The sequence below is a fragment of the Shewanella denitrificans OS217 genome (genome assembly GCF_000013765.1).
Taxonomy (GTDB): Bacteria; Pseudomonadota; Gammaproteobacteria; order Enterobacterales; family Shewanellaceae; genus Shewanella; species Shewanella denitrificans.
In genome coordinates this window covers 2,594,284-2,651,954 of sequence record NC_007954.1, presented here as the reverse complement: position 1 = coordinate 2,651,954, position 57,671 = coordinate 2,594,284, and the positions used below count along the sequence as shown (strand labels likewise).

Sequence of the window (57,671 nt, the reverse complement as noted above, 5' to 3'; positions counted from 1 at the left end):
TTGTCGGCGGCATATTTTCACGTGCTCGCCGATACCTTGACCTCTGTATTGGCGATTTTAGCCTTGTTTGCAGGGCGTTACTTTGGTTGGCTGTGGATGGATGCCCTCATGGGGATTGTGGGGGCGGTGATCATCAGTAAATGGGCCTTAGGCTTAATTAAGCAAACCAGCACAGTGCTGCTGGATAAAACCCAAGCTCCAGCTAGTGTCGCTGCCTTGAAGCATATTATCGAGCAGGACCCGGATATTAAGGTTGAAGACTTACACCTTTGGACCCTGAGTGAAGGTCATAATGCGGCTATTTTGTCCATTTGTTCTCACAGCGGGCAATATCATAACAGGAGGGAGCATTATCAAAAACTGCTGGCTCATCACTTGCCCAAGGTGTCACATATCACGGTAGAGATGAATTAAGCCTTATTCATCTGTGATAAGAAAGGATCCTTTTGGGATCCTTTTTTATGCCTAAGGGCTTGAGTGAGTGATAATGCGCTGTAATTAATTTTCATGTTGGTTTGTGTTTCAATTTGCTGTTTGTTAGCTGAAAAGGAAATGAAAAGTAGGTAATTTGTTCTTATTTGTTTTATTAGGTTGTTTTTATTGTATTAAGTTTTATTTATTTCAATGAGTTTACTGTATTCGTTTGCCAGCTAATCCTGAGCTTTGCTACTCTGAAATGGAACCTATGAAACTAAAGTACGTAATAAAAAAACAATTACGTTTATGTCAGCAAAAGAGCAGTCGCAATGAAACAAGCATATTTAACAGCACTCATTTCAGCATTAATGGCGTCTCAAGCCGTCGCCATTGAGATATACAAAGACGATACCAATAAGGTGAACATTGGCGGCTGGATTGACGTGCGTGCAATAGACACTCAAGACGTTAGCGAAATCGCAAACGGCGCTTCGAGAATTAATTTTGCGTTCGAGCGCCAGTTAAAAAATGACTGGCACGCCTTTGCCAAACTCGAATGGGGTGTTGACCCTGTGGGCACAGGTCGGGTGATTTACAACGGCGATGAAAGCTTTGGATCCTCTCAAGATGACTTCATCTATAACCGCTTGGGTTATGCCGGGCTTTCGCATGCGGATTATGGCAGTTTAACTATGGGTAAGCAGTGGGGAGCTTGGTACGATGTCGTGTGCTACACCAACTTAGCCTTCTTTACCGATGGTAATGCATCAGGCACTTACACCTATAACAAGTTTGATGGTGCGGTAAATGGCACTGGCCGCGGTGATAAGATAGTGCAATACCGTAATCGCTTAGGGGATGTGTCTTTTGCGGCGCAAGTTCAGCTAAAAAGCGAAAAAATCACCTTAGATAAAGCGAATGACCCCCTTGAAGTGAGTCGCCTTGATTATTCGAACACCGCAGGTCTTGGGGTGACATATCAAGTCAATGATCAATGGCTTATGACCTTAGGTGGCAACTATGGTCAAGTGGAAGGCAATCGCTTTGATGGCACAAGCTTTGATGAAACAGATTATATCTATGGCTTTGGTTTTGCTTACGGTTGGTGGGATGTGGCCGGTTTTTACGCCGCGGCTAATTTCAATTGGAACCAGTTCCATGATACCGATAACCTAAACCGAATGATCCCAGAATCAAAAGGCGTCGAGTCCATTATTGCTTACCAATATGACAATGGCATTCGTTTCATCTTGACCTATAACTTACTCGAAGCCAGTGCAGAGTATGCCAAGGCTTACCAAGGAGATGTGTTTAAGCGCCAATCTATGGTCGCCGGCGTGCATTACCTGTTTGATACCAGCACTGTGGTGTTTGCTGAGTTTTCTAAAAACTTAGGCGATTTTAATGGCCAAAGAGCAGCCGCAATGGAATTGTCAGAAGATGATGCCTTGCTCATTGGCCTGCGTTATTCGCTGTAATTTCAGTCTTATTGAATTGACTTAATAAGCCGCAACCTTAGCTTGCGGCTATTTTATTAACCTCATTTTTTCACACAACTAGATTATCCCTAGGCATTTAGGCACTTATTCCATAGAATGTATGGTTGTTTATTTTCCTAAGCGGTGTGTGTGTTTTACCGCTGTATTCTGGGTGTGTGCATGTCGGCTAAAATTTTTAATCTGCCAATCAAGATGACCTCAGCCTTAGTGGCTAAGTTGTTCCCTGCCAATGTGTTACAAAAAGCACAGAATTACGTGATCCAAGGTCGGGTACTGGATGTGACTGCCAGTAGCGACAATCATAATATTGAATCCTTTGTGGCTGGCAGTCACCCAGAGCCTTATCGTCAAGACATCACCTTAGTGAACATTAATCATAAAATTTTGATGAATGCTCATTGCACCTGTCCCGTGAGAAGCAATTGTAAACATGTGGCGGCGGCGTTATTAACCTTAGTGGATAAAAAGCCAGTAGAAGAGCAGCGCTTATCTCAATGGTTGATGCAACTGGATGAACAAGCCACTTCAGGTAGCGCAGATGAGTTGCCCGAGCAAGAAAAGGACCGCGTGATTTTCGTGTTGTCGAGCGATCATCAAGGGGTATTTGTTGAGCTTAAAAGAAGCAAGCTCAACAAGAAAGGCCAGTTTAATCGAGGCAGTAAACTGGCACTCACCGAAGTGAAATATCATATTCCTTGGTGGATATCCAAGGAAGATGCGCAAATTGTCAGCTTACTGATGTCAGTGCTGGCGGCTAATCATCATGCCTCTAAAATTTACCTTGAAGGTGAGATTTGTGCCCTGGCACTCAATAAAATGCTCAATCTGGATACCTGTTTCTGGGAAGATAGCCGTTTCCCTATCATGCGAACACAAGCCATCACCCCTGAGTTTATTTGGCTTGAGTTGGATAGAAAACACACCCAAATGCAAATGCAGTTGCCAACACTGGAAAACTGGGAATTTATCGCCACTGTGCCGCCCATGTTTGTGGATTTAGACTACTTACGAATTGGTTTACTAGACACTGAACTCACCACAGCCAAGCTTAAATTACTGCAACAGATGCCGCCTGTGCCACTGACTCAAGTGGACAGTATTAGTCACAAAATGCTGCAGCATTTCTCGCCGCGCAATGTGCCTGTGCCTGCCGATATTGAGTTTCATGAAGTCGATAGCCCGCTGAAGGTGCGCCTTACTTTAACTATGGTCAAATTGTCTGATGCCATGGGCGCTGGCAAGCAGCCGGCATTAAGGCTTGAATTTCTCTATGGGGAGATCTGCTTTAGCGGTAAGGCAAAGCGTGAAGCCATCAGCTTAATTAAAAAAGATAAGGTGCAGTATCAAGTCAAGCGAGATTTGGAGGGCGAAACCCGCGCCGCCGATGCGTTATCGACGCTCAAGTTTAGCTTCCTAAACCCTTTAGATGTCGCAAGCAGTGAAACATTGCACTGTTTTGCTACTTTGGGCATCTTGCCTGATGCCATCTATGCCTGGTCGCAGTTTGTAAACACTCAAGATGCCGTAGACAATGACAGTGCGAGCACTAAGCAAGCGTTAACTAAGCTAGGTTATGAGTTGATTGAGGCCGAGGATTTTGACCTTAATATTGTCGCCGCGGAACTAGATATCGATCTTAATGACGATGAAGATAATGGCTGGTTTTCGTTGTCGTTAAATGCCGATATCGATGGCCAGAGTGTGCCCTTGTTAGCCTTAGTGGCACGCTGGCTGCAACAACATGGGGAGCCAGATGATGAGCAGTTCCTGTTGCTGCCATCCCCTAATGGGGGCTTTATTCAAGTCAAAGCCAAAACCATTAAACCCTTAGTGTCCATTATTAAGGAACTGTTTGACCGTCACGGCGAAGATAAGCTGCAAGTGCCTCGCAGTCGAGCTCATTTGCTCAATGAATTAACCGCCAGCGAAATTCGCCTGCTTAATGGCGAGCGGATCCAAGCATTGGCGGCCAAGCTCGGTGAGTTTAAAGGCATAGTGTCGGTGAGCTTGCCTGCGGGCCTTAATGCCACCTTAAGGGATTATCAGAAACAAGGGCTGGACTGGTTATGCTTCTTAAAAGAGTATCAGCTTGGCGGTATATTGGCCGATGATATGGGCCTAGGTAAAACCATTCAGACCTTGGCATTTTTACTAAAGGCGAAAGAACAGCGCGGCGACAAAACGGCTAAAACCAGCCTTATCATCTGTCCAACTAGCTTGATTGGCAACTGGTTAAAAGAGACCCAAAAGTTTGCCCCAAGCCTTAAGGTATTGGTGATACATGGTAATAAACGCAAAGACTTGTTGGCGCAAATTGAGCAGCATGACTTAGTGATCACCACCTATCCGCTTATCTTGCGGGACGAGCTTATCTATAGTCAGATCCATTTTGAACACCTTATTTTAGATGAAGCTCAGCTGATTAAAAATGCCCAGGCCAAGGTGACTCAGTTGGTTAAAACTTTGCGGGGCCGTTTTCGCTTGTGCCTGTCGGGTACCCCCCTTGAAAACCACTTAGGCGAGCTCAAATCCTTGATGGACTTTTGTTTGCCAGGTCTCTTAGGTCAACATACGCACTTTTTAAAAGAATTTAGAAATCCAATAGAAAAACAAGCGGATAAAGAGAAGTTAATTCAGCTTTCTACGCGAATTTCCCCCTTTATGCTGCGCCGTACTAAGCAAGAAGTGGCCGCGGAATTACCGGAGAAAACTGAGATTATCTCTTCACTCACCTTGGAGAAAGATCAGCGTAACTTGTATGAAAGTATTCGTTTAGTGATGGAGAAAAAACTGCGGGAATTGTTCGCCCAAAAAGGCGTGTCTAGCAGTCATATCGAGTTTTTAGACGCCTTGCTTAAATTGCGCCAAGCCTGCTGCGATCCTCGTCTGGTGAAGCTTGAACAAGCGCAAAACGTTAAGAGTAACGCCAAGCTTACCTGGCTTACGGAAAACTTAACTGAAATGGTGGAAGAGGGGCGTAAAATCCTTATTTTCAGTCAGTTCACTGGCATGTTATCCCTAATCGAAGAAGAGCTGCAACGCCTCAATATTGACTACAGTTTGCTGACTGGTAAGACTCGCTCAAGGCAAACACAGATAGATGACTTCCAGGAAGGCCGTAAGCCTGTGTTCCTAATCAGCCTAAAAGCGGGTGGCACTGGGCTTAACTTAACGACCGCAGACACAGTAATCCATTTCGATCCTTGGTGGAACCCAGCCGCCGAACGCCAAGCCACAGACAGAGCCCACAGAATTGGACAACTGAACCCAGTATTTGTCTATAAATTGATAGCCCAAGGCACGGTGGAAGAAAAAATCCATGAGATGCAGCAGCATAAGCAGGGCCTTGCGGACAGCATCTTGTCAGACAAAGAGCAAGGCCCATGGCAGGGAAGTGCAGAAGACTTGTTAGCCCTGCTAAGTTAATTAAAAAAGTATATTAAAACAGTGGGTTAATTCAGGTCCTAGGCCCTAGGGTTTAGAACCTAGATCCTAGAATCTTGGAGCAAGATCCTAGATCCTCATTGCTATCTGTCGCCTATCTCAGCTCTCGCCCCGTATTAAGGGCGATGAGCTTATCCAGCACTCGCTCGCCATCCATGCGTATGCCATTGTGCTCGTATTCTGACGTCAGCCAGTACTTAAGGCTGCCTACATCTTTAGTGGTTTCTAAGCTGTACTGCATCTCAACAAACATGTCTTCGCTGTAAATGGCGGCGCTGACGGGCACTGTATTGGCTTTAAGTTGCTCGAGATCATACAGTGCTGGCCAGTCTGATTTCGCGGCCAATAATTCGGCGGCTTCTTTTAAGGGCTGAAGTTGGCTGAATTGATCGAACATCCAAGGGTAAACCATTTCACCTGTGAACAATAAATCTTTGCCGAGGTGATAATTAAACTGACTATATTGTTCACGCACTCGATGAGCGGCCCAATTTGAGGCGCTATTTTGACAATAGATGGACTCATGCAGCACGGCGAACAGCGGGTTGGTGTTGTAATCTAAAAATTGACCAAACTGATGCAAAAACAGCGGATTCACTTTAACCCCTTGGGCCGTGTCGATTAAGGCTTGTTCCAGCAAGTAATACACGCCCTCAGGGCCTTGTTCCATGCCAAGATTTATACCTAACAGTTGCAGCATTTCAACGGTTAAGCGCTCCCCTGAACTGAGTAATACTTCATATTCACTGATGTGACTGGCAAGCCTGTTGGCAAGCTCTCTGGCATCACTAAAACGGCTGAAAAAATCCTGATTTTTAGCTAATACTCTTTGATAGGTCGCTTGATAGACTTCATCGGCACTGCGTTCTAGGGAGGGAATGCCGCCAGTGATATAGGCGGCTTTCAGCCCTTGTGGGGCGGCACTTAAATAACGCAGCACACAAAAGCCGCCAAAGCTCTGACCTAAAATGCTCCAAGGCCTATCAGGGCTGAGTTTAGCGCGAATGAGCTCTGCATCACGAATGATGTTATCACTTCGAAAATGACTTAGGTATTCAGCTTGCTGCTGGGAGGTCAAATGAGCCAGACTCTCAGCGCTCACAGGAGTTGAAAGCCCGGTGCCTCTTTGATCTAATAAGAGGACTCGATACTGAGTTAAGGCGCGCTTTATCCAACCGGTATTGGCAACAGGCCTAACGGCGCCAAACCCTGGGCCCCCTTGAAAGAAAACCAAATAGGGCAGTTCTTTATTTTGGTGTTCAACACTTGAAAGTTCACGCACAAAGAGGTTTATCTGTTCACTGGGGCTTTGTTGGTAATCCAGTGGGACACTGAAGCTGTGTTTCTTCGCTATGATGCCACTGAGCTTGTTATCTGTGCGCATAATGCACCTTTTATAAGTTGTAAGCTTGGAATACAAGGGCTCTCTTAGGTGACTGAAATTTAAAAAGCTGAGTCGGCAGTAGCAGAGGCATTTGCATTATGAGAGTGGCAGAGTGTAATACCTTAGGGCACTTTTTTGAAATTTAAATCCTGTTTGTTTTTTCATCCACAGCAATTTCTTTCATCATTTACATTAGTCTGCTAACTTGATTAGATTAACCTCTTCTAAAGCAATGGCTTGCATTTATTATGACCCATGACCTGTTAGATTTGTTGCGACAATGGCATCAAAGCCCCGATGAGGCTTGGGTGTTGGCTGTCTTGACTCAAGTTCAGGGCTCGTCTTATCGAAAACCTGGCGCCATGATGTTATTTCACCCCATGGGTAAGAGTTATGGCATGTTAAGTGGTGGTTGCCTAGAGGCGGACCTTCGCCGTCATGCGCAGCAGGTCATCCAAAGCCAATGTGTTGCTCAGGTTGAGTATGATGCCAGCGATGAGTCAGATAGCAGTTATCAGCTGGGCTGTGGCGGCATAGTGAACATCATGTTAGTGACAGTGACTAAAGCTAACGATTATCTCGGTTTTAACCCGTTATTAGCGGCATTAGCGCGAGGGGATAGCGTCGAGTATGAGTTGAGTTTGCCAGCAAACGCCAGTCCGTGTCAGCAGGCAAGCGCCAAGCTTAGCATAGTGCCTTTATCCGACAATTTGACTCAAGCTCAATTGAAGGGGGCGCATAAGGCTGTCACTGCTTATAAGCATGAGGTGTTAACTATGCGTTTAGCACCGCCCATCGCATTAGGCATTTTTGGCGCGGGTCTGGATGCACAGCCTGTAGCGGCGATGGCCCAGCAACTGGGCTGGCAGGTGAGCGTGTTTGATGAGCGCAGCGCCTATGGCAGGCTTTATGATTTTCCCTCGGTCAAGGTAGTCAAAGGCCCCTTTGACGCCATAGAACCCGCAATACTTAAGCGCTTAGATGCGGCAATTGTCATGAGTCATAACTTAAATTTAGACGCCAAGGCGCTCTCCTTGCTGGCATCGCTTTCCCAGCCGCACTCCCATAATAACCTAGCCTATTTAGCCTTACTGGGCCCGCCCCAAAGGCGGGATCGCGTCTTGAGAATAGCGGGACTTGAATTGGCAGACATTAAGTGCTTTTTCTCGGCGCCAGCCGGTCTTGCCTTAGGCGGTGAGTTACCAAGTTCAGTGGCCCTTAGCATAGTGTCACAATGCCATGGGGTGCTTCATGGCAGCGCTATTATCGCACTCGATGAGGTAATGGGATGCCCTTAAATAAACCGATTAGATTGGTGCCCGTCATACTGGCCGCCGGAGGCAGTCGGCGCTTTAATGGGGTAAAGCTTATGAGCAGGCTTAATAATGGCAAGCTTTTACTCGAGCACAGCATTCAGCAGTTGCAGCTAGGCTGTGAGCAGTTTCAGGCTCAGCAAGACGGCGTGCATTCAAACGCAAGTGTTAATCACAGTGTTGACATTTCTAGGCTCGAACTCTCTCCTGTGACAGTCATTTTGGGCGGCCACCATGAGTGCTTAGCCCCGCTATTGCCAAGCGGCATGGCTTATCGGCTAAATCCAGATTGGCATCAAGGCTTAAGCAGCTCGATTCGAGTCGCGGTTAAGCATGCAGCTGAGCTTGATGCCGATGCCTTATTGCTGACATTAGCCGATCAAGTGGCTCTCGAGTCTCACGATTACGCTGCGCTATTCGCGCTGTTTTGTGGCAGATTTTCACAAGGCGCTCCCCATAGCGGACAGACAACGGCGGCTTTTTATCGGCAAACTCCTGGGGTTCCTGCTATTTTTTTAGCTGATGATTTTTCTGCCTTGAGTCAATTAAACGCAGATAAAGGCGCTAAGGCCATTTTAGTTGAACGCCATAACCGTCAACAATTACAGCTATTGCCACTGGAACAAGCGGCGATAGATATCGACACCCAAACAGAGTTATCCTTATGGTTGGCTGATGCCTAGGCGCGCCGTTCTCGGTGCACAGTTCTAGACATCCAAGTCTCGCCAGCCCTCACTAAGGATCAGGGCACATAACTCGATAACGCTAAGCGCTACAATACCAAGGAGTGAGTGATGCCAAGTTCAACCCAGACTCTGCTAGTCAATGGTCGCAAGTTTACTTTGGATGCAGATCCTAAGATGCCGGTGCTGTGGGCCCTTCGAGATTTAATTGGTCTCACAGGAACTAAATTTGGTTGTGGCGCGGGCCTTTGCGGCGCCTGCACCATACATCTGGATGGCAAGCCTGTGCGAGGCTGCCTGACAAGCCTGAGCCAAGTGCAAGGCAAACAAGTCACCACCATTGAGGGCTTAGAAGCGGATAAACTCAAAGCCCAATGGCTTGAACATAATGTGCCTCAATGCGGATATTGTCAGGCGGGGCAATTGATGTCGGCGGCGGCATTGTTAGCCAGTACCCCAAAGCCGAGCGAGCAGCAAATTAATGAGGCCATGGTGGGCAATATTTGCCGCTGCGGCACCTATCCGCGGATCAAGGCGGCAATTCAAGCCGCTTCGGAGGCATGAACATGACACAATTTACAGCAGTGGAAAATGTAAGCCGCCGAGATGTACTTAAGTTGTTTGGCGCCGTGGGAGGAGGCCTTGCATTAGGGGTTAGTGGCCTAAGCTGGAGCCCGATGGCGTTGGCTCAAGATAAACAGGCGGCGCTGAATCTTTTTATCGCCATAGGCGAAGATAACAAGGTGTATTTAACCTGTCATCGCTCGGAAATGGGTCAGGGCATTCGCACCGGTATTCCCCAAGTGCTTGCGGATGAACTGGAAGCCGATTGGGACAAAATAATCGTAGTGCAAGGGCTTGCCGATAAGCGCTATGGCAGTCAAAACACAGACGGTAGCCGCTCTATTCGCAAGCATTTTCATAGAATGCGTCAAATGGGCGCGATGGCGCGCACCATGCTAGAACAAGCCGCCGCCAATCAGTGGCAGGTGGCTATAGAACAGGTTAAAGCTAAGGGCCATAGAGTCTATTTATTAGTAGATGCGGCTACAGGGGCAGACATTGAAAGCCTTGGCGGCAAGAGCTTAAGTTATGGTGAACTTGCCATAGCCGCATCTACCTTGGCCATGCCAGATGCCGATAGCGTGCGACTCAAGCCTGCCAGTGAATTTACTCATATAGGTAAGTCGCACACCATAGTCGACATGGACGCTATGATCGAAGGTAAAGCCGTGTATGGCTATGATATTCGTATGCATGGTTTGATGCATGCCAGTATCAGCCGCCCGCCCGTGCTTGGCAGTGATGTGGCAAGTTTAGATGACAGTGAGGCACGTAAAATTGCTGGAGTGGTGGACATAGTCCGCTTAGCGGTGCCAAAAGGTGCCCCCTTGTTTCATCCCTTAGGCGGGGTGGCAGTGATTGCGACCAATACTTGGAGCGCCATCGAAGGGCGCAAAGCCCTAAAAATCACTTGGACACAAGCCCCAAACGACGGTCATGATTCAGATGCCTATCTTGCAGAGTTGGTGACGCGCGTGGGGCAGCCGGGTAAAACCCTGCGCCATATTGGCCCCGAAACCACGGACTGGCCAGAGACACAGACTCATAAAGCCGTGTATACCTTACCCTATCTGACCCATGCCATGATGGAGCCGCCAGTGGCTACGGCCAAGGTCAGCAGCAAAGCCTGCGAGCTCTGGTCATCGACTCAGACACCACAAAGTACTCAGCAAAATGTGGCTGCAGCCCTTGGCTTTGAAGAACAGCAAGTCAAGGTCAATGTGACCTTATTGGGCGGCGGGTTTGGGCGTAAATCTAAACCCGACTTTAGCGTCGAGGCGGCAGTGTTATCCCAAAAACTTAAGCGTCCAGTGAAGGTGTGTTGGAGCCGAGAAGATGAAATTCAGAACGGCTATTATCACGCCATCAGTGCCCAGTTATATCAGGCCAAATTCGACAAGGACAATAAGCTGGTGGCCTTTCTTGCCCGCAGTGGTTTCCCCTCTATTAGCTCAACCTTTGCCGAAGGGGTGGATGAGCCTTCAGCGGGCGAGCTGGATTTAGGCTTTACCGACGTGCCCTTGGCGGTGGAAAGCCTACGTTTAGAGTCGGTTAAGGCCAAGGCCCATACCCGCATTGGTTGGATGCGCTCTGTGTGTAATATTCAGCACGCCTTTGGTATTGGCAGTTTCGTCGATGAGCTGGCCCTAAAAGCCAAGCTGCCTTGCATCGAGATGTGGCGTCAGTTGCTCGGATCTGCGCGGATAGAGACCTTTAAGGATCAAGGGTTTGAATACAGTAATTACGGTGAGGAACAAGCGGATCACCCCATAGATGTTGGCCGTTATCACAGATTGCTCGATGATATGCAGGCCAAGCTTAAGCTTGAACCTGCGCTTAAGGCGAACCAAGGGTGGGGCTTTGCTATTCACAGAAGTTTCGTCAGTTACGTGGCGGTGGCGACCTTAGTCGAAGTTAACGATAAGCAGCTTAAGGTGCTTAAGTGCATCGCCATGATAGATGCAGGTTTGGTGGTGAACCCAGATAGGGTTAAGTCTCAGACAGAAGGGGCGATGATTTTTGGCTTAAGCCTTGCCATGATGGGGGAGATAAGCTTTAAAGAGGGCAAAGTGGTGCAATCCAATTTCCATGATTATCCTGTGCTGCGTCTATCTCAAAGCCCCGAGATCAGTGTGACTTTGATTGAGTCGGATGCGAAACCTGCCGGTGTGGGTGAGCCTGGGGTGCCGCCAGTGGCACCGAGTTTGACCAATGCCATCTATGCCGCCTGCGGTATTCGGGTGCGGGACTTACCCGTCAGCAAAGAGTTCACGGTTTAAGCATGATGAGCCTATTAAATTGAGTGTCACTAATGAAGAACGCTGAATTCATTGTCATCCTTGTAGTAAAAAAACACAAACTTTGACCATTCAAGGCGGTTTTTAGGTTTTTAATCACAAATAATGGCATAAATTGTTTTTTTACGAGCAATTTAGCGGTAACTTAACAACATTCTGTTGTTGCTGCCTTGGGCAGTCTGGAGTGAGTTATGGAACATCGTTGGCCAATTGCTATTTCTGCCGGTTTATTAGCTGCGCTTTGGTGCGGCGCTGCGGATGCGTTTTCCCTGGTGACTTGGGTGGGATTTTTAGGTTGCAGCACGTTTTTCGCGCAAACAGACACTGGGGTGAAAGGCTTATTGATGGCGTGGTTCACTAACTTATCTGGGGTGTTTTGGGCCTGGCTTATTATTTCAGCGAGTAGTCTATTCGATTCAGCCTTGATGGGTTATGCCCTGACGGGCCTTGTCACCATGGGCATGTGTTTGCAGGCAAGCTATCGGGGATTGGCCTTTATTCCCGGTACTTTTATTGGCTGCTGCGCCACATTTGCCTTGGGTCCTAATATCTTAGCGCTCACTAGCGCCTTGATGTTAGGCGGTTTGCTGGGCCTGTGCATGAGTCAATTCACAGCATTCTTGATCCGCCTAGAAAGCGGTTTTTCTGGGGTTATGCAAACAAACTCATCGGCAAAAACTGACCTGCAAGAAGGTGCATTACAGAAAAAAGCCCCGTAATTCAATTAATCCCACAGGCATATTAAACCGAGTCTAGATGGGGTAAAATTGGCAATTATTCATATTGATTTTACCCATGACTATTCCTATTAAAAACCTACCAGAAATCGAAGTCAGTTGTTCAAATTGCCAGGCCACGTGCTGCCGTCTAGAGGTGATGATAATTACCGACACAGGGGTGCCAGAGCAGCATATTTCCCGTGATAGATGGGGCGGCGAAACCATGTTGCGACTCGATGATGGTTGGTGTTCGGCTGTGGACCGTGAGACTTATATGTGCACGATTTATGAGAATAGACCCTTGATTTGTCGAGAATTTGAAATGGCGTCTTATGAATGTAAAGTTGAGCGAGGGCTGATATAACAGCCAACGGCAATACGCGTCATTCAGCTTATTGATAATAAATATTCCTTTCAAGGAACATTACTTGCAAAGATGGCTAGCAAACATAGCTAGCAAAATAGCTAAGCAAAGTGTTTTTGCATTTATCTCATCCTGTTTACCCCTGATTAACTCGCGCATTCTGCGCAATATCACACTTTGTTCACTAATTTAACCTGAGTCACAATTCGGCTATGCAATGCCCTTGTGGGCTCAAGTTCGCTTTCCTTTATTGATCTAAGTCACTAAAAAGTATTAAAGGCGCATGTAACATGCTTTTTTGATGGGTGCGGCATTTTGTCGCATAGGCAAAAAATGCTTGGAGGCAGGGTGCTGTTGGTGAACGTGAATCTTAACAATATCAAAAGTTTAATTTTATTCCTGAGTCTGTTGTTAGGGATGGCTTTCCCTGCTGCGGCATTATTTGTCAGCCCCGCAAAACCCGCCATGCCTGAAATTCAAGCGCTATTCCCCACTGCCAGTAGCATAAGTGAAAAACAAGGTGAGCCTGCTATTTGGACGGTTCATCAAGGTGAGGAGGTGTTAGGTTATGCCTTTGAAACCAATGATATCGCTAAAATTCCGGCTTACTCTGGCGAGCCTGTCAACATGCTGGTGGCTATAGATGCCAAAGGGCAATACTTAGGCGCTAAGGTGCTCGAGCATCACGAACCCATTATTTTGGCGGGCATTCCAGAAACTAAACTGTGGAAATTTACCGACCAATACCAAGGGCTTAATGTAAAAGACAGGATCAAGGTTGGCGGCAATGCCAGCCAAGGCACCATAGCCATAGACGGCTTATCGGGCGCGACTGTGACTGTAATGGTGATGAATGTCGCTATTACTAAGGCGGCCACTAAGGTGGCGCAATCCTTGGGGCTAATTGAAATTAAAAAAGGCATTATTCAGCCTCTTTCAACCATTAAGCCTGACGTATTTGCTAAAGCTGATTGGCAGACCCTCACAGGCGATGGCTCGATTCGTAAACTCTATTTAAAGCGTGCCGTGGTGGATGATGCCTTTATGGGCACAGAGGCTGAACACGTAGATGAAGCCAGCGCGTCGCAAAAACAAGACATGTTTGCCGAAATCTATTACGCCTTATTGGATGTACCAACTATAGGTAAAAACTTACTCAGTGAGGCGGATAACGCTTGGCTTGTTGACCCACTCGTTAAGGGCGAGCATTTATTGGTCCTCATGGGCAATGGCTACTCTTTTAAGGGCTCGGGTTATGTGCGCGGCGGTATTTTTGACCGTATTCAGCTGCACCAAGGGGATGAGGCCATCTCGTTTCGCGATCTCGAACACAATCGTTTAACGGATCTTGCCATCGAAGCTGCGCCGCATTTTGCGGAAATGTCGGTGTTTCGCATCCAGGCGCATTATGAGTTTGACCCAGGTGCACCTTGGCAATTAGAGCTGTTAGTGCGCCGGCAAACGGGTCCTATCGATAGCCTATTCACAAGCTTTAAGGGCGAATACCAGATGTTGCCCAAGTATGTGGATACGCCAGCGGCGATCATACCTGAGCCAGAACGCAGCTTAATTGAGCAAGTGTGGTTTGAGAAACGCTATGAAGTGATAGCGCTCAGCATAATGATCACTGTGTTGCTGTTGATCTTATTCTTCCAAGATGTATTAGTGCGTCACCCCACCTTTATTCATAACCTGCGCCATGGTTTTTTGATTGCCACTGTGGTGCTAGTGGGCTGGACTTGGGGCGGGCAGTTGTCGGTAGTGAATGTGTTTACCTTCTTGCAATCTTTAATGGGTAACTTCTCCTGGGATTTATTCATGCTTGACCCGATTATTTTTATTCTTTGGGCGGCGGTGGCAGTGACCATTTTACTCTGGGGCAGGGCTGTGTACTGCGGCTGGTTATGCCCCTTTGGCGCGCTGCAGGAACTGGTCAATCAGTTCGCCCGTTTTGTAAAAATCCCCCAATTTGAATTGCCCTTTGCGGTGCATGAACGTCTTTGGGCGATTAAATATTTAATTCTATTAGTACTGTTTGGTGTGTCCCTCGATTCGCTGGCCATGGCGGAGAAATTGGCTGAAATTGAGCCGTTCAAGACCACCTTCTTACTTAAATTTGACCGCGAGTGGCCCTTTGTCCTCTGGGCAAGCTTTTTGATTTTACTTAATTTAGTCAACCGCAAAACCTTCTGTCGTTATTTGTGCCCACTGGGGGCTGCGCTTTCGGTAAGCAACAGTGCTCGCTTGTTTAATTGGCTTAAGCGCCGTGAAGAGTGCGGCACGCCTTGTAAAACCTGCGCCACAGAGTGTGAAATTCAAGCTATTGAACCTAATGGGGTGATCAACATGCGTGAATGCCATTACTGCCTCGATTGCCAAATTACTTATTTTAACGATGAAAAATGTCCGCCACTTAAAAAGCTGGCTTACAAGAAAAACAAATACAAAGAGCATCAAATTGATGCGGTCAATGTGGCCAGTTAATGATGTGATGAATTACTTTTGTGATACCCCAAAACAGCAAGTGTAATGCTGATGTTTTAACACGATGGAGATAAAAACGATGAGCGAGAATAGCGAGAATAAGAGCCTTGAACTCCAAGACTCAAGCCGCCGCAGCTTTATGGGGCGCTCGGCACTAATAGGTGCAGGCGCCGTTGCCGCGCCAATGACGGCAGCCATGTTTGCCTCTATGGCAAAAGCACAAACCCAAACCCAAGGTGCTAGCGCCGTGGTGCATCCTGGTGAACTTGACGAATACTATGGTTTTTGGAGCGGCGGTCACTCAGGTGAAGTGCGTATTCTAGGTATTCCTTCTATGCGTGAGCTGATGCGTATTCCAGTATTCAACATAGACAGTGCTACAGGCTGGGGTATTACTAACGAAAGTAAACGCATTAAAGGTGACAGTGCCCATTTAATGACAGGCGACTCCCATCATCCACACATGAGCATGACCGACGGTAGCTACAACGGTAAGTACGTTTTCATCAACGATAAAGCCAACTCTCGTGTGGCTCGTATTCGTTGTGATGTGATGAAAACAGACAAGATGATCACCATTCCAAACGTGCAGGCGATTCACGGTTTACGGGTACAAAAAGTGCCTTATACCAAGTATGTGATCTGTAATGGTGAGTTCGAAATCCCCATGAACAATGATGGCAAAGCGTCACTGGAAGATGTCTCGACTTACCGCTCGCTGTTTAACGTGATTGATGCCGAAAAAATGGAAGTCGCTTTCCAAGTGATGGTTGACGGTAACTTAGATAACACAGATGCGGATTACGACGGTAAGTACTTCTTCTCCACCTGTTATAACTCAGAAATGGGCATGAACTTAGGTGAAATGATCACCGCTGAACGCGATCACGTGGTGGTATTCAGTCTAGAGCGCTGTTTAGCAGCACTAAAAGCGGGCAAGTTCACTAACTACAATGGCAACAAGGTGCCTGTACTTGATGGCCGAAAAGGGTCTGACTTAACCCGTTATATCCCTGTGCCTAAATCCCCACACGGGATTAACACGGCACCAGATGGCAAGTACTTTGTCGCTAACGGCAAGTTATCACCCACGGTTTCTGTGGTTGAAATTGCCCGTTTAGATGATGTATTTAGCGGCAAAATCCAGCCAAGGGATGCCATCGTTGCCGAGCCAGAATTAGGTTTAGGGCCACTGCACACGGCATTTGATAACAAGGGGAACGCATTTACGACCTTGTTCTTAGACAGCCAAATCGCTAAGTGGAATATCCAAGATGCGATCAAGGCCTACAATGGCGAAAAAGTAAATTACTTGCGTCAAAAGCTTGATGTGCATTACCAGCCAGGCCACAACCATACTTCACAGGGTGAAACCCGTGATACTGATGGCAAGTGGTTGGTTGTATTGTGTAAATTCTCTAAAGATAGATTCTTACCTGTGGGGCCGCTTCGCCCAGAAAACGATCAATTAATTGATATTTCTGGTGATGAAATGAAGCTAGTTCACGATGGCCCAACCTTCGCAGAACCCCACGATTGTATGATAGTGCACCGCAGTAAAGTGAAGCCACAGAAGTTGTGGACCCGTGATGATCCTATGTTTGCTGACACTGTTGCCATGGCGAAGCAAGACGGTGTCACCTTAGAGATGGACAACAAGGTTATCCGTGATGGTAACAAGGTGCGTGTTTACATGACCTCTATCGCACCCAACTTTGGCATGAATGAGTTCAAGGTCAAGCTAGGAGATGAAGTGACGGTTGTGGTGACTAACCTTGATCAGGTCGAAGACGTGACTCACGGTTTCTGTATGACTAACCACGGGGTACAGATGGAAGTGGCGCCACAGGCCACTGCTTCTGTGACCTTTATCGCCAATAAGCCAGGGGTGCAGTGGTATTACTGTAACTGGTTCTGTCATGCACTGCACATGGAAATGCGCGGCCGTATGTTAGTAGAAGCGTAAGCCTTAAGCGCAAAAACTAAGAGAACTTCTCTTAGTTTTTGCGGCTTTTTTAATTAGGGTTAAGTAATTTAGCGATGGCGGCTGCAGTTTATTTATGATCAACACAGTTAACACATCAAGCAGGGAGTAATAAGATGACGTTAAGCGTCACCCATCATTTCATCAGGCAACAGCAGTGTTTTTGCCGCATCAGCCGAGGCCAATCATGATGCCTAGCTCATTCTTTGGTTTTTCACTTTCTCGAAGAGCAAGCGTACTGCTTGCTAACGCACTGTTATTGCCATTGTTATTAGCACTGCTATCGCCACTGGCCTTTGCCGCCATTATTGACGTAACCCCAGCGGATAACCTGCAAACCACACTAAATAACGCCCAAGATGGTGATGAACTCATCTTAGCTAAAGGCATATACCAAGGTAATTTTGTGGTACCCCGAAGCGTCACACTCAAAGGCAATGGTGAGGCGGTTATTGATGCCAACGGCAAGGGCCACGCCTTACTGCTGACCAATTCTCACATCACAGTGGATGGACTTAACATTCAAAACTGGGGACAAGATTTAACCGCCCAAGACTCAGGCATTTATTCAGACAAACAAGCCAGCCATATCGTGCTCAGCAATAATCACTTGCAAGGTAGTGGCTTTGGTATTTGGCTGCAAAAAGGCCAGCATATTAAGGTGCTGGGCAATACCGTAATAGGCAATGAGGCGCTTCGCTCATCAGACAGAGGTAACGGCATACAGCTTTCCATCGTGCAAAACGTGCTGGTAAAAGGCAATGATGTTAGCGGCACCCGTGACGGGATTTACATTATTTCTAGTCAACATAATGTGATAGAAAACAATATAATGCATAACCTTCGCTACGGGGTGCATTATATGTATTCTCACAGCAATAAGGTGATGAATAACAGCGCTTATGATACTCGCGCTGGTTATGCCTTAATGAGTTCACGCCTACTTACCGTAACGGGCAATCGAAGCGATAACAGCGAAGATTACGGCTTTTTATTGAATTTTATTACCTCATCCACCATCAGCCATAACCGCATCACCAATGTGTGGACCAAGCCTGAAAACAAGGTCTTAGGCCGCGATGGTAAGGGCTTATTTGTCTACAACAGTGCTTACAACACCCTAAGTCATAATTTAGTGAAAACCGCTGAAATTGGCATACACCTCACCGCTGGCTCTGAAAATACCAAAGTCTTTGCCAATAGCTTTATTAACAATCCTTTGCAGGTGAAATACGTGGCCAATCGCGAAGAAGAGTGGAGCCTTGATGGGGTGGGTAATTACTGGAGTAACTACCTTGGCTGGGATCTTAATAATGACGCCAGAGGCGATACCCCCTTTGAGCCCAATGATGGCATAGACAAGCTAGTATGGCAGTACCCAGAGGCGAAAATTTTGCTTGATAGCCCCGCCATTTTAATGCTGCGCTGGGTGCAAGACCAATTCCCTGTGCTTAAGCCTGCTGGGGTAAAAGACAGCTTCCCTTTGATGCAGCCAATCGTACTTTCACAAGCTGAATTTGCCTCTGCGCAAGAAAAATTAGTGCACTCTGAAGAATTAGCACCGTCTCAGTTAGCAGTGCCGTTAAATGCCCAAGAACCTCATTTAGTGTCAGTTACCGTTTCAGGTGGAACCCTATGACCCAAACATCCCCAATGGCATCCCCGATGACGCCCGCAATAACACCCGCAATAGTGTCGCTCAAGCAGGCAAGTAAAGCCTACCAAGGCCAACAAGTATTAAGTCAAATTGACCTTGATTTAGCCCCAGGTGAAGTGCTGGGATTATTTGGTCACAATGGCGCCGGCAAGACCACCATGATGAAGCTTATTCTCGGCATTATGCCCCCAAGCCAAGGCAAGGTTGAAGTCTTTGGCGTCGACCCTATGTCAAAGCAGGCATGGCTTGGCAGGCGTAACATTGGTTATTTACCTGAAAACGTGAGTTTTTACGACGAGCTTACCGGCAAACAAGTGCTTAATTACTTTGCTCGGCTGAAATCTGTGGATAAGCAAAGCGTATTAGCGCTACTCGAGCAAGTGGGCCTAAGTCATGCCATGAACCGTGCGGTCAAAACCTATTCTAAAGGCATGAAGCAGCGCCTAGGGCTTGCTCAGGCATTTTTAGGTGAGCCTAAATTATTACTGCTCGATGAGCCCACAGTGGGGCTTGACCCTATCGCCACCAAGGAGTTTTACCAAAGCGTTGATAAGCTTAAAAGTGATGGCGCCAGCATTATCTTATGCTCCCACGTACTGCCAGGGGTTGAGCAGCACATAGACAGAGCCTTAATTTTAGGGTCAGGTAAGGTGCTCGCCATAGGCACCTTGGCCGAGCTTAGGCAGCAGGCTAACTTGCCCGTGGCTATTCGCACCCAAGGCTTAAACGGCAGTTTGCAGCAAGATGCCGCGCTCAATGGCTTTATGGTGGGGGCAGATTTACTCCACGTCAGTGAAGCACAAAAAATGGCGGTAATGCGTCAATTAATGAGCCTAGAAAGCCTTAAAGACATTCAATTAGAGCCGGCGGACTTAGGCTGCTTATACCAACATTTTTTGAGTCAAGCTGCAGATAAAAGCGCTGCAAAACCACATTCTGCCGAAGAGAGAGTACAGCCATGAGCCCAGTTATCGCCGTTGCAATTAAAGAGTTTCAAGATGGGCTGCGTAACCGCTGGTTAGTGTCAATTACTGCTATTTTCGCCATCTTATCCTTGGGGCTGAGCTACTATGGCTCGGCGGCATCTGGCGAGCTTGGGGTGGCCTCTTTATCGGCGACCATTGCCAGTTTATCAAGCCTTGCGGTGTTTCTAATTCCGCTTATCGCCTTGCTGCTGAGCTATGACAGCTTCGTCGGTGAGCAAGAGTCAGGCACTTTATTGTTACTGCTCACTTACCCGCTAAGTCACAACCAATTGTTAATCGGAAAATTTTTAGGCCAAGGCAGCATCATCAGCCTAGCGACTATTTTAGGCTTTGGCAGCGCGGCGCTGTTACTTGGCTTTCAGCTGGAATTTACCCCAGTGTTGGCCTCCTTTGGGCTATTTATCTTAACCGCCATTTTGCTGGGCTTAAGCTTTATGAGCATCGCCTATGTGATAAGCCTAAGCGTCACTGAAAAATCTAAGGCGGCGGGCATCGCCCTTATGGTGTGGTTCGGCTTTGTATTGGTGTTTGATTTAGCCTTATTGGCCGTGCTGGTGGGGGTAAAAGAAGGGCTTGATCAACACAGCCTAGTGCAAGTGATGCTGTTTAACCCTGGGGATTTATTTCGCTTAATTAATCTGTCCGTACTGGACACAAAAGATGTCAACGGCGTATTGGCTGTGGCCATCAACTCGGGCTGGTCGAGCTCATCCTTGCTTGCCATGTTAGCGGCATGGGTAGCGCTGCCCTTAGGGCTTGCTGCGGTGATTTTTAATCGCAAAACGCTCTAGTTAATAGCTGATAGCTAATAGCCGAACACGGATTACGGAAATAGATTACGGATAACGGATAACAAATAACAGATAACAGTTCAGACAGTATTAACCTGAAATAGCTATCAATAATAACAAGCAATAGGATGATGTAACCATGACAAAGAGCATGATCAAAAACCGTAAAAAATCAGGGTTTGGCCGCAATCTCCTTGGCGCCTTTCTCGCCATCGCCAGTGTCATTAGTGTCAGCATTGGTCTCAGTGGTTGCGGCGGCCCTGATACTGTCGCGCCCCCAAAACAAGCCCAAGCCATTGACAGTACCCATGAGTGTCACCTTTGCGGCATGTTAATCACCGAATTCCCCGGCCCAAAAGGTGAACTATACACTAAAACCTCAGAGAAAGTGAAAAACTTCTGTTCAACCAGAGACTTATTTAGCTTTTTGCTAGATCCTGAATATGTTCATCAAGTTAAAGAGGTGTATGTCCACGACATGAGCCTATCGCCTTGGGCCAAACCCAACGACAGCCACTTTATTAATGCAAGGCTGGCTTGGTTTGTGGTCGGCTCCAGCCAAACCGGCGCTATGGGGGAGACCATAGGCAGTTTCAGCGTTAAAAAAGATGCCGAAGCATTTATCGAGCAATACGGCGGCAAACTCTACCGCTTCGATGAAATCACCCAAGCACAGCTGTAGTGCGAAGGTTTTTTTTACTTATGGGTAATAGGTGGGATGTGAGCTATATGAGCAATTAGTCGATGTTAATAAGGCAAGTGTTAGTGTTACTGTAAATCAGGCGTACAGGCTTGCCATGGCATCAGCTCTTCGACACGCAGCACTGCTTGTTAAATCAAGAGCTTCCCTGTCGCTCGCCTCGATGCCCTATTTCCTAAAACAAGAAGTAGACGGTCGTCTCGCAACTCTTGTTATGGGATGACATGGCTCACCTTGTTAGCATTGATGTTTACTGTAAGTTTAAAGACTTAAATTTAAAAATCCCGTCATTTTTTACACAACCTTTGCACATTAAGTCTTGAGGGTCATATTTTTTACTAGTAGTATCAGCGTGTTGGATTAGATACTGTGGAAATAATAGGTTCCTCTTTTTTTGGGTAAAGAGTCTCGACAAAGTGCGCATGCGCGTTTATCCAACAGGTGTATTTAGCGTATTGTTGAGTATTCTATCTAAATACAAAGAGTTAGCGGTGCGCGTTTTTACTGGTCTAATGTGGTAGACGCGCATGCGCACTATACAAAGGTTATGTTTTTAATTGGAATATGCTATGAGTCTGGATGATTTAGAATTACAGATTGAAAGGACATCGAGACTGGTTGTCGCCGCTATTTTTGTAGTTCCATTTAGCTATTTGATTTGGTTTGTTTGCGCCGGACAAGTTGTCTCTGATAATACTTCTGACTGGGGGACTTTTGGCGATTTTGTTGGAGGAGTCCTAAATCCTTTAATAGCATTTTTTGCATTCTATTGGCTGACCAAATCAATTAGGATTCAGAAAGAAGAGTTATCTGAAACAAAGACAGCTCTCCAAGAAGCTAGTGTGTCTCAAAAAGATCAAGCAGAGTTAACATTTAGGACATTAAAAGTTCAAGCGCTAAACTCGCAGCTAGAATATATTAATACGAGAATACTTACGGAAAGGGCATATATTAATCAGCTGCTTCAGCAAGCTCAAAAACACGGTCTTAAGTACACAGTTATAACCAAGGATGCTGAGAATAAGAAGTTAGAAGATATTTTACCTCCTTTAAATCAAGAGATTCTAGATCTTTCTAATCAGCAAAAGGATCTTCTTCAGCAAGTACAAAACATAACAAGTCAAGTAAGTGGGACGCCCAAAAGCGGCGCCCCTTCTTGAAGCGCTGGCGGATCCCCTCATAATTTAGGTCTGCCAGCGGTATGAACCAGTTTGATATATTCGTTTAATGCCCAGTAAATTATCGATGCTTTTAGTGTGTATTTTGGCCTTCGCCGTGTTTTATAATGGCTGGCCTGATTTTTTGTGATTTTTTGCTAAGTTTGCCAGCAACACACATGGTGTTAGTTTTAGTCGCCATCTTGAGTAAGAGTGGCGAAATTGATTAGATCAGATAGCACCATGCGTGTCTACTAAATTGAAAATAAAAGCAATTATCAGGGGATTCCCTAGAGTGGGGCGTTAGCTACACCGAGGATATATGGATATTCGTAAAAGTAAGAAAGTCATTTTCAACGCCTTATATGCTTTCATAGGATTATTTGCTTTAGCTGGCTTGAGTGGGCGTATTGCATATGTTCCTCTTGAAAATCTAGAACTTACACTTTTCTTGATGTCTTCAATTATTATATTTACCTTGCTCATTTGGTTAATGGCAACATATAAAGGAACTAAATCCCAGCCAACCGGATTTAAGCAAATGGCTTTACTGATAAAAGAAAGAAAAGTAAAAGAGGTTCTAATTGTTATTGTTTTTCTTCCTTTGGTCTGCTTTCTTATAGGGTATTGTGTTTCCGCTTTAGTAGTAACTATTCCAGCTTTACCTACAAAAATTTTCACTCATAAAACAGAAATTAAACAAACGCAATGTATCAAGACAGGCAGCGATAAAGTCAGAGGTGATTGGTCGATATTTAAACTCTCCAATGGTGAAGAGTGGAAAGTTGCGGGGTATGGAAAAATCTGCCCATCAAATGAACGTAGTTGTACACTGAAATACTCTGAAGGCTATTTAGGTTATTATATACGCGATGTTATGTGTAGCTAATCGGGTCACCGGAGGTGTCTAACCTCCAGCCCCCACACTACCCTGTATGCGGCTCCGCACACGACTGAATGGGCAATGATGCTCCGTGCATCAAAATGGTATTCTCTCCGTCCATGGAGGTCAGATTCAGGAGGTAGAGCAATGCAGGAGCATGTTGCCGAGGTCGGTTCATTTACTCTCTTCAATGAATGACCTAACCTAGACTTGCTGGTTAGCGTCTTAGTTTCGAGAGTGAACTGCGATCCATCCATCTCTTAGTGAATATAATCCTGCTTTTTATTCGAGCTTGGCATTACTCAACATTAGCTGTATCTCTGGTCATTACTGAAGACAAGAGCCGAGCTTCGCCATAGGACATTGCGGAGATGTAACTTTAGCAACACAGGGGTCACAGAGGCTAGCGGCTTCCTTCATACCTCGGGATAAGCCCTTGCCATTCGCTAGTCGTTAACGTTTAATAACAGCAGGTTGTTAAGCGGTGATATTCCTACAGAGCTTATGTATAATGGAAAGTCACCTCATTAGTTCATGCCCATGCTGGGCGTACACAAGGTAATTCAATCTGACAAAAAGAGCTTGTCTCGTTTTTTGCAAAAGGCGCAAAAAACAATCCAACTGTTTTTGCAGTTTAATTAAGCGTTATAAGCCATTATGAAAAATCTGAGAGTTGAATCGACATCAATAAGTTGGGATTTTAACGAAGCAACGGTTTCAATTGATGAGGGTTACCTGATCAAAGGCACTCAATATGTTGCCTCTGAAAAATTATTATTGGTGCTAGCAGGTGAACGAGGTGTTGCTCAAAACTTGCTTGCATACAACGAAGATGGCAGTTTGAAATTTTCTTTGTACCCTCCCAAAGGCTTTTTCTGCTATTTTACTGACGTTAACGGCATCGGAGTAACCTGCGGGTATGAGTTAAATGAGATTCAAAACTACCACATTAATTTTAATAAAATGAGTCTCGAAGAAAATGGCTTATAACAAATAAGGATAGGCCGCGCGAAGCCGCGTCCTTATCCCAAGTGTTGAACAAGCCCGAGTTTGCTAGGAGATTAACGGTGCCATGCATTGTTAAACACGAATAAGGGCTGCATTAAAAGGCGAGCAAGCATCGAGTTGAGGGTGTTCATAATTCTGTGTCAGGTTAGTTTCACAGATCGATATATTCGTCCAAACGGCCTTCGAAGTGGATTGATAGCTGCGATAGCGTCAAATTCCAATTCTGTACGGGGTGAGTCCAGCGCTCAGCGGCCTTCAATATACCCGCATAAAGCAGCTTGAGAATTTTAATGAAAACCCACAGTAAAACGTTAGTTTTATGCTTTAAATTTAAAAGTTAGACCAAAGCTAACAAGGTGAGCCATGGTCGTTTACGAGAATCATCTACTCGTGGTGTTGCGCATTGATATTGAAACCACAAAAAAGAGCAGCCGTTGAGGCTGCTCTTTTTATTGAAGAAGATAGTTTATTGAAGAAGATAGTTTGTTGAAGCTGATAGTGACGGATTGGCCATTTCTTTGATCATGTCTAATGCGACGGCTTCGGCAATGCTGATGCCGTCTATACCTGCAGATAAAATCCCGCCAGCGTAACCAGCACCTTCGCCTGCAGGGTATAAGCCTTTAGTGTTAATGCTTTGGTAATCTGCACCACGTTTAATTTGCACGGGTGAAGAGGTGCGGGTTTCCACCCCGGTTAACATGGCATCTTTACTGTCAAAACCACGAATTTTCTTACCAAATGCAGGCAATGCTTCACGGATAGCATCGATAGCAAATTGGGGCAGTGCATCGCTTAAGTCGGTCATTTTTACATTGGGTTTATAAGATGGCTCGACATTTTCATAGGGTTTGCCAAGACCTGACGCTAAAAAGTCGCCGACCATTTGCGCTGGTGCATCGTAATTGCTGCCGCCCATAATATAAGCATGACGTTCCAATTTACGTTGTAGCGCAATACCTTGCAGTGGATCATTATCAAAATCGCTGGGATCAATACCTACCACAATGGCACTGTTAGCATTACGTTCACTGCGTGAGTATTGGCTCATGCCATTGGTGACTACGGCATGCTCTTCTGATGTTGCCGCGACAACGACGCCACCTGGACACATGCAGAAGCTGTAAACACTGCGACCATTTTTACAATGATGGACCAGCTTGTAATCTGCAGCACCTAATATGGGGTGGCCTGCATTAATGCCAAAACGGTCTTTGTCGATCATTTCTTGTTTGTGTTCTATGCGAAAGCCAATCGAGAATGACTGCGCCTGCATGTAGACACCTTTATCATGCAGCATTTGGAAGGTGTCGCGGGCACTGTGGCCAATGGCTGCGATAACATGTTTTGAATGCAGCACTTCACCACTTCTAAGGGTGACGCCTGTTACTTTACGATCGGTTATGTTGATTTCATCGACACGGGTTTCAAAACGAATTTCACCCCCTAGGCGAGTGATCTCACGGCGCATTTTCTCCACCATGGTGACCAACTTAAAAGTACCAATATGTGGCTTGCTGACATAAATAATCTCAGCGGGTGCGCCGGCCGCCACAAATTCTTGTTTTACCTTTAAGCCTTTAAAACCTGGGTCTTTAACTTGGCTGTATAACTTACCGTCAGAGAAGGTGCCTGCGCCGCCTTCACCAAACTGTACATTTGATTCTGTGTTTAGCTCACTGGTACGCCAAAAGCGAAAGGTATCTTTAGCCCGTTCATGGACAGATTTACCGCGCTCTAAAATAATCGGCTTAAAGCCCATCTGCGCCAATATTAGTCCGACAAATAAGCCGCAAGGCCCCATTCCAATCACGATTGGGCGCTCGGTTAAGCCTTCGGGTGCAGTAGCAACATACTTATAATCGGTATCTGGCGAAACGCGGATGTTGTGATCATGAGCAAGGGATGCCAATAACGCCGCTTCATCGACATTGGTTAGTGTCACATCTAATGTATAAATTAGCGAAATTAAATTCTTTTTACGAGCATCGTAGCCACGTTTAAACACATGTATATCAACCAGTTGCTCCGCTGAAATAGCAAGCTTTTGCAATACGGCATCTTGCAGTGCATCTTCATTATGGTCCAGAGGCAACTGTACTTGGTTTAAACGGATCATGATTTACCTAAAGTGAGACTTAAAAAACAGCGCGTAGTTTACGTGATTTAGCAATAAAATGAAATTATCTATTGATGGCTGATTTAAGTTAATCACTCAGCTTTGCAAGGGATGTCACGGGCCAGTGAAGACACCTCAAGAAGAGGCTTGCGATTGTTTTACAGTTAGTATTCTGATTTAATTCTTAGGTTTACTGCACGTCTCTGAGGTAGTTTGAAATAGACATGTTTGTGAACTTAATGTCACGAAAAAAGTCGTGAAAACTTAATTTTAGGGGAAATGGATGAAGCTTAAAATAGGAATATTCAGTGTTATTTTTTTTATATCAAATGTGGCTTTTGCAGGGAAAGAGAGTACTTATTTACAGAATATTAGCCATTTACAGAGCAAGGCCAAGGCTCAAACCCAAGTGATGGTTTTGGGGAGTACACATCTTAATAGCATTAAAGGTAAACTGGATGAAAGTGCACTATCACCCATTATTCAAATGCTTGCTAGCTTTAAGCCTACGGCTATTGGCATCGAATCGTTAAGAGCAGAAGATATTATTGCTATGCTCAATGGCTCCGATGAGTACCAAGCTGTTTTAGCACAATTTGTTGGTGATACCTTGCTTTCATTGGCTAAGAAAGAGCAGGAAAACTTAGGCATTACGGCAAAAGTGGCGATAGCTAAGCTTAAGGTGTTATTGGATGTGCCAATGCTTACCACTGAACAAAGAATAGAGGTGATTAGATTTGCCATAGCGGGATATAACAAAGACACCGCTGTGCTTCATTGGCGCTATTTGAACAGTCATTCGTCCATCGAAACCATCTCACCCGGATTGAAAGCGTATCTTGATGCAAGTGCTCGCAGCAATAACGAAATCAATACCATTGCTACGGCTTTAGCTTTAACCCTTAATATTAATCGCCTATACCCTATTGACGATCATCTAGATAAAGACATGTATTCAAATATGGTAGAAAAGCTAATGGATTCATACAACGAATCTAAAGCGTTTAAGGCTTTTAGCACAAGTGAGTATATAAACAAGCCTGAAAGGCTAAAGGCTCAAGGGGTTGAAACCGGTGACTGGCTACCGCTTTTTTCATGGACAAATAGTGATGAATATATGTCAGATGTCATTGATAAAGAGTGGCGTCTATTTGTTGATGAAGATATAGATGTTGAGGCTGGCTTGTCTCGAATTGCTCTATGGGAAGTGAGAAATCTTAATATGGTCTCCAATATTATGAGGGTGGTTGCTGATCATGTTGGAGAAAAAGTCATTATTGTGGTTGGTTCAAATCATAAGGTATTTTTAGAGCAGTATTTATCTAATATGATAGGAGTAAATATTGTTCAGTTTAATGACATCTTGTCCAATAAAAATAATATAACAACCAGTAAATTATAAAGACTTGGGAGGTAAACTTGGCAATAAAAGCCAAGTTTACTTCCCATCTTGATCCAAGCATTCCGTTCTGTAACCTTTTTTTTGCGTGTAAACCGCTAACCTATTTTTCGGCTAGACCATACCAAAATGATTGATCAAAAGTGGTGATATACCAGTCATTCCCTAACGCCGCTGAGGTGAGTCCGGTATAGAACTGCCCTTTGGAAACACCTCGGTGCTTGGCGAGTTAATAGGTCGACGGATCCTGCTTTATTCTCACATTGCTGGTCAGCCAATATCGACATCCCCATTGCGTTAGGTGTCCCATCACGCGCTATTGTCCTAGCTTACCGAAAGTTATCCACTGATCTGATGGCATTGCTGGTGTTGCGCTTTATAGGGGCTCTTTATCTGAGGGCTAGATATTATGAATAGATATCCTGAAGCTCAATTATCGATTCTTGATAACATAATCCAGCGCGCCTGTAATGGCGGCCACTTGGGCAAGAATGCAATTCTCATCATCCACCAGTGGGCTATCTGGATAGACTTCCGTGGTGGTGCAATAGGTGGCATCTGTCATGCCAGCACATAACCCCAAGGCCTTGGTGGGGTAGTTAATCACCCCAAATTGTGCGATGGGCACCCCAATCAATCTGGCGTGTTCACCCGCTGGGGCAATATGCGTGATGGCATTTACGGCGTTAATGACGGCTTTTTGAAATTCAGCTTGGGGTTTTAGGGTGTCACCCACTAAGTAAAAACCATCGGGAATGTCCCAATTATCATAACTTGTACCGTCTCGGGCGGCGAGAGCGGGCCTAAATTCGGCGTTATCTGAATCAGTGGTTTCGTGTAAATCGATATGCAGGCTAAAATTAACGGCTAATTCACCGAGGGCCGCCATCAAGGCGTGGGCTTCTTGTACATCGGATAGCTGAACCTTGGATGCTTGAGCTTTGGCCTGAGTCATTGCTGTGTCATGGGGAGCAGTGTCATGCACAAATGAGCGGTTTGGATCGATAGCGTGCGGGTTCCAGCGGTTAATGGTTTCATATCCCCAGGGGCTTAAGCAGGGCACTATGATGAGATTGGCGTGCTGGCAATAATGCTGGGCTTTAGTGCGCAAGAAGCGAATTGCGCCTTGTACGCCGCTGGTTTCATAACCATGAACGCCACCTGTGATCAGTACATTGGGTTTAGTTTCATCCCAGTGACGGCTCTTAAATAAATACACTGGGTAATCGCTCGCCCCTTGATGCAAGGTGTTATAGGCCAAGGTATTGTAATGCACTAGCTCAAGGGCAGACGTAATCTCAGGATGTGCGTTCGATTGAGTGGCCGTGGTTTCCATGGGGTCGGCCGTGTTTGCCGAAATGGATGCAGGATCTAGGATAAGTGCTAACACTTGCTCGGCGTAACTACGTTGAATTACTTGTTTATTAAGCCAAAGGGATTTTTCCTCTTCACCCCAAACTTGGCCGGGTTTGCCAATAGGATAAGCGCTTGCGTGAGGAGTTGAAGGCATGCTGGAGTCCATGAAATATCCTTTAAATAATGATGCTCTGTTAAGGGCTGATGACGAATGTTATTTGTTATTTTACTTGTTGTTTTATTTATTACTTTTTGTGCCTAGCATTCAGGTTTTTATTGGCTCTGAATGAGCGAATTGGGCTAGTATAGCGCAATTGGCGGGCGGATTAAGCTCGCCTTTGGCATCAGGGTTAAATGGCTAGGCTGTAAACCAATCAGTCATGAGTTATAAACTAAACAGCGATAAATCAGTGATACGCACGCAACAGGAATGATGATGAATAAGTTACCCTTAGATGAGTTAATCGTAGAAGATGTGCTGTTAGGCGAGGGTAAGGCGGCGGTAAAAGGCGCCTTGATCACTACTCACTATCGCGGCGTATTAGCCGATGGCAGTCAGTTTGATTCATCTTTCGATAAAGGTCAGCCATTTCAATGCGTAATAGGCACAGGACGGGTGATTAAGGGCTGGGACCTTGGCCTGATGGGGATGAAAGTGGGTGGCAAACGCAAGCTTTCTGTACCCGCGCATTTAGCCTATGGCGAGCGTCAAGTGGGCGCACTTATCCCTGCCAATGCGGACTTATATTTTGAGTTGGAATTGTTAGAAGTGCTGACGCGGGATGATTAATGGCTATTGGCTAAGCGCCAACATTTAGCATCAACACTGAGCCCAAACAGTGCGCTCGGGCCCAGTGTTGAAGTATGGATTTGCTTGTCTTAGTGATGTTTTGACATCAGGTCAAAATCATCCAAGATGGCGTAAGCGCAGGGGATCACGAATAGCACCATTAAGGTGGAGGCAAAAATGCCGCAAACAATGGAGACCACTAAGGGCTGGACGATTTGCGCTTGTAAGCTGGTTTCAAGCAGTAAAGGCAGCAATCCCGCGGCAGTCGTCAGGGAGGTCAAGATCACCGCGCGAAAACGCTCGCGACTGGCACTGACCACAGCCTCCGTCACATCATCACCCTCATCCACATGGTGACGAATATATTGCACCAGCAAAATTGAATCGTTCACCACAATACCCGCCAATGAAATAAACCCCATGATAGAGGGCATAGATAAGCTGTAGCCCAATAATAAATGCCCCCAAAGCACACCAATTAATGCCATAGGGATGGCAAGCATGACGACAACTGGCTCGATATAGCTCCTAAATTGAAAGCTTAGAATGAAAAACAAGCCAAATATCCCCAACATAAAGCCTTTAACGAAAGACTGCCCCGTCTTGGCGGTTTCCTTCGCTGAACCTTCAAAATTAACGCTTACCTCAGGGTGTTTAAGCTTAATATCCTCTAACCATTCGCTTTTTACTTTAGCTAAGGTCTCAGCACCATTGGAGCGCCGATTGTCCACATCGGCCATGACGGTAACGGTTCGCTGGCTATTAATGCGAGAAATTCGCACGTAGCCTCGCTGGTGCTCTAACTGGGCGATGGCGCTTAAGGAAATGGTTTTACCACTGCTTGCCATGATGGGAAAGTTTGCCAAGGCGTCAAGATTGCTTGCTTGAGTTTTATCGAGTTCGACTGTTATCTCTACATTTTCAGATCCTACCTGCACCTCATCGGCTTTTTGTCCGTAATAGGCACTGCGCAGCTGCTCCGCCACTTGCTGGCCGTCTATGCCGTAGGCTTCAGCGCCTTGGCGTAAGCTGACTTTAATTTCTTCCTTGCCTGGGCGCATGTCATCCAAAATGCCATTGATACCATGGAACTGGCTCAGGTAGTGCTGCAGTGATACTGAGACCTGCTTAAGATCATCAAGCTTGTTACCTTGTAGTCTTATTTCAATATCCCGGCCAGCAGGGCCTACACTGGGTTCTTTAAAGACCAAGGATAAGGGCAGGGCCAGCTCGCCAGTATTGAGGCGCCAGTCATTAATAAACGCATCGATTAAGGTGCTTCGCACTTCGGCTGAACGTAAATCCAGCCTCACAGTGGCGACGTGGGGGCCTTTTTCACCGGCATCGGCATTGAAATTATACTGGGCAGTAAAATCCAGCAACAAGGGCTCACCATTTTCGTGGCGCTGACTGTAGTCATCGGCGGTGCGCTTGGCACTGGCAATCAAGGTCTCAACCACAGCTTGTGTCTGGCTTAGGCTACTGCCAGGGGGGAGAATAACTCGGGCCTCGGCGATATCACCATCGAGATCAGGAAAAGGCACAAATTTTATTAGTCCGCCAGCCACTAAGGCAATCGATGCCAATAACAGGCCAATGCTCAGCCCCACAGTGGCGTAGCGCCAGCGAACGGCCAATGTGACCCAAGTGACCAGCTGTTTATTTCTAAAACCTTCAAAACCTTGGGTGAAGTCAGCTTTAAATTTAGGGATGGCGCTCAAGGTTAATTTAAGCCAAGGCAAGCGATGTAAACCCGCTCTTTGAGTGCTTAACCAAGATTTGGCGCTAGTGGACTCTTCTGTTGCCGCTAATTTCCGCTCTGCTTCATGGCTTAAAGAGTGGTTAAGGTGATTGGGCAATATCAAAAAGGCTTCGATTAAACTGACGCTCAGCACCATGATAAGCACCACAGGAATGACAGACAGCACGGCGCCCATTTGCCCATCTAGGCCGAGTAAACTGCCGAAGATAAGAATGGTGGTAAGAAACGATGAAATAACCCCAGGGGTGACTTTTTTAACCCCTAGTGTCACCGCCTCATGGGGGGGATGGCCGCGGTCGATATGGGCGGCAATGGATTCAGCCAGCACTATGGCATCATCCATCATAATGCCTATGGCCATAAGCAGACCCACTAGGCTGAGCATATTGATGGATACCCCAAAGAGACTCATCAAATATAGGCCGCCAAGAAAAGCCACTGGCAGCCCAGCCGACACCCAAAATGAGTAGCGTAGCGAGAAAAACAGCCACATGCTGATAAAGACTAATACCATCCCCTGCCAGCCATTTTTAAGCAGCATGGACAACCTGTCTTGCAGCAAGGAGGACATGTCATTGGTGAGGGTAATGCTTATGCCTTCGGGAGCGTTTGCTTGCTCCGTTTCAATAAAGGCACTGATGCTGGCTTTTATGCGTAGGGCATCGTCCGCTTTATTCTTTTTAACCTTGATAATGGCCGCTTTCTGGCCATTGAAATAGCTGTGTTCTTCATCGATTTCAAAGCCTTCTGTGATGGTGGCGATATCTTTTAAGCGCACTAGGCTGCCATCCACTGCCGAGGCTATGACTGTTTTGCCTAGGGCGTCTGGGGTCACTTTTCGTTCATCGAAACGCAGCAAGATGTTCTTGTCGGTAAGTTCTAGGGTGCCGGCCGGCATTTTTACGTTCTGGCGGCTGACTTTATTGGCAATGTCATTGACTGTCAGCCCAAGGCGTCGCAGGGCGAGCATGTCGAGGGCTATCACTAATTGATGATCTGAAAAGCCAGTGACAGACACTAGCTTGACCCCGGTTTCAAGCTTTAATCTTTGCTTAACATCTTCGGCATAATGCTTAAGGTGAGGCCAGCTGGTATCGGCGGCGATGGCGATATCCACCACAGGCTGGGCCCAGTCTTGCTCTTTCACTATGGGGGATTCAATTTGCGACGGAAAATTATCTATGCTGTCAATCTGGGTCTGTACGTCAACCAAAAAGCGCCCCATATCGGCCTTACCATCGAGCTTTAGTCGCATGGATGCCACGCCTTCTTGGGCATCACAGCTCACCTCTTCAAGGTTTGCTAAACCATCGACGGCATCTTCCATGGGCAAACACAGGCTTTCTTCCACTTCAATAGGAGAGGCACCTGGATACACCACAGTGGCTATCACGTAGGGAGGCGCAAAATCGGGGAAGGTTTCCCGCTTGATATTGCCAAGGTTCAACAGCCCTAAGAGTAGCAAGGTCACCATGAGCAGATTGGCTAAGGTAGGGTGACGAGTAAAATAGTCAATCATAGACTCGGCTCCACTTCACTTGGGCTGACTCTCAGGCTCATGCCGGGCATTGCGGGGATAAGATCGTTAACAATTAAGCGGTCACCCTCTTGCAAAGACTGGGCGACTAGCGTGCTTGTTGCTGAACGGTTATTTGGCAACTCATCCTCTGAAGCTAAGGCCACAGCCACAGTGTCGTTATGCCTAAATAGGGTTTTCACCGTTTTAATGAGCAAGGTGTTATCGGCAGACATAAAATACAGCTTATCGCCATGGAGCGCCTTTTGCGGCACCACAAATTGCATCGATGCTTGCCCTAAGATGGTGGCGCTGACAAACATGCCCTTGGTCAGCGGGGGGCTCTTGAGTAAATCCAGCTGGTGATAGTCTTGTTCCACCTCAAGGTACAAGCCAATGCTTGCCTGATTGGGGTCGACCATTTCTGCCACTCGGGTGACGCGGGCAGGCCAAAGGTAGTGATGATTGGCGATTTGAAGCGTCACACTTGCGCTTAAGTTAAGCAGCTCAATGGACGGCAGGCTTGGCTCCCTTGGCTGCTGTTCAAGGCTAGTGACTAAGGTGCGCATATCATTGAGTGACACTTCGGCTTTAATTTCAGCGGCGCCCAATTTGTGGGCACTGAGCATAGTCATACCTTGGGTCACCACTTGATCCTCTTCCACATTAACTTCGGCAATGCGAGCCTCGAAAGGCAGAAACACTTGGGTTTGATCAAGCTTTCGCTGGGCATCTTTGAGCTTGGCTTCATCAACATTAAGCTGGGCTTCGCTGACTTTTCTATCATCGGGCAAGAGTTTAAGTGAGCTTTGTAGGTCTTCCACTAGCTTGGTCTGCACTAACAGGGACTGATGCTGGGCCTCAAGCTCAGAGCTGGATACCAGCTGACGATTTTTTAGGCTGAGTTTCCTCTGGTATTCTTGCTGGGCCAGGGCAAGTTTTTGGCTTTCAATCTTAAGGCTGGCATTTAAGTTACGCTGCTGCTGTTCAAGGCGCGTGAGCTGGGCCTGAGTGGCGTGAAGCGCCGCCTGTGCTTGTGCCAATTTAAGCTGGTATTCCAAGGGGTCAATTTCCAGAACTTTCAGGCCTTTTGGTAGCATGCGCCCAGACTCCAGTTGTGGATGGCGAAAAATAACCTTGCCACTGACTTCTGCGATGGCATCCCAGGCTTGTTTAGGGGCGACCCGACCAAAGCCTTCGATGCTGGGGGCGAGACTGATTTTTTGCAGCCCTTGGGTTTCCACCAATACGGCGCGACTGTGACTTATGTTCACCGGGGGTGAGGGTTTGAGAATGATGGCGATAACCAGTACTAATAACCCCAATAGAATGCCGTAGAGGGCTAAGGCCTTTTTATTTGGGTTCATGAGATGTCACCTCTGGCTTAAACAGTCCATGGGCGAGCAATTGGCTGTTTTGTGTTGCCAATTGCTGTAAAAACTCAGGACTGATTTCAACCCCCAATTTATTGAGGAAAATATCTGGGACAAGAAAAGGGAACACCATCATGGCGAAAAAACTTAACTGGGCACAACGGCTGTCGACTTCCTCCCTTAACAGGCCTTGAGATTTGAATTTGTCAAAGAAGAGTAAATCCTCTAGATTAATTATCTCATTGAATGCTTGAGCTAATTCCTGATTTTTAGCTTGAGACTGATCTAAGGAGGCCAATTTAAAGATAAGCCGTGGAAAATGCGGGTGCGCCGCCATGACTCGATAATAGGTGAGCATAAAATTTGCGGGGCCATCGGCCCCTAAGCTGCGGTTCAACTGCCATAATTGCTGCTTAACTGGCACAGCCGTCTCACGGATCATGGTGGAAAACAAGCCTTCTTTGGAGCCGAAGTAATAGCGAATAAGAGCGGGATCTGTGCCGGCTTTTTTGGCAAGCTCGCGGGTAGAGACTTGGGCGTAATCCCGTTCGACAAATAAGCTTCTGGCCGCCAATATTAATTGTTCGCGGGACTGAGTGTCTTGGCTTGGCCTGCCGGCCTTGGCTTTCTTTGGGCTGTTTTTTTGCTCAGGAATTGGATCAGGAGTAGGCTCAGGAGTTGGCTTCATGATGATATCTTCTGTTGTGTTAATTGAGTAAGGCGAGAGGGTTTAATTCCCCATCTGATGAATAATCTTAGAATAGCCAATAATAAAAGGGCAGCTTATAAATTCCCCGTAACCCTTAAAATGATGAATATGTCGATAAAGTCGCTATAGAAATAGACCAAGAAGAGTTACCATAACGGCCCTTTTTCAGCCCAAGATGTCATAACCATGGATAAGCTACTTGCCCCTATCTACTCTTTTTTAGCCTGTGAAACGCCTTTGGCTTGGATAGATGAAGCCAAAAAGCCCGACAACCTCAGTGCACTGCTTATTGACCATTGCAATTGTGAGCTTAAGGCGGCGCAGACGGCCATGTTTATGATCAGAAAATATGCCATCGATGCGCAAAGTGCTGCGGCGTTAACCGCTTGGTCAGCCCCTTATCAGGCTTTTGTGTATCAAGATGACAGAAATACCAAGGCATTTTTGGCGCGAGAGGTGAAAAAGAATGATATTAGCAATGAGCTAATCGTCACTGGCAAGCTTGCCGTCGGTGAGGATCTACTCAATAAAATGATGCGTTTAATCAAGGAAGAGTTTCATCATTTTGAGCAAGTGTTAGCCCTGATGGATAAGCGTGATATTAGCTATCAGAATATCCGCGCAGGCAATTATGCTAAGGGGTTAATGGCCCATGTGCGTACCCATGAACCTTTGACCTTAATCGATAAGCTGATCGTAGGGGCGTTTATCGAGGCCCGCTCCTGTGAACGTTTTGCTAAGCTCGCGCCTTACTTAGACATTGAACTCAAGCGCTTTTATTTATCATTACTGCGCTCTGAAGCGCGCCATTATCAAGATTATTTAAGCCTTGCCAGCGATATTGTTAAGCAGGGGGTCAATACCCATGCTAAGAGCAAAACCCCAATCACCGAGGCCGATTTACAGCAGCGTATCGCTTTTTTTGCCGCCGTTGAAGCCGAGCTTATTCAAAACCCAGATAGCGAGTTTCGCTTCCACAGCGGCGTGCCTTGTTAACCATACTCTTTGCCGCGCTAACCGTTTGACCTTGGGCGAGACATTGAAACAACGAATAGTCCCTAGGGGCACGCAATTTACCTTTCACAGGCTAGCACTTGTGGCATACTCTTATTATCTGGCTGTGTTCTGTTCTCGCAGTGAACTACAGTTATAGAAGGAGCCGCGAAGATTACATCACTCTCGCCACGGCTGGTTAGATGACAAAACTGTTAATCTGGCATAGGGATATAGCGCGTTAATCGTTGTTTAACCTAAGGCTTAATGAATGAAACAATGGCTATTTCTTTGGATATGTTTATCTTGCGTTAGTGTTAATCTCAGCGCTGCAGATGATAGTGATTTTAGTATTGCAGGGGCTGAACTTGCCCCCCATTCTGGTCAAGCATTACCACAAAAAGGTTGGGTGCCACAGGTTATCAATGAAGCCTTAAAGAGCAGTGGTTATCGGGTTGATTTTCAATTCTTACCGTTTAACCGCGCCTTAGTGTCGGTAAGGAAAGGCCAAATCGATGCCATGTCTCCCTTATATATCAGTGAGTTGAGAAAAACGTTTCTGTATTATTCTGAGCCCTTGGTGATATCAAAAACCTCACTGTTTTATACTAAAGAAAAACCAGTAAATTATCGTAATATTTCAGATCTCAGTGGTCTCAAAATAGCCATCATGCGTGGCGCCAGCGTTAATCCTGAATTTGATAAATATCAAGATATGATCCGCATAGAAGTCACAAGCTATGAGCAACTCGTGCGCATGTTACTCCTAGGGCGAGTGGATGCACTGGTGGGTGAGGAGTTTGTTGTACGTGAGATAATCAAAAATGACGATGAATTTAATGGCAAACATAGGCTGCTTCAAGGGGATGTCGCTTTGGCAACACAGGGGCTCTATGTTGCAGTATCTAAGGCCGCACCCGATGCTGCAAATAAATTTAATGCACTTAAAGTGGGATTAAGTCAGCTAAAAGCCTCCGGTCGGTTTAATCAAATTTTGCAGCAACACGGTATAGCTTATGAAAATGGCCTGATTCAGCCAGTGCGAGACCCTTTGGATGACATACATTAGCTCACTAAGGGTCAGGATCATAACATCGGTAACAACTCAGTTATTTACGGTTTTGCCATTTAATCAACACAGAATATTTCCATAAATTCTGGATAACAAAATAACCTACCAGTGCCGAAATGCAGGCTAAAATGCCGCAGCCAAGTAGGAATGGCGGCCCTATAGTGGCAAGGGAGGCTTCAATCCATTGCCAACTGGCTTCAAAATGAAATGCTTGGCTCTCTAATCCCATCACTTTCGCACCCAATAAATATGCGGCATAGAACATTACCGGCATGGTCAGCGGGTTAGTTATCCAGACTAACGCCACAGATACGGGAAGATTAACGTTAAATAAAATGGCAAATCCAGCCGCCGCTATCATCTGAAACGGCATAGGTACCCAGGCAAAGAAGAGCCCGACGGCGAAGGCACCAGGGGCCGATTTGCGATTCAGCACCCATAAATTTGGCTTGTTCAATAGTTTGCCAAAAATACGCAGATGCTTGTGCTCACGAAGGGTGGCAGGATTTGGCATGAATCGCTGGATTAACTTTTTTGGCATAATTCTCAATTGCTGTCTTTAATTAATTCATTATGAATGGATATATTTACGGCTTTTGTGCTTGTTTACTATCAAGTTTACTCTGGCCTGCGCTGTTCGCGCCATGGACCTGGCCGATCCTCATCATGGTGTTCGTTATTTCGAGAAAAACCTCAGGTTTTTTTTGCGGAATGCTCTTGGGTGCCTTGTGGATTTCATATTGTTTTTATTCATTATTTAACCAGCACGAGCCCGCAATGACTCAGCATGGGGAGTTCACTGGGCAAATAGTATCACTAGTTCACCAAGAGCGCGACTGGATAAGTTTTGACGTGAAGGTGATTGACCCACAGTTTAGGCTATTTCCGCGTTTTTATCGTTTAAATTGGCGTGAGCCGCTGCCGCTCGCCTTAGGGCAAGTGTGGCGTTTTAACGCTAAGATGAAAGGCATTACTAGCTTGCTCAATGAAGGCGGTTTTAATCAGCAAAAATACTGGCTAAGTCAGCACTTAGTGGCCAGAGGAAAGGTGACCGAGGCGAGTTTGTTGAATAAATCGCAGAGCTTACGCCAAGGGTTACAGGAGAGATTAAGCCCCATTCTTATGTCTCTTGATGGCGGGGATATTTTGCAGGCCTTATTACTGGGTGACAAGAAAGGGATAACCCCAGCGCGCTGGCAAGACTTAAGGCGTACGGGAGCGGGGCACTTAGTGGCCATTTCAGGCTTACATGTGAGCGTGGTTTTTGCTGCAGTCTTATTGTTAAGCCTGCGTCTGTTGGTCTTAGGTTACCCTTGCGAAAGCCTACGTAACTGGGTTGTCGCTATGGGAATAGCCTTAGTTGTGGTGCTCTGTTATGGCTATATTGCAGGATTTGCTATTGCCACTCAAAGGGCGGTGCTCATGCTGCTGCTCTTGGTAGGATTAAGCCTACTTAGGCAGTTTAGCTCCCCTTGGGAGCGATTAATTTGGGCATTGTGTGCCGTGCTATTGTTCGACCCTTTCGCGCCGTTAAGTGCAGGGTTTTGGCTTTCATTTTGTGCCTTAAGCATCATTTTACTGAGTGTCACACTCGATAAGGTCAGTGGGAATGCCCAGGAAAAGTCCCATGATGCAACAAAACAAACTGTCATTCATCAAGAGCCAGCGTCAGCACAATGGGCTTCTTTTGGAATAATCGTCAAGCGTGTTCCTTGGCGAGAAAAGCTTGACCTATGGGGGGATTCTTTAAAGCATTTTGCGGCAAGCTTGTGGCGTATTCAATGGCGCCTCGCCTTAGGGCTTGGGATACTGCAATTATTGCTATTTGGCACAGCGGCCCTTCACAGCATTTGGCTTAATTTGTTGTTCGTGCCTTGGTTTAGTTTCATCGTCATCCCACTGGCCTTGTTAAGCCTTATTCTCTGGCTCGTTTGCTACTTAGGCTATTGGCTTATGCTAACGCTGTTGGCTTATGGGGCCGCCGCTGTTATCGGGTTATCAAGGTTTATTGATCATGAGGCTCATTTTTTTCAGCCAGATTTTTTGCACTCTCTTTCATTGTCGCCTTTATTGTCCTTAGATGGATTTGTTAACACCCAAGTCATATCAGCGTTTGCCCGCGAGCTGAGTTTGAGCTTAGGGCCCAAGCTATTTTATGTTGCCGAATTAAGCTTGACGCCATTTTTGTGGATTTTAGATGCCAGCAAGCATTTACCTTGGGCTGAGTTTAGTCTTGCAACCTTTACCTTAGCGCAAGTGATATTGGCCTTAATAGGGGGGGTGTTACTGCTTTATCAAAGATGCAGGCTTTGGCAGATAATGACCATGAGCCTTTGCTTGCCGCTGCTGTTTACTGGACTTATGGCGCTTAGCAGTCAGCTAGGCTTCAATCGATTACAGGATGAAGGGGTAACGGAAACAGACTGGCAGCTCCATGTGCTGGATGTGGGCCAAGGGAGCGCCATCGTGGTGCAGCAAGGCAAATACGGCCTCATCTATGATACTGGCGCAGCTTATGGCCTCGATTTTAGTTATGCCAAGCGGGTTATTCTGCCCTTTCTCATCGCACGGGGAATATCTGAGCCCGAGTATTTAGTGTTAAGTCATGATGATAACGACCATATGGGCGGTGCCAAGGTGTTGATGGCCGCATTCCCTTCGATGAACGTCATCAGTGATATTGCCCGATTTGCAGATGAAACGTGCCGGCAAGCGCCGTTTAGCTGGCGCGCATTGACCCTTGAATTGATGAGCGCGGCGACTGAGCCTAAAGATAACAATGCCTCTTGCGTCATAAGGATAGGTAATCACCATGGACGAGCCTTACTCACGGGAGACATAGAGGCGCTGCGAGAATTTAAACTGTTGCAACAAGGCGTACCTATGGCTGCTGAAGTCTTACTCGCGCCGCACCATGGCAGTAACACCTCCTCTACAGCGGCTTTCTTGCAAGCCGTTTCGCCTTATTCTGTTATTTTTAGTGCGGGCTTTGCTAATCAGTATGGTTTCCCTAAACCTCAAGTGCTAGCACGCTATCAGTCACAGGGCATAGAGCGCTATTCCACAGGGGAATTGGGGCAAATTAGCGTAGATTTTAGCCCTTCGTCTATCCGTATTCGCGGCTATCGCACTGAGCGTGCGCCATTTTGGTATAACCAAGTGTTTAGATTTGGTTCGAGCCAAAAACCAGAGTAGAATGCACACCTTATTTGTAATTCTGCATTATTGGATCCCATGACAGCATCACCCAAAAATGAAATGAGCACAGTATTTAAACGCTTGATGACCTACGTCATGCCAATGAAAGGCATGCTAACCCTGTCAATCTTAGGCTTGATTGTTTACGGTCTTGTGGATGCGGCATTCATTGCTTTTATCAAACCGTTTATCGATGAAGGTTTTAGCCAAAACCCCACCGTTGTGGCTGGGGTTGAACTGCCAACCAGTGGCGGGTTTAGTGCCAATAAAGACGTGATGTTAATGGCGCCTCTCGTGGTGATTGGCATGTTTACTTTGCGCGGAGTGGCAAACTTTGTCTCTACTTACTGCATTTCATATTTAAGTGCTCAGCTTATTATGGATATGCGCCAGCAAGTGTTTGAGCACTATTTGCGCTTACCTGTGAGTTATATCGACCGCGAGAATAGCGGTAACTTGATCTCAAGAGTCACTTTCGATACCGAGCAGATAGCCCGTGCTTCTGGCAGCGCCTTAATTTCAATCGTCCGAGACAGCATTACTGTGATTGGCATGTTGGCATTGATGTTTTTCTATTCATGGAAATTGTCACTGTGCATCTTAGTCATAGGCCCCTTGATGGGGGTGGTGATAAGCATAGTCAGCAAGCGATTCCGTAAAGTCTCAGTGCAAATTCAGTCGGCCATGGGCGGGGTGACTGCCACCACGGAGCAGATGATAAAAGGTCACAAAAATGTCTTATCATTTGGTGGTCAGGAAACTGAAAGTAAACGCTTTTATGAAGTTAACGATCGCAACCGTTATCAGAATATGAAGCTTGCGATGGCGCAATCTGTCAGCCAGCCTGTGATCATGATCATCGGCTCCTTCGCCTTGGCATTCGTGCTCTATGCCGCCAGTTTAGATAGTATGAAGCTTGAGCTCACCGCAGGCACCTTTGCGGCTATCCTAGGCGCTATGCTTGCCATGCTGCAGCCAATTAAAAACTTAACTCGAGTCAATGCCGAGTTTCAGCGCGGGATAGCAGCCTGCACCACGGTATTTGAATTATTGGATACCTTGCCTGAATCCGATACGGGTGCCCATCAGGTTGAACGTGTGCAAGGCCATTTACGCTTTGATAACGTCAGTTTCAGTTATCCAGGACAGGCTAAACCTGCGCTGAATAACATAGATTTTGACGTCAAGCCGGGTAAAACAGTGGCATTGGTGGGGCGTTCAGGCTCTGGTAAATCCACCATGGCAAGCCTTATCACACGTTTCTATACTGGCCTTGAACAAGGGGATATCCGCCTTGATGATGTCAGCATTTACGACTATTCACTTAAATCGTTGCGCTCGCAAGTGGCGCTAGTGTCACAGCAAGTGACCTTATTTAATGACTCTATCGCTAATAATATTGCTTACGCTTATCCAGGTGAAGTGAGCCGTGAGCAAATTCTTAAGGCGGCCACACTCGCTCATGCGATGGAGTTTATCGAACAGCTTCCTGAAGGTTTGGACACCCAAGTGGGGGAAAACGGGGTATTGCTCTCTGGCGGTCAGCGTCAACGTATCGCTATTGCCAGGGCCATGCTGCGCGACGCCCCAGTATTAATCTTAGATGAAGCTACATCGGCGCTGGATACTGAATCGGAAAAAGCCATTCAGTTGGGACTCGATAATTTACGTCATAATCGTACGTCGATTGTGATAGCGCACAGGCTTTCTACCATAGAAAGCGCCGATGAAATTTTAGTGATAGATCAAGGCAAGATTATCGAACGGGGCACTCATGCTAGCCTTATCGAGAAAAAGGGTGCCTACGCAGGTTTGTATCAGATGCAGTTTGGCGAATAAATGCAGCGCTGGATAAATAATATTTGGTATGGCTCAAATCCCATTAAATGGCTACTAGTGCCGTTATCTGGCTTATTTTGGTTGATTTCGAGTCTGAGACGGAAAAAGTTTGCTGGCAGCCCATCGGCATCAGAAGCCTTAGGGGTGCCAGTTATCATAGTCGGTAACATTACCGTGGGTGGCAGTGGCAAAACACCTATGGTCATCTATCTCATTGAACTGCTTCGGCGCCAAGGCTATCGCCCAGGGGTGATTAGCCGCGGTTATGGGGTAAAAATAGACGGGGTTAAGCTGGTTGAAGCACAGGCGAGCGCTGTGGATGTCGGTGATGAGCCCGCCATGATAGTGGCCCGCACTCAAGTGCCCATGGCTGTGGGACCTGACAGGCTTGCCGCGGTGAGCTTATTGCAACGCCATTATGATATCGATGTCATTATCAGCGATGATGGCCTGCAGCATTACAAATTAACTCGAGATATAGAGCTTGTTATCATAGATGGCGCTCGGCGTTTTGGTAATGGTTATCTGTTACCCGCAGGGCCATTACGGGAAGGATTATGGCGGTTAAAGACCATAGATTGGCTGATTAATAATGGGGGGAAGGCCCAAGACAATGAGGTGTTGATGCAGCTGGAACCTAAGCCCTTGTTGAAGGTTAAATCGAGTCAGCCTGGATTGGAAAGCCTAGATAAAGCACTGCCCGTGGTGGCTATGGCCGGCATAGGTAATCCAGCGCGATTTTTTGACTCACTTAGCGGCCAAGGGTATCAGCTAAAGCACACCTTAGCATTTGATGATCATCAGGCATTCGATGCTCAAGCACTCATTGCATTGGCGGGGGACTTGCCGCTTATTATGACGGAAAAAGATGCCATCAAGTGCCGCGACTTTGCTCAAGATAATTGGTGGTATTTACCGGTTAATGCGAGACTTAACGCAGATTTTGATAAGGCATTGTTGGCCCGTTTAGCGCCATTAGTGCAGATAAAACCATAAGGAAAAAGCAAGATGGCATTCGATAAGAAATTGTTAGAAATAGTGGCGTGTCCTGTGTGTAAGGGAAAGCTTGAATTTGATAAACAAGCGCAGACGTTAAATTGTAAGTTCGATAAGTTGGCGTTCCCTATCACAGAAGGCATCCCTGTGTTACTTGAAAATAGAGCACAACCTTTAAGCTAATACCTTGGCTTATGAGTTTTATTAAAACACCTTAGGGTGTTTTAATTTTTGTAATGGGATTGTGAATTTTGTATTGCTTGGTTTTAAAAAGTGTAATTTGGTGATTAATTGGTTGAGCAATTATCGTAAATAAGTATTAATTTACAATAGTTTGCTTGCATGGGCCTATATTTGAAAAGATAATTATCTCCTTCGTAGAAGGAGTATGACTATGTTGCCGCTAGATGATTTTAAACAAGTGGTTTCTCAAGTGCGTCACACCCACTTGGGTGAAAGAATTTGTTTTTTCCAATATCAAGGGAAAGGATATTGGCTTAAACAGGCTGAGCATCTGCAAGGTGCGATGCGACTCGTCAAAGACAATCCTTATGTCTCCATCCAAAAAGAAATTCACTTATTGACTCAGCTTAATGCTCAGGGCGCGGCCGTGCCTATGTTAATGGACAGTGGTGCTGATTATTTGGTGTTGGAAGATGCGGGAAAAACCCTCAAGCAGTGGCTAACAAGTCATGAAACGACTCAAGATCAACTGCAAATCATTCTTAATGATGCCAGTCGAGCCCTAGCTAAATTGCACACTATGTCTTTAGCCCATGGCCGCCCAGCACTGCGAGACATTAGTTGGCAGGCGGGTGATGTTAAGTTTATCGATTTTGAAGCCAATCAAGCTAAGCAGAGCTTATGTATGCAGCAGATCCGGGACTTACTCATCTACATACATAGCCTGTACCGTTATTTAGGGCCGCAGAGTCAGATGATTTTTGAGGCCATTGCAGAATATCGCCGTCATGGCGGTGATGCCATTTGGCAGCAAGCTAAGGCCTTTGTGGCCAGTTGGCAATGGCTCTATTATTTTGCAAGGCCATTTCGTCATGTGGGCGGTAAAGACTTGAAACCCATCTATTGGGTGTTGTGGCATTTTAGGCAAGCGCCGAAATGGGTTTAGGTTTCAAGTAACGACGTTAAATAAAAAAGCTTGCCTCAGGCAAGCTTTTTTATTCGTGAACCTAGACGCTACATCAAACCTTGGTACAAGGTATTGATCCATTTATCTTCGGAGATAAAGTTCCAACCCCAGTTTTTCCACTTTTTCGGTACCCCTTGTTTTTTGATTTGCTTCAGGTTCTTGCCTAGACTGATTTCCTTTCGCATCCAGTTGATGCTGTCATCGAGCATGTGCTTAAACTTTAAGAGATCGTTTTTGGTGGCCATTTCGCCATGACCTGGGATCACTTGGGTCTTATCATTGATCAAACTAAGGGCCGCTGACACATTGTTGCGATAACCCAAAATAGAGCCGCCATGATCTAAGTCGATAAAAGGAAATTTGTCTTTAAAAAACAAGTCGCCCATATGGATGATATTGGCTTTTTCCCAAATGACTATGCTGTCGCCATCCGTGTGGCCAGGACCTAAGTGCTTAACCGCTAAGGTGTCATTATTGAAATGCACCGACAGGCCTTTATCGAAGGTGATTACTGGCAGCGCGACTTTATTGAGGCTTTTATTTTCGCTCAGGCGACTCAATACATTATGGTGAGCCAAAATAGTGCCTTGCTGACCGAAGTGCTCATTGGCACCTGTGTGATCCCCATGGAAATGGGTATTAATCACATACTTTGGCATGCCGACCTGCAGAGTATTGAGGGCTGCGGTAATTTTCTCGGCCAAAGGGGCGAACTGATCGTCTATGATGAGCAAGCCATCTATGCCAGAAGAGACGCCAATGTTGCCGCCAGCCCCCATAAACACATACACATTTTCGGCTAACTGGGTCTGAGTTATCTGTACTTCTGCAAATCTGTCTGCTTGAGCATGGGCAAACTGAGGCACAAGTAGGCTACAAAGGCTAAGGCCTAAAAGAGTGTAACGAGCTAAGAACATGGATTATTCCTTTCTTTGGGCAGGATCTACTGTCCAAGGTAGCAGCTTTTTCGCCAAATTGTCAGCCATGCCCAGTCTAATTGCCGCTTTATAACGCATTCTGTATAAGGCTTGATAGCATAAAGGCACTAAAAACAAACTGGTGGCGGTTGAAAAGGTGAGGCCACCGATAATGGCGATGGCCATAGGTGAGTAAGGGGGACCTCCGCCGCCAATTTGTGTATCCCCAAGAGCCAGCGGCACTAAACCTAATACCGTGGTGCCTACCGTCATGAGTACTGGGCGTAAACGTGTGACACACACACGGCCAATAGTGTCACTGAGTTCATCGAGGGCTGGGGTCATCTGGTTGATTTGATCCACTAACACTATGCCATTGTTTACCACGATCCCCATCAAGATGAGTATGCCTATCATGGACATGATCCCCATAGGGGTCCCCGTCAATAATAAGGCCCAAAATACCCCAGTAATGGAGAATAAGATCGAGGTAATAATGGCTGTGGGCAGCAGTAATGACTCGAATAATGCCGCCATAACTATGTAGATCATAGCGATAGCTAAGATCATATTCACAAGCATCACAGACTGCTCTTCATCTTGACGTTCAAAGCCGCCGCGTAAGCTGTAACCGTAGCCATAAGGGAAGTTTATTGAGTCCATCACTTGCGTTATTTTTTCTTGGGCTTCCTCTGTGGTCAGTTCTTCTGCATTAGCACCGATGGAGAGCGCCGTTTGACGATTAAAATGACGAATAGTGTCAAATCGAGGCACGACCTTAATATCCGCCAAACTGTCTAAGGTATAAGTGCGATCACCTTGCCTGATGATGGGCATTTGTTTGAGCACTTCTAGGGAGTTTTGCCAGCTCTTATCGAAGGCAAGTTCGATGCGAAGCTCACCATTGGGGTCATGCCTGAAAGAGCGTAGCGGTACCCCTCTGAGCGCCAAGGCGATGTTTGAGGCAATTTCGTTAAGCTTAAGGTCAAGGCGCATGGCCATTTGGCGCTTGATAACAATGACGACTTCTTGCTGGGCGCCGCTGACTTCAGAGCGTACATCCTCGAGGCCTTCAATATTACTTAATAAGGGCACCACTTGTTCACTGAGTTTAATGAGCTCAGAAGCCGAGCGACCGGTTAAGGTGACGCGTATTCCCCTTTGCTCACCGCCCCAACCAAATTGAGGCTTGGCAATGGAAAACTTAGGAAAGCCCTCACGTATGCTCTTTTTGAGCTCAGACATGGGAATGGGAATGTCTTTTTTTAGAATAAGCGTCGACTGGCTATCTTGCGGGCTGTAGTAGCTGTAGACAGACTCAATAAAGAATTTCTCTTTATTGGCATACAAGTAGTCTTCCATCTGCTTTACCGTCGCCTCTGTGACTTTAAGGTTGTGGCGGCCTTCAATTTGATAATTGATATAGAGGCGATCATTGCCTTCTCCATCACTTTGATCTTGCTTAATAAAGGTCAAGGGCAATGCGGTAGACACTAAGATAACCAGGGCAATAGCCGCCGAGATCTTAGGATGGTTAAGTGTCCAATTTAGGCTGCGTTGATAGCCCAGTTGTATTTGACTCTCTTTAGTTTGTTTAGGTGTATCGAAATGCAGCTTAGTTAGCAATAGCGGTATTAAGGTTTTGGATACCAGCAAGGATGCAGCCAAGGATATACAAATGGCTATGGCCACATGCTCTAAGAAAATGGTGATTTCAATCTTTACCCCGAAAATATTAGGTAAAAACACGATTGCCGTGGTCATGGTACCGGCCATGACAGCCAGTGCCACCTTCTCAACCCCGGTAAGCACAGCGCGTTCATTGGCTTTGATTTGACAACTGTCGTTATCATCAATATTGCTTGCTTGTTTTTCTTGCAGCACACTTTCAGTGACGACCACGGCATTATCAATCAACATACCTACGGCCAATAACAGCCCCATCATAGATAAAATGTTGAGGCTATAACCCAATAGATACATAACAGCGAGTGTCATGCAGATGGAAATAGGGACAGAAGACACCACCACTAAGGTCATCTTTAGATTACGTAAAAACAAGTACAAGACGCCAAATGACAGCAGGGCGCCAATCAAGCCTGAAATAAGTAAATCTGACAATGAAGACTTCACCCCGAAGGCTTGGTTTTCCATGATGAACAGCTTAATGCCATTAAACTGTTTATCTTGTTTGACGATGTCAATGACCTTAAGCACTCGGTCGGATACATCCACTAAGTTGGCCCCTGATTCTTTAAATACGTCTAAGCCCACGGCGTATTTTTGGTCCAGCAAGCGGCCTTCTACTTGTTCTGGCAAAGAGAAATTGATTTGTGCTACATCGCCTAAGGTGAGCCCGGGTTTGATAACTAAGCTTTTGATATCTTCAAGGCTTTTAAATTCGCCTTTAGGTGACACTTGATACACATGAGTATTGGCCCTAAGGGTACCTGCGCTAATGACGAAGTTTTCATTTTGCAGTCTCCGGGTTAAGGTCAAGGTATCCACATTGGCAGCGCTGAGTTTTAGCGCATCGAGCCTGACTTCAATTTGCTTTTTATCGACCCCGTATAAGGTCACTTTAGAGACGCCATCAACACGTTCTAGGGGCTTTCGTAGTTGTTTATCCAATAAGTCGAAGGCGTTAGACAGCTCTCGTTCACTGGATATACGTATGGTGAGCACTGGCATATCGGCGGTGGAGAATTGCTGAATGAGCACCCGCTCGACATCTTTTGGCAACAAATGTCTTACCGAGTCGATTTTTTCTCGCGCCTCAAGGCTTTTGGTGGCAACGTCCTCCTCCCATTTCATATTAAGCTGAATTTCAGCGCCATCTTGAGAAGAGCTTGAATGCACTTCATCGATGCCACTCATGGTGGCCAGTGCCTCTTCTAAGGGTCTGGTGATATCACGCTCAACTTCGGCAGGAGATGAGCCGGGGTAGGGCACTTGCACCATGATCTGCGGTATGTCTATTCCTGGGAACATCTCCAAGGGCAACATGCGGCTGGATGCTAACCCAAAAAGTAAGATGGCAAGGAAGAACATGCTGGTGGTAACAGGCCGTTTTATGGCGAGTTTGGTGAGATTCATGACTGAGCTCCTTGTTCTAGGTGCTGGGCTTGCTCAATCGAAGGGGTATTTTTTGCATTGGCGGCATAGACTTTTTTATCAAACAGACCGTAGAGTGCGGGGATCACCAACAAGGTTAATAAGGTTGACAGACCTAAACCGAAAATAACCGTTATTGCCATAGGCGCACGCACTTCACTGCCATCACCTATGCCAATTGCCATGGGCAATAAGCCAAGGGTTGTGGTTAAGGTGGTCATCAAGATGGGCCTTAAGCGAGAAGAGGCAGCATCTATGATGGCACTGTGCTTGTCTTGGCCATCACGGCGTAATTGATTAATCCTATCCACTAATACAATGGCATTATTGACCACAATCCCCGCCAGCATAATAAGACCGATGAACACCACCACACTCAAATGAGTACCTGTGATGTATAGGCCTATGATACTGCCACCGAGCGCCATGGGTACGGCGATTAAGATAAGCAATGGATGCAGTAAAGATTCAAACTGGCTTGCCATCACCAGATAAACTAAAAATACCGCTAGCACTAAGGCGATTTTTAGTGAATCGAAGGAGTGCTTCATTTCTTCATTTTGGCCGCCAAATCGCGCCTGAACTGAACTCGATAATTGCAATTGCGCTAAAATGGCTTCAGCTTCCATGACAGCCTCACTTAAATCCCCATAGGCAAGGTTAGATGACACTATGGCCACTCGTTGCTGGCTTACGCGATTAATGGCCGATGGACCCACTTTCAATTGCACTTGAGCAACGGCGCTTAAAGGGATGGGTTGAGCACTGTTTGGGTTGATGATAAGGGCGTCAATATCGCTAATTTGATCTCGCTCGCTGAGTTCGCTTCGCACCAAAATATCCACTTTACGATCGCGAACCGTATATTGGCTGGCGACAGTGCCGCCAATGCGCTGGGCGATGCGGGTGGCGACCGTGGGCGCGTCCATGCCTAATGCGGCGAGGCGGGCATGATCAAACTGGATGCTTATTTCAGGCTGACCGTCGCGAAGGCTAGTGTTAAGGTCGCTAAATCTATCGGATTGCGATAGGGCCTTCACTAAGGCATCGGCGCTGAGTTTAAGCTGAGCTAAATCATAACCTGCAAGCTCTATTTCAAGGGGCGGTTTAAAGCTAAACAGTTCTGGATGTTCAATTTTGGCTTCTAATTCAGGCAAACGGCGCGCCGTTTGACGCAGCACATGGCTTACCGCATCAAAGGCTTCAGCATGGTTAAGCACGACTTGTAAGCGGCCCCAATTTTCGCCTCCTTGGGCAGTATCTGAAGTCATTAGGCCGCCGCTGCCTGCTTGGCTATAGGCGTGTTTCACATCGCTGCGATCACTAATTGACTCGGCCAAAATTTGCAGCACCGCATCGGTTTCACTGACTTCAGTGCCCGGTGGCAGCAAAATCTCCACATAAAACTCACCCTGATTCATGGGCGGAATAAGCTCAACCCCAAGACGAGGCAGTAAGCTGGTGGCGGCTAAGGTGATAGCAAATGCAATAATTAAGGTGATGACTTTCATCTTCATGGCGCTGGCAAGTAACGGCTGGTATATACGCTCAACCAGATGATACACAGCATTAAAACCTTGACTTAATGGGCGCATAAAGAGGCCAAAGAACCAGGCGAAAAACCGGCTCAATATTAAGGTGCTGGTGAGTAAAAAACGCGGTAAATAGCTAAACAGCAGCAAGAAGGGAAAGCTAATCACCTTTAAAGCATAATGGAAAAATTTGGCCCGAGTACTGGAAAACTCTGGCGTTATCGAAGGCGCGTTGGCGCTATCTTCTGTCTCTTCGATGGGATTAAAACCTTGGCGTGATGCCAGCATAGGGATGGCTGTCATGGCGACAAACAAGGATGCCAGCAGCGCGAAGGTGACTGTCATGGCTTGATCGGCAAACAAGGCGCCAGCGATACCGTCAACAAACACCAGCGGCAAAAATACCGCCAGGGTGGTCAAGGTAGAAGCAAAAATGGCGCCTGCCACTTCACTGCAACCCGTGACAGCAGCCGTCACTTTATCCATGCCTTGAGACTTGTATCTGTCGATATTCTCAAGCACGACTATGGCATTATCCACTAACAGGCCAATGGCCAGTGCTATGCCGCCAAGTGACATGATGTTTAAGCTGATATCGGCAAAATACATCATGTTAAAGGTGGCAATCACAGAGAAGGGGATCGAGATTGAGATAATTAGGGTTGCAATAATATCTTTAAGGAACAGATAGATAACTAGCATAGCTAGTAAGCTACCAAACAGGGCCGCTGAGGTGACTTCACTGACGGCACTTTGAATGAATTCGCTCTGATCGTAGACAATATTAAGCTGGTGGCCGTTGTCGGCACTGTTAATGGCGTCGAGCTCACTTTTTAGTTTTTGCGCTACGGCAACGGTATTGGCATCACCTTCTTTGTAGATGGCAAGCTCGATGGATTCCACGCTGCCAATGCGAGTGATATCACTGCGCTCCTTATAGGCATCTTGAATTTGCGCCACATCATTTAGACGCACTAACGTTTGGCCGTCACGGTAGATAATGACTTGACCAAGTTCCTCTAAGGAATTGAATTGGTTTAAAGTTCTGACTAAATACTCTTTATCGCCTTGGATCACTTTTCCGGCAGATAAGTTAATATTTTCTTCGTTAATTCGGCGTTTTACATCGTCAGCATTGAGGTTGAGCTGCGCAAGCTTTTGCTGATTAAGCAAAATATGCACTTCTTGCTCGAGACCACCTGATAAGCGCACTGCGGCAACGCCAGGTAAGGCCTCTAGGCGACGTTTTAACTCCTCATCGGCGAAGGTGCGCATTTGCTTCAACTGCTCGGCATTGGCATCGGGCACTGAGAAGGCTAAGCGCATGATGGGGTCAAGGTTGGGATTAAAGCGCAGCAGCAAAGGTTTGTTAATATCAAGCGGCAATTCTATGGTGTCAATTTTCTCTCTGACTTCAAGGCTTGCTAAATCCATGTCAACGCCCCATTCAAACTCCAGCACTACATCGGAAAGCCCAGAGCGAGAAATAGAACTAATTTTACGTAAGCCTTTAACAACGCCGACGGATTCTTCCAAAGGTTTAGAGATTAGCTGCTCCACTTCCACCGGGGCCGCACCATCATATAGGGTGCGTATGGTGACACTGGGGTAGCTTAAATCTGGCAACAATTTTATGGCGAGGCGAGAGAAGCCCACCATGCCAAACAGCATGATGGCCAACATAAACATCCACACTGTGACCGGGCGTTTAACGGAGGTGTTGATAATAGACATGTCAAGACTCCGTTATTTAGCGGCAAAGTTAAGTGGGGTGATGACTTCAACCAAGGATTGGTCTTTTAAATTTTGCTGACCACGAATAACCACTTGCTCACCCGGTTCGACGCCGTCGATAACTTCAACGATTTCATTTTCACGGTAGCCTAAGCTGACTTCACGCCTAAGGGCTTTATCGTCCTTAATGATATACAGGGCCAGTATGTTGTCCTGATTGATGACGGCATTATAAGGCACTGTGATGGCGTTATCATGGGTGTCGTACTTGAGCTCAACCCGAGTAAACATGCCTGATTTAAGCTGGGCCTTGTGGTTAGGCACGGCGAGTGTGACCTTAAAGGTGCCGCTATTGGCATCCACCACTGGACTTATTCTTAATACATGTGCGATGACATCTTGTTGGCTCTGCTGACTAAAGACTTTGGCTTCTTGGCCTAGGCGTAAGCTTGCTAATTGCTGCTCTGGTAAGTGGACTATGCCATGAAGTTCATCTTGATTGACTATGTAAAACAGTTCATCAAATTCCTTGGCCATGTTGCCTAATTTCACTAAGCGGTGGGCAACCACACCGTTTATTGGTGAGGTGATTTGACTGTCTTTTAACTTAAGCTCGGCGAGATCTCGCTGGGCTTTGGCCGCTTGCAGGTTAAATTCTAACTTGGCTAAGGCATCCTGGCTTACAAACTCTTTATTGTTGATTTTATTTAGACGATTAAGCTCTTGCTCGATGATCTGCACTTCGGCTTCTGAGCGATTAAACTCATATTTTTGACGCTTAGGATCGATAACGGCAAGCACCTGACCTTTAGTGACTCTATCACCTTCTTCAACAAGAATTTTTTCAACCAGACCAGATACCCGGCTTAGCACATGAGCTTCTTCAGGCGCTTCTAAGGTGGCGGTAGTGCTATAGAAGGAGGATACATGGCCTTGGCCCACTAAGGCTGTTTCCACCGGAACGACAAACTTATCTTCTTTGGCTTGCTCTTGGGGTTGTTCGCAGCCAGTTAGCACAGCGATGCAAAGTAAGGAAAGTGCTAAGGTTTTAACGTTAATGAACCTGTCCATGGGATACCTGCTAGTAATATTAATATTGTTAAAAAGCTACAAATGGTAAAAAAGTTGCGCACTAAGTCTGTTGAGTGTCGCCCGTCTTCTTATGTACGTCACGCTAACATTTGTAACTAATGTTAATTGCTGGTTTTAAAGCATAAAGTGTGCCATGTTTAAAATCCTTTAATTAACAGTGTGTTAACTTTCGCTATTGGTTAGTGCGGTTTAGCTGGAACGTTAAATGTAGTGAAAATGTTTATTTATTAGTGTGATTGGCTAAATTGAAAATTAGCGGGTCAAAGGTGGGTGTGAGCACGATCCACAATGGTAAGGAGAGGAGGTTTGCATCCTATTCTACCTAGCGCAGATACAGCACTACAGATACAGTGCTATGGACAGGAAGGCTGGAAAGCCTTGTTTATTAGGCTTTCCTTAGGAGCATCAAGCACGCTATTCTGTCTTTTTTGTTTTACTCACTTTTACTGTTTTATTTTCCTGAAATGCGCCTTTTAACAGATCCATAGGTAAGGGGAATAATATGGTCGAATTTTTTTCAGTGGCAATTTCAGTCAAGGTTTGCAGATAACGCAATAAGATAGCATTGGGCTCGATTGCCAAGGTCTTTGCAGCTTCCACCAATTTAGCCGATGCCTCCATTTCACCAGAAGCATGGATAACTTTAGCACGCCTGGTACGCTCGGCTTCAGCTTGGCGGGCTATGGCCCTGACCATGGTTTCATTAAGATCCACATGCTTAATCTCAACATTGGACACTTTTATTCCCCAACCGTCGGTTCGTGTATCGAGAATGGCTTGAATATCGGTATTGAGCATGTCTCGATTGGCGAGCATTTCATCCAGTTCATGTTGCCCTAATACAGAACGCAGTGTCGTTTGTGCCAATTGCGAGGTAGCTTGCAGGTAATCTTCCACATTGATGATGGCTTTTTGGGCATCGATAACCCGAAAATAGATCACGGCATTGACCTTAACTGAAACATTGTCCCGACTTATTACATCTTGGGTGGGAACATCCATGACTATGGTACGCAGATCGACTCGCACCATTTGTTGAACCAGCGGAATAACTATGATTAGCCCAGGGCCTTTCACCTTGTGAAATCGGCCTAGCATGAAAATAACGCCGCGCTCGTATTCCCGCAAAATTTTAAATGTGCTCAACAATAACAATACAATTAACAATATGAGCGCGGTGAAGAACACATTGCTGTTATAGGCTAGGGCTTCCATTTGGGTGATCCTCTTATGTGGTGCGTTTATCTGCTACAGGCTCATCCATGATCTTGTCATTAGATAAACCTGTGACTGTTAATGTCAGCTTGTTACGGGCAATGACTTTGACCCGTTGATCTGTTGTGGTCTGTGTGTCGCTGATGGCGGCCCAGGTCTCACCACCCAGTAGCACAAAGCCTTGATGCTCAAAGCCTGTGATTACCTTTGCTTCTGCGCCAAGTATGGCTTCATCGCCACTGACAGCCGGTTGATTTCGACTCTTCCAAATGGATGACAGCACCCAAAGTGTGAATAGGATAGCGGTGACTGTGACTGCGGCAATTAAGGGCAAGGAAATACTTAAGTCGCTGTCAGTGTCTAATAAAAAGATTGATCCCAACGCAAATGCCGCAGCGCCGCCTAGGCCAAAAATTCCCACACTTGGCACCATAGATTCGGCAACGAGCAATACAATGCCCAAAATTAACAACCCAAGACCGGCATAATTGATGGGTAATAATTGAAATGCATACAGGGCAACCAGTAATGAAATCCCGCCAATGACGCCTGCTATCCCTATGCCTGGGCTGTAAAATTCTAGCAACAAGCCGTAAATACCGATTAACATCAAAATATAGGCGATGTTCGGGTTTGTGATGGTGGCGATAAATTGATTGCGCCAATCCATAGGCCGCTCAATAACTTGGGCTTGGTTTAAGTCTAACTGATGTTGGGTTCCTGCTAAGTTCAGTGTCCAGCCGTGGAGGCTGCCAATCAGTTGTGCTACATCCTCAGCCATCAAGGTGATCACTTGCTGGGCTAAGGCTTCTTCGGCAGTCAGGGTGGCGGCCTCTTTTACCGCAAGCTCTGCCCAGGCTTGATTTCGGCCACGTAATTGAGCTAAAGCGCGGATATAAGCGATGGAATCATTGAGTACTTTCTTTTCCATGGCGCTTTTATCTTTGGAGCCGTTTTGTTCGTCCTCTGATTTTGCGGGGGAGGGTGATGCAGGTCCCATCTGCACTGGCGTGGCAGCACCTAAAGTGGTGGCAGGTGCCATGGCCGCAATGTGACAGGCGTAAAGGATGTAAGTGCCAGCACTCATTGCGCGCGCACCCACAGGGGCAACCAGGCAGGCGATGGGGATATTCGAGGTTAAAATACGTTGGTTTATATCCCTTAAACTTGAGACTAAGCCGCCCGGTGTATCAAAAACTATGACTAATAAAGGCGGGCGTATATTGATGTTAAGGCTATTGGCAGCGGTAATTTCTGTGACTAGGTATTCACTCACCGCAGGGCCTATGGCCCCTTCGAATCTGAGTACAGGAATTGTCTTGGCAATGGAGATATCGGCCACTTTCTCTTGACCATGAGTACACAAGGCGAGACCAAGCAGGCCGCACAACAACAATGATCGCAACATTAGCGTAAACATAGTCCCTCCTTAGCAGCCTACCCTGTTTATAGTTTAGTCTACTATGTGAGCAAAGTGAGTATGTTGTGGCTCAGTATTATTGGTAGGAGAAGGTGAAATTTAAAAAACAAAAAAGGCGCCGAAGCGCCTTTTTTAGTGGGAAAATCTTAGCTTAACGCTTTTCTTTCGCCACGAAGTCTCTGTGAGTTGCACCTGTGTACAACTGACGTGGACGACTGATTTTGTGACCTGGTTGGTCTAGCATTTCTTTCCAATGAGAGATCCAGCCGACCGTGCGCGCTAGGGCGAACAGCACAGTGAACATACTGGTTGGAATACCAATGGCTTTCATGATAATGCCAGAGTAGAAGTCAACGTTCGGGTACAGCTTCTTAGAGATGAAGTACTCATCTTCAAGGGCAATACGCTCAAGTTCCATGGCCACATCCAATAATGGATCTTTAACCTTAAGTTCTTTAAGCACTTCATGGCAAGTTTCACGCATCACTTTGGCGCGTGGGTCAAAGTTTTTGTAAACACGATGACCAAAGCCCATTAAGCGGAATGGATCGTTCTTGTCTTTGGCTTTCTCGATAAACTCAGGAATGCGATCAACACTGCCGATTTCTTCAAGCATGTTCAGACACGCTTCGTTAGCGCCGCCGTGTGCAGGGCCCCAAAGAGAAGCGATACCCGCTGCGATACAAGCAAATGGGTTTGCACCCGAAGAGCCGGCTAAACGCACGGTTGATGTCGATGCATTTTGCTCGTGATCTGCGTGTAATACGAAGATACGGTCAATAGCACGTTCAATCACAGGGTTAACCACATAGGTTTCACATGGGGTTGCGAACATCATAGACAAGAAGTTACCTGCGTAGCTTAAATCGTTACGTGGGTAAATAAATGGCTGACCGACAGAGTACTTGTAACACATGGCGGCAATTGTTGGCATCTTAGACACTAAACGGTAAGCAGCGATTTCTCTGTGCTCTGGATTGTTCACATCCAGTGAGTCTTGGAAGAATGCAGACAAGGCACCTGTGACACCACATAACATGGCCATAGGATGAGCATCGCGGCGGAAACCTCTAAAGAAGAAGGCAAGCTGCTCATTCACCATAGTGTGTTGTTTAACAGTGGCAACAAATTCAGCATACTGTGCTTTTGAGGGTAATTCACCGTACAGCAACAAGTAGCATAGATCTAAATAATCTGATTCAGTCGCTAATTGGTCGATTGGATAACCGCGGTGTAATAATATACCTTTATCGCCATCAATATAGGTGATGGCAGACTCGCATGAGGCTGTGGCTAAAAAGCCTGGATCGAAAGTGAAGTAGCCCTTTTTCCCAAGTTTGCTGATGTCGATGACATCGAAACCGGCAGAGCCCTGCATGATCGGCAATTCGATTGAATTGTTTTCTGGTAATTCTAATTTGGCCATTTTGTCAGCCATACCCTTCTCCTTACTTATCTTTTCAACGAGCGCAGCTTCGTTAGCGGCCATTACTTTACAGTGATTCTAGATCACATTTCAATTTAAATAAGCGTTTAATTACATAAAACCAATTTCAGTATATGTTGAATATTTATTGGTAAACATTGAGATTGCGCAACAAACTTGTAAAAACTTGCTATGGATTGATGCAAATTACAAAAAATGAAAAATTGCCGAGTGTGATGTTTGTATTTGACAAAAGCCGCGAGTATACTTGGCTGCGTCCTAAGGGCGACAAACATCACAATTTGAACATTTCGCTATTCCTACACATACTAGTGATTTCTCAATTGGTTAGGTGTTTGCATTAAGTATGTTTTTGATTGAAGTTTTTGCCAGCTATTTAAGTAGAAAATTTAATCAAAGACGATATACATAACAAAAATAAGTGCTCTTTGAAGCAAATTTGCTCAATGGAGCTGAGTGAGCAGAACGTGAAAAAGCAAAGACCTGTCCATCTAGATCTGCAGACCATTCGCTTTCCTGCAACAGCGATTGTGTCGATCCTTCACCGTATTTCCGGTGTCATTATGCTGTTTGCTATCGGTATCCTTCTTTGGT

At 46.2% G+C, this 57,671-nt stretch carries 42 protein-coding genes and 1 pseudogene (2 of these 43 only partly in view); 28 read left to right on the top strand and 15 right to left on the bottom strand.

Annotated features, from left to right (window positions below):
- The 3 genes from SDEN_RS11580 to SDEN_RS11570 all read left to right on the top strand — a co-directional run.
- Positions 1-414 carry the end of a cation diffusion facilitator family transporter gene (locus tag SDEN_RS11580; protein WP_011496663.1) on the top strand. It extends 627 nt beyond the left edge of the window, so only the last 414 of its 1,041 coding nucleotides appear in the window; its start codon lies off the left edge, out of view; the stop codon is at positions 412-414.
- Between the two features lie 332 nt (positions 415-746).
- Complete coding sequence (locus tag SDEN_RS11575; RefSeq protein WP_011496662.1) at positions 747-1,895, top strand: porin; 1,149 nt, start codon at positions 747-749, stop codon at positions 1,893-1,895.
- A gap of 180 nt (positions 1,896-2,075) precedes the next feature.
- Entirely contained in the window at positions 2,076-5,342 is a 3,267-nt protein-coding gene (locus SDEN_RS11570) for a DEAD/DEAH box helicase (RefSeq protein WP_011496661.1), read from the top strand.
- Between the two features lie 112 nt (positions 5,343-5,454).
- Here the strand turns inward: SDEN_RS11570 and SDEN_RS11565 are convergent, their stop codons facing one another.
- On the bottom strand, positions 5,455-6,744 hold the full coding sequence (locus tag SDEN_RS11565) for an alpha/beta fold hydrolase (protein WP_011496660.1): 1,290 nt from the start codon (positions 6,742-6,744) through the stop codon (positions 5,455-5,457).
- Between the two features lie 248 nt (positions 6,745-6,992).
- Between SDEN_RS11565 and SDEN_RS11560 the strand changes: the two genes are divergently transcribed.
- From SDEN_RS11560 to SDEN_RS11490, 15 genes are all read left to right on the top strand, one after another.
- Positions 6,993-8,042 carry an XdhC family protein gene (locus tag SDEN_RS11560; protein WP_011496659.1) on the top strand — a complete coding sequence of 350 codons (1,050 nt, stop codon included), beginning with the start codon at positions 6,993-6,995 and terminating at the stop codon, positions 8,040-8,042.
- Positions 8,033-8,740 carry a nucleotidyltransferase family protein gene (locus tag SDEN_RS11555; RefSeq protein WP_011496658.1) on the top strand — a complete coding sequence of 236 codons (708 nt, stop codon included), beginning with the start codon at positions 8,033-8,035 and terminating at the stop codon, positions 8,738-8,740. Before SDEN_RS11560 ends, SDEN_RS11555 begins: the two co-directional genes overlap by 10 nt.
- 111 nt (positions 8,741-8,851) lie before the next feature.
- Complete coding sequence (locus tag SDEN_RS11550) at positions 8,852-9,304, top strand: (2Fe-2S)-binding protein (protein ID WP_011496657.1); 453 nt, start codon at positions 8,852-8,854, stop codon at positions 9,302-9,304.
- A 2-nt stretch (positions 9,305-9,306) separates the two neighbouring features.
- A complete protein-coding gene (locus SDEN_RS11545; RefSeq protein ID WP_011496656.1) occupies positions 9,307-11,583 on the top strand; it encodes a xanthine dehydrogenase family protein molybdopterin-binding subunit in 2,277 nt (758 codons plus the stop codon).
- Positions 11,584-11,792: 209 nt separating this feature from the next.
- Complete coding sequence (locus tag SDEN_RS11540) at positions 11,793-12,320, top strand: DUF1097 domain-containing protein (protein WP_011496655.1); 528 nt, start codon at positions 11,793-11,795, stop codon at positions 12,318-12,320.
- A 76-nt stretch (positions 12,321-12,396) separates the two neighbouring features.
- Positions 12,397-12,684, top strand: a complete 288-nt coding sequence (locus SDEN_RS20255) for a YkgJ family cysteine cluster protein (protein WP_011496654.1) — start codon at positions 12,397-12,399, stop codon at positions 12,682-12,684.
- A 333-nt stretch (positions 12,685-13,017) separates the two neighbouring features.
- A complete protein-coding gene (gene nosR / locus SDEN_RS11535) occupies positions 13,018-15,168 on the top strand; it encodes a transcriptional regulator NosR (protein WP_011496653.1) in 2,151 nt (716 codons plus the stop codon).
- A gap of 79 nt (positions 15,169-15,247) precedes the next feature.
- The gene (gene nosZ, locus SDEN_RS11530; RefSeq protein WP_011496652.1) at positions 15,248-17,134 is read left to right on the top strand and encodes a TAT-dependent nitrous-oxide reductase; all 1,887 of its coding nucleotides are present in this window, start codon (positions 15,248-15,250) and stop codon (positions 17,132-17,134) included.
- A gap of 205 nt (positions 17,135-17,339) precedes the next feature.
- Positions 17,340-18,791, top strand: a complete 1,452-nt coding sequence (locus SDEN_RS11525; RefSeq protein WP_011496651.1) for a nitrous oxide reductase family maturation protein NosD — start codon at positions 17,340-17,342, stop codon at positions 18,789-18,791.
- Positions 18,788-19,771, top strand: coding sequence for an ABC transporter ATP-binding protein (locus SDEN_RS11520; RefSeq protein WP_011496650.1), 984 nt, complete (start codon positions 18,788-18,790; stop codon positions 19,769-19,771). Before SDEN_RS11525 ends, SDEN_RS11520 begins: the two co-directional genes overlap by 4 nt.
- Entirely contained in the window at positions 19,768-20,586 is an 819-nt protein-coding gene (locus SDEN_RS11515; RefSeq protein ID WP_011496649.1) for an ABC transporter permease, read from the top strand. The genes SDEN_RS11520 and SDEN_RS11515 overlap by 4 nt, the downstream gene beginning before the upstream one ends.
- Before the next feature lie 139 nt (positions 20,587-20,725).
- Positions 20,726-21,268, top strand: coding sequence for a nitrous oxide reductase accessory protein NosL (locus SDEN_RS11510; RefSeq protein WP_011496648.1), 543 nt, complete (start codon positions 20,726-20,728; stop codon positions 21,266-21,268).
- A gap of 587 nt (positions 21,269-21,855) precedes the next feature.
- Positions 21,856-22,446 carry a hypothetical protein gene (locus SDEN_RS19855; protein WP_049763028.1) on the top strand — a complete coding sequence of 197 codons (591 nt, stop codon included), beginning with the start codon at positions 21,856-21,858 and terminating at the stop codon, positions 22,444-22,446.
- Between the two features lie 319 nt (positions 22,447-22,765).
- Positions 22,766-23,332, top strand: coding sequence for a hypothetical protein (locus SDEN_RS11495; protein WP_011496646.1), 567 nt, complete (start codon positions 22,766-22,768; stop codon positions 23,330-23,332).
- Positions 23,333-23,983: 651 nt separating this feature from the next.
- A complete protein-coding gene (locus SDEN_RS11490; RefSeq protein WP_011496645.1) occupies positions 23,984-24,316 on the top strand; it encodes a hypothetical protein in 333 nt (110 codons plus the stop codon).
- 169 nt (positions 24,317-24,485) lie between these two features.
- Here SDEN_RS11490 and SDEN_RS20535 read toward each other — a convergent pair.
- Both SDEN_RS20535 and SDEN_RS11485 read right to left on the bottom strand, forming a co-directional pair.
- A pseudogene (locus tag SDEN_RS20535) lies at positions 24,486-24,620 on the bottom strand (IS256 family transposase); the annotation flags it as partial.
- Positions 24,621-24,800: 180 nt separating this feature from the next.
- Complete coding sequence (locus SDEN_RS11485; protein WP_011496644.1) at positions 24,801-26,453, bottom strand: NAD(P)/FAD-dependent oxidoreductase; 1,653 nt, start codon at positions 26,451-26,453, stop codon at positions 24,801-24,803.
- 283 nt (positions 26,454-26,736) lie between these two features.
- Between SDEN_RS11485 and SDEN_RS11480 the strand changes: the two genes are divergently transcribed.
- Positions 26,737-27,855, top strand: coding sequence for a DUF5694 domain-containing protein (locus tag SDEN_RS11480; RefSeq protein ID WP_011496643.1), 1,119 nt, complete (start codon positions 26,737-26,739; stop codon positions 27,853-27,855).
- A gap of 430 nt (positions 27,856-28,285) precedes the next feature.
- On the opposite strand, the gene SDEN_RS11475 is transcribed toward SDEN_RS11480, so the two are convergent.
- Positions 28,286-29,362, bottom strand: a complete 1,077-nt coding sequence (locus tag SDEN_RS11475) for a M14 family metallopeptidase (protein WP_041406278.1) — start codon at positions 29,360-29,362, stop codon at positions 28,286-28,288.
- A 282-nt stretch (positions 29,363-29,644) separates the two neighbouring features.
- Here SDEN_RS11475 and SDEN_RS11470 point away from each other — a divergent pair, with 282 nt between their 5' ends.
- Entirely contained in the window at positions 29,645-29,998 is a 354-nt protein-coding gene (locus SDEN_RS11470; RefSeq protein ID WP_011496641.1) for an FKBP-type peptidyl-prolyl cis-trans isomerase, read from the top strand.
- An 89-nt stretch (positions 29,999-30,087) separates the two neighbouring features.
- On the opposite strand, the gene SDEN_RS11465 is transcribed toward SDEN_RS11470, so the two are convergent.
- Genes SDEN_RS11465 through SDEN_RS11455 form a run of 3 tightly spaced genes read right to left on the bottom strand, consistent with a single transcriptional unit; the run spans position 30,088 to position 35,337 of the window.
- Positions 30,088-33,279 (bottom strand): efflux RND transporter permease subunit, encoded by a 3,192-nt coding sequence (locus SDEN_RS11465; protein WP_011496640.1) that lies wholly within the window; start codon positions 33,277-33,279, stop codon positions 30,088-30,090.
- Positions 33,276-34,643: an efflux RND transporter periplasmic adaptor subunit gene (locus SDEN_RS11460; RefSeq protein ID WP_011496639.1), complete on the bottom strand. Its 1,368-nt coding sequence runs from the start codon at positions 34,641-34,643 to the stop codon at positions 33,276-33,278. The genes SDEN_RS11465 and SDEN_RS11460 overlap by 4 nt, the downstream gene beginning before the upstream one ends.
- The gene (locus SDEN_RS11455; RefSeq protein ID WP_011496638.1) at positions 34,630-35,337 is read right to left on the bottom strand and encodes a TetR/AcrR family transcriptional regulator; all 708 of its coding nucleotides are present in this window, start codon (positions 35,335-35,337) and stop codon (positions 34,630-34,632) included. The genes SDEN_RS11460 and SDEN_RS11455 overlap by 14 nt, the downstream gene beginning before the upstream one ends.
- A gap of 207 nt (positions 35,338-35,544) precedes the next feature.
- Here SDEN_RS11455 and miaE point away from each other — a divergent pair, with 207 nt between their 5' ends.
- Positions 35,545-36,354 (top strand): tRNA isopentenyl-2-thiomethyl-A-37 hydroxylase MiaE, encoded by an 810-nt coding sequence (gene miaE / locus SDEN_RS11450; RefSeq protein WP_011496637.1) that lies wholly within the window; start codon positions 35,545-35,547, stop codon positions 36,352-36,354.
- 268 nt (positions 36,355-36,622) lie between these two features.
- The gene (locus SDEN_RS19850; RefSeq protein ID WP_011496636.1) at positions 36,623-37,420 is read left to right on the top strand and encodes a substrate-binding periplasmic protein; all 798 of its coding nucleotides are present in this window, start codon (positions 36,623-36,625) and stop codon (positions 37,418-37,420) included.
- A gap of 40 nt (positions 37,421-37,460) precedes the next feature.
- Here the strand turns inward: SDEN_RS19850 and SDEN_RS11440 are convergent, their stop codons facing one another.
- Positions 37,461-37,964, bottom strand: a complete 504-nt coding sequence (locus SDEN_RS11440; RefSeq protein ID WP_011496635.1) for a DUF2062 domain-containing protein — start codon at positions 37,962-37,964, stop codon at positions 37,461-37,463.
- A gap of 32 nt (positions 37,965-37,996) precedes the next feature.
- Here SDEN_RS11440 and SDEN_RS11435 point away from each other — a divergent pair, with 32 nt between their 5' ends.
- The 5 genes from SDEN_RS11435 (at position 37,997) to SDEN_RS11420 (ending at position 44,585) form a co-directional block, all read left to right on the top strand.
- Positions 37,997-40,618 carry a ComEC/Rec2 family competence protein gene (locus tag SDEN_RS11435; RefSeq protein WP_011496634.1) on the top strand — a complete coding sequence of 874 codons (2,622 nt, stop codon included), beginning with the start codon at positions 37,997-37,999 and terminating at the stop codon, positions 40,616-40,618.
- Positions 40,619-40,657: 39 nt separating this feature from the next.
- Positions 40,658-42,460, top strand: a complete 1,803-nt coding sequence (msbA, locus tag SDEN_RS11430) for a lipid A export permease/ATP-binding protein MsbA (protein ID WP_011496633.1) — start codon at positions 40,658-40,660, stop codon at positions 42,458-42,460.
- On the top strand, positions 42,461-43,456 hold the full coding sequence (gene lpxK, locus SDEN_RS11425) for a tetraacyldisaccharide 4'-kinase (RefSeq protein ID WP_011496632.1): 996 nt from the start codon (positions 42,461-42,463) through the stop codon (positions 43,454-43,456).
- A 12-nt stretch (positions 43,457-43,468) separates the two neighbouring features.
- Entirely contained in the window at positions 43,469-43,639 is a 171-nt protein-coding gene (locus SDEN_RS20250; RefSeq protein ID WP_011496631.1) for a Trm112 family protein, read from the top strand.
- A 211-nt stretch (positions 43,640-43,850) separates the two neighbouring features.
- Positions 43,851-44,585 (top strand): hypothetical protein, encoded by a 735-nt coding sequence (locus tag SDEN_RS11420; protein ID WP_011496630.1) that lies wholly within the window; start codon positions 43,851-43,853, stop codon positions 44,583-44,585.
- A gap of 68 nt (positions 44,586-44,653) precedes the next feature.
- Here SDEN_RS11420 and SDEN_RS11415 read toward each other — a convergent pair whose 3' ends face one another.
- The 7 genes from SDEN_RS11415 to SDEN_RS11385 all read right to left on the bottom strand — a co-directional run bounded on the left by SDEN_RS11415 (position 44,654) and on the right by SDEN_RS11385 (position 57,068).
- Positions 44,654-45,523 (bottom strand): MBL fold metallo-hydrolase, encoded by an 870-nt coding sequence (locus SDEN_RS11415; protein WP_011496629.1) that lies wholly within the window; start codon positions 45,521-45,523, stop codon positions 44,654-44,656.
- Positions 45,524-45,526: 3 nt separating this feature from the next.
- Positions 45,527-48,619, bottom strand: coding sequence for an efflux RND transporter permease subunit (locus SDEN_RS11410; protein WP_011496628.1), 3,093 nt, complete (start codon positions 48,617-48,619; stop codon positions 45,527-45,529).
- Positions 48,616-51,903 (bottom strand): efflux RND transporter permease subunit, encoded by a 3,288-nt coding sequence (locus SDEN_RS11405; RefSeq protein ID WP_011496627.1) that lies wholly within the window; start codon positions 51,901-51,903, stop codon positions 48,616-48,618. Before SDEN_RS11405 ends, SDEN_RS11410 begins: the two co-directional genes overlap by 4 nt.
- Before the next feature lie 12 nt (positions 51,904-51,915).
- Positions 51,916-52,974 carry an efflux RND transporter periplasmic adaptor subunit gene (locus SDEN_RS11400; protein WP_011496626.1) on the bottom strand — a complete coding sequence of 353 codons (1,059 nt, stop codon included), beginning with the start codon at positions 52,972-52,974 and terminating at the stop codon, positions 51,916-51,918.
- Between the two features lie 435 nt (positions 52,975-53,409).
- Positions 53,410-54,210, bottom strand: a complete 801-nt coding sequence (locus SDEN_RS11395; protein WP_011496625.1) for a slipin family protein — start codon at positions 54,208-54,210, stop codon at positions 53,410-53,412.
- Between the two features lie 13 nt (positions 54,211-54,223).
- The gene (locus tag SDEN_RS11390; protein WP_011496624.1) at positions 54,224-55,630 is read right to left on the bottom strand and encodes an NfeD family protein; all 1,407 of its coding nucleotides are present in this window, start codon (positions 55,628-55,630) and stop codon (positions 54,224-54,226) included.
- 151 nt (positions 55,631-55,781) lie between these two features.
- The gene (locus tag SDEN_RS11385; RefSeq protein ID WP_041405781.1) at positions 55,782-57,068 is read right to left on the bottom strand and encodes a citrate synthase; all 1,287 of its coding nucleotides are present in this window, start codon (positions 57,066-57,068) and stop codon (positions 55,782-55,784) included.
- 455 nt (positions 57,069-57,523) lie between these two features.
- Here SDEN_RS11385 and sdhC point away from each other — a divergent pair, with 455 nt between their 5' ends.
- Positions 57,524-57,671 carry the beginning of a succinate dehydrogenase cytochrome b556 subunit gene (gene sdhC / locus SDEN_RS11380; protein WP_011496622.1) on the top strand. 248 nt of this gene lie beyond the right edge of the window, so 148 of the gene's 396 nt are visible here — the first part of the coding sequence; it begins with the start codon at positions 57,524-57,526; its stop codon lies beyond the right edge, outside the window.

Excerpts from the sequence above, each read along its gene's own strand:
- SDEN_RS11575 (WP_011496662.1), top strand. The coding sequence starts at position 747 with ATGAAACAAGCATATTTAACAGCACTCATTTCAGCATTAATGGCGTCT.
- SDEN_RS11570 (WP_011496661.1), top strand. The coding sequence starts at position 2,076 with ATGTCGGCTAAAATTTTTAATCTGCCAATCAAGATGACCTCAGCCTTA.
- SDEN_RS11565 (WP_011496660.1), bottom strand. The coding sequence starts at position 6,744 with ATGCGCACAGATAACAAGCTCAGTGGCATCATAGCGAAGAAACACAGC.
- SDEN_RS11560 (WP_011496659.1), top strand. The coding sequence starts at position 6,993 with ATGACCCATGACCTGTTAGATTTGTTGCGACAATGGCATCAAAGCCCC.
- SDEN_RS11555 (WP_011496658.1), top strand. The coding sequence starts at position 8,033 with ATGCCCTTAAATAAACCGATTAGATTGGTGCCCGTCATACTGGCCGCC.
- SDEN_RS11550 (WP_011496657.1), top strand. The coding sequence starts at position 8,852 with ATGCCAAGTTCAACCCAGACTCTGCTAGTCAATGGTCGCAAGTTTACT.
- SDEN_RS11545 (WP_011496656.1), top strand. The coding sequence starts at position 9,307 with ATGACACAATTTACAGCAGTGGAAAATGTAAGCCGCCGAGATGTACTT.
- SDEN_RS11540 (WP_011496655.1), top strand. The coding sequence starts at position 11,793 with ATGGAACATCGTTGGCCAATTGCTATTTCTGCCGGTTTATTAGCTGCG.
- SDEN_RS20255 (WP_011496654.1), top strand. The coding sequence starts at position 12,397 with ATGACTATTCCTATTAAAAACCTACCAGAAATCGAAGTCAGTTGTTCA.
- nosR (WP_011496653.1), top strand. The coding sequence starts at position 13,018 with ATGCTTGGAGGCAGGGTGCTGTTGGTGAACGTGAATCTTAACAATATC.
- nosZ (WP_011496652.1), top strand. The coding sequence starts at position 15,248 with ATGAGCGAGAATAGCGAGAATAAGAGCCTTGAACTCCAAGACTCAAGC.
- SDEN_RS11525 (WP_011496651.1), top strand. The coding sequence starts at position 17,340 with ATGATGCCTAGCTCATTCTTTGGTTTTTCACTTTCTCGAAGAGCAAGC.
- SDEN_RS11520 (WP_011496650.1), top strand. The coding sequence starts at position 18,788 with ATGACCCAAACATCCCCAATGGCATCCCCGATGACGCCCGCAATAACA.
- SDEN_RS11515 (WP_011496649.1), top strand. The coding sequence starts at position 19,768 with ATGAGCCCAGTTATCGCCGTTGCAATTAAAGAGTTTCAAGATGGGCTG.
- SDEN_RS11510 (WP_011496648.1), top strand. The coding sequence starts at position 20,726 with ATGACAAAGAGCATGATCAAAAACCGTAAAAAATCAGGGTTTGGCCGC.
- SDEN_RS19855 (WP_049763028.1), top strand. The coding sequence starts at position 21,856 with ATGAGTCTGGATGATTTAGAATTACAGATTGAAAGGACATCGAGACTG.
- SDEN_RS11495 (WP_011496646.1), top strand. The coding sequence starts at position 22,766 with ATGGATATTCGTAAAAGTAAGAAAGTCATTTTCAACGCCTTATATGCT.
- SDEN_RS11490 (WP_011496645.1), top strand. The coding sequence starts at position 23,984 with ATGAAAAATCTGAGAGTTGAATCGACATCAATAAGTTGGGATTTTAAC.
- SDEN_RS11485 (WP_011496644.1), bottom strand. The coding sequence starts at position 26,453 with ATGATCCGTTTAAACCAAGTACAGTTGCCTCTGGACCATAATGAAGAT.
- SDEN_RS11480 (WP_011496643.1), top strand. The coding sequence starts at position 26,737 with ATGAAGCTTAAAATAGGAATATTCAGTGTTATTTTTTTTATATCAAAT.
- SDEN_RS11475 (WP_041406278.1), bottom strand. The coding sequence starts at position 29,362 with ATGCCTTCAACTCCTCACGCAAGCGCTTATCCTATTGGCAAACCCGGC.
- SDEN_RS11470 (WP_011496641.1), top strand. The coding sequence starts at position 29,645 with ATGAATAAGTTACCCTTAGATGAGTTAATCGTAGAAGATGTGCTGTTA.
- SDEN_RS11465 (WP_011496640.1), bottom strand. The coding sequence starts at position 33,279 with ATGATTGACTATTTTACTCGTCACCCTACCTTAGCCAATCTGCTCATG.
- SDEN_RS11460 (WP_011496639.1), bottom strand. The coding sequence starts at position 34,643 with ATGAACCCAAATAAAAAGGCCTTAGCCCTCTACGGCATTCTATTGGGG.
- SDEN_RS11455 (WP_011496638.1), bottom strand. The coding sequence starts at position 35,337 with ATGAAGCCAACTCCTGAGCCTACTCCTGATCCAATTCCTGAGCAAAAA.
- miaE (WP_011496637.1), top strand. The coding sequence starts at position 35,545 with ATGGATAAGCTACTTGCCCCTATCTACTCTTTTTTAGCCTGTGAAACG.
- SDEN_RS19850 (WP_011496636.1), top strand. The coding sequence starts at position 36,623 with ATGAAACAATGGCTATTTCTTTGGATATGTTTATCTTGCGTTAGTGTT.
- SDEN_RS11440 (WP_011496635.1), bottom strand. The coding sequence starts at position 37,964 with ATGCCAAAAAAGTTAATCCAGCGATTCATGCCAAATCCTGCCACCCTT.
- SDEN_RS11435 (WP_011496634.1), top strand. The coding sequence starts at position 37,997 with ATGAATGGATATATTTACGGCTTTTGTGCTTGTTTACTATCAAGTTTA.
- msbA (WP_011496633.1), top strand. The coding sequence starts at position 40,658 with ATGACAGCATCACCCAAAAATGAAATGAGCACAGTATTTAAACGCTTG.
- lpxK (WP_011496632.1), top strand. The coding sequence starts at position 42,461 with ATGCAGCGCTGGATAAATAATATTTGGTATGGCTCAAATCCCATTAAA.
- SDEN_RS20250 (WP_011496631.1), top strand. The coding sequence starts at position 43,469 with ATGGCATTCGATAAGAAATTGTTAGAAATAGTGGCGTGTCCTGTGTGT.
- SDEN_RS11420 (WP_011496630.1), top strand. The coding sequence starts at position 43,851 with ATGTTGCCGCTAGATGATTTTAAACAAGTGGTTTCTCAAGTGCGTCAC.
- SDEN_RS11415 (WP_011496629.1), bottom strand. The coding sequence starts at position 45,523 with ATGTTCTTAGCTCGTTACACTCTTTTAGGCCTTAGCCTTTGTAGCCTA.
- SDEN_RS11410 (WP_011496628.1), bottom strand. The coding sequence starts at position 48,619 with ATGAATCTCACCAAACTCGCCATAAAACGGCCTGTTACCACCAGCATG.
- SDEN_RS11405 (WP_011496627.1), bottom strand. The coding sequence starts at position 51,903 with ATGTCTATTATCAACACCTCCGTTAAACGCCCGGTCACAGTGTGGATG.
- SDEN_RS11400 (WP_011496626.1), bottom strand. The coding sequence starts at position 52,974 with ATGGACAGGTTCATTAACGTTAAAACCTTAGCACTTTCCTTACTTTGC.
- SDEN_RS11395 (WP_011496625.1), bottom strand. The coding sequence starts at position 54,210 with ATGGAAGCCCTAGCCTATAACAGCAATGTGTTCTTCACCGCGCTCATA.
- SDEN_RS11390 (WP_011496624.1), bottom strand. The coding sequence starts at position 55,630 with ATGTTTACGCTAATGTTGCGATCATTGTTGTTGTGCGGCCTGCTTGGT.
- SDEN_RS11385 (WP_041405781.1), bottom strand. The coding sequence starts at position 57,068 with ATGGCTGACAAAATGGCCAAATTAGAATTACCAGAAAACAATTCAATC.